70 protein-coding genes, 1 tRNA gene and 2 pseudogenes (2 of these 73 running past the window's edge) are annotated in these 51687 nt (G+C 63.4%); 13 read left to right on the top strand and 60 right to left on the bottom strand.

The window, feature by feature from the left end; all coding sequences use genetic code 11:
- On the top strand, positions 1–71 hold the 3' end of the coding sequence (locus LZ518_RS00920; protein ID WP_249914183.1) for a helix-turn-helix transcriptional regulator. Its footprint begins 754 nt before the window's first position; only the last 71 of its 825 coding nucleotides appear in the window; its start codon lies beyond the left edge, outside the window; it ends in the stop codon at positions 69–71.
- A 58-nt stretch (positions 72–129) separates the two neighbouring features.
- Here the strand turns inward: LZ518_RS00920 and typA are convergent, their stop codons facing one another.
- The 3 genes from typA to LZ518_RS00905 all read right to left on the bottom strand — a co-directional run bounded on the left by typA (position 130) and on the right by LZ518_RS00905 (position 3342).
- Positions 130–1950, bottom strand: coding sequence for a translational GTPase TypA (gene typA, locus LZ518_RS00915; protein WP_249914182.1), 1821 nt, complete (start codon positions 1948–1950; stop codon positions 130–132).
- Between the two features lie 66 nt (positions 1951–2016).
- On the bottom strand, positions 2017–2916 hold the full coding sequence (locus tag LZ518_RS00910; protein ID WP_249914181.1) for a TSUP family transporter: 900 nt from the start codon (positions 2914–2916) through the stop codon (positions 2017–2019).
- Between the two features lie 12 nt (positions 2917–2928).
- The gene (locus tag LZ518_RS00905) at positions 2929–3342 is read right to left on the bottom strand and encodes a MarR family winged helix-turn-helix transcriptional regulator (protein ID WP_249914180.1); all 414 of its coding nucleotides are present in this window, start codon (positions 3340–3342) and stop codon (positions 2929–2931) included.
- 112 nt (positions 3343–3454) lie between these two features.
- On the opposite strand from LZ518_RS00905, the gene LZ518_RS00900 reads away from it, so the two are divergent.
- Positions 3455–4621 carry an MFS transporter gene (locus tag LZ518_RS00900; RefSeq protein ID WP_249914179.1) on the top strand — a complete coding sequence of 389 codons (1167 nt, stop codon included), beginning with the start codon at positions 3455–3457 and terminating at the stop codon, positions 4619–4621.
- On the opposite strand, the gene LZ518_RS00895 is transcribed toward LZ518_RS00900, so the two are convergent.
- The 6 genes from LZ518_RS00895 to LZ518_RS00870 are packed head-to-tail and all read right to left on the bottom strand — an operon-like array spanning position 4618 to position 10332.
- Entirely contained in the window at positions 4618–5202 is a 585-nt protein-coding gene (locus tag LZ518_RS00895) for a cytochrome b (protein WP_249914178.1), read from the bottom strand. The two genes, LZ518_RS00900 and LZ518_RS00895, sit on opposite strands and share 4 nt — an antisense overlap.
- A gap of 13 nt (positions 5203–5215) precedes the next feature.
- Positions 5216–5458: a hypothetical protein gene (locus LZ518_RS00890; RefSeq protein ID WP_249914177.1), complete on the bottom strand. Its 243-nt coding sequence runs from the start codon at positions 5456–5458 to the stop codon at positions 5216–5218.
- A 2-nt stretch (positions 5459–5460) separates the two neighbouring features.
- The gene (locus tag LZ518_RS00885) at positions 5461–7545 is read right to left on the bottom strand and encodes a 3-hydroxyacyl-CoA dehydrogenase NAD-binding domain-containing protein (protein WP_249914176.1); all 2085 of its coding nucleotides are present in this window, start codon (positions 7543–7545) and stop codon (positions 5461–5463) included.
- Positions 7542–8297 (bottom strand): SDR family NAD(P)-dependent oxidoreductase, encoded by a 756-nt coding sequence (locus tag LZ518_RS00880; protein ID WP_249914175.1) that lies wholly within the window; start codon positions 8295–8297, stop codon positions 7542–7544. Before LZ518_RS00880 ends, LZ518_RS00885 begins: the two co-directional genes overlap by 4 nt.
- Entirely contained in the window at positions 8294–9088 is a 795-nt protein-coding gene (locus LZ518_RS00875) for an SDR family oxidoreductase (protein WP_249914174.1), read from the bottom strand. The genes LZ518_RS00880 and LZ518_RS00875 overlap by 4 nt, the downstream gene beginning before the upstream one ends.
- Positions 9085–10332 (bottom strand): acyl-CoA dehydrogenase family protein, encoded by a 1248-nt coding sequence (locus LZ518_RS00870; protein ID WP_249914173.1) that lies wholly within the window; start codon positions 10330–10332, stop codon positions 9085–9087. Before LZ518_RS00870 ends, LZ518_RS00875 begins: the two co-directional genes overlap by 4 nt.
- A 79-nt stretch (positions 10333–10411) precedes the next feature.
- On the opposite strand from LZ518_RS00870, the gene LZ518_RS00865 reads away from it, so the two are divergent.
- Both LZ518_RS00865 and LZ518_RS00860 read left to right on the top strand, forming a co-directional pair.
- Entirely contained in the window at positions 10412–11566 is a 1155-nt protein-coding gene (locus tag LZ518_RS00865; protein ID WP_249914172.1) for an acyl-CoA dehydrogenase family protein, read from the top strand.
- A 93-nt stretch (positions 11567–11659) separates the two neighbouring features.
- Positions 11660–12787 carry an acyl-CoA dehydrogenase family protein gene (locus LZ518_RS00860; RefSeq protein ID WP_249916459.1) on the top strand — a complete coding sequence of 376 codons (1128 nt, stop codon included), beginning with the start codon at positions 11660–11662 and terminating at the stop codon, positions 12785–12787.
- On the opposite strand, the gene LZ518_RS00855 is transcribed toward LZ518_RS00860, so the two are convergent.
- Both LZ518_RS00855 and LZ518_RS00850 read right to left on the bottom strand, forming a co-directional pair.
- Positions 12784–13131 (bottom strand): PaaI family thioesterase, encoded by a 348-nt coding sequence (locus LZ518_RS00855; protein WP_249914171.1) that lies wholly within the window; start codon positions 13129–13131, stop codon positions 12784–12786. The genes LZ518_RS00860 and LZ518_RS00855 overlap by 4 nt on opposite strands.
- Before the next feature lie 61 nt (positions 13132–13192).
- Positions 13193–13345: a hypothetical protein gene (locus LZ518_RS00850; RefSeq protein ID WP_249914170.1), complete on the bottom strand. Its 153-nt coding sequence runs from the start codon at positions 13343–13345 to the stop codon at positions 13193–13195.
- 140 nt (positions 13346–13485) lie between these two features.
- On the opposite strand from LZ518_RS00850, the gene purS reads away from it, so the two are divergent.
- From purS to LZ518_RS00835, 3 genes are all read left to right on the top strand, one after another.
- Positions 13486–13749 (top strand): phosphoribosylformylglycinamidine synthase subunit PurS, encoded by a 264-nt coding sequence (gene purS, locus LZ518_RS00845; RefSeq protein ID WP_249914169.1) that lies wholly within the window; start codon positions 13486–13488, stop codon positions 13747–13749.
- On the top strand, positions 13746–14411 hold the full coding sequence (gene purQ, locus LZ518_RS00840; RefSeq protein ID WP_249914168.1) for a phosphoribosylformylglycinamidine synthase subunit PurQ: 666 nt from the start codon (positions 13746–13748) through the stop codon (positions 14409–14411). The genes purS and purQ overlap by 4 nt, the downstream gene beginning before the upstream one ends.
- Positions 14412–14460: 49 nt before the next feature.
- Positions 14461–14537, top strand: a tRNA-Arg gene (locus LZ518_RS00835).
- A 4-nt stretch (positions 14538–14541) separates the two neighbouring features.
- Here the strand turns inward: LZ518_RS00835 and LZ518_RS00830 are convergent.
- The 3 genes from LZ518_RS00830 to LZ518_RS00820 are packed head-to-tail and all read right to left on the bottom strand — an operon-like array spanning position 14542 to position 18048.
- Complete coding sequence (locus tag LZ518_RS00830; RefSeq protein WP_249914167.1) at positions 14542–15270, bottom strand: 2OG-Fe(II) oxygenase; 729 nt, start codon at positions 15268–15270, stop codon at positions 14542–14544.
- A 49-nt stretch (positions 15271–15319) separates the two neighbouring features.
- Positions 15320–16816, bottom strand: coding sequence for an FAD-binding oxidoreductase (locus tag LZ518_RS00825; protein WP_431358201.1), 1497 nt, complete (start codon positions 16814–16816; stop codon positions 15320–15322).
- Complete coding sequence (locus tag LZ518_RS00820) at positions 16732–18048, bottom strand: metal-dependent hydrolase family protein (RefSeq protein ID WP_249914165.1); 1317 nt, start codon at positions 18046–18048, stop codon at positions 16732–16734. The genes LZ518_RS00825 and LZ518_RS00820 overlap by 85 nt, the downstream gene beginning before the upstream one ends.
- Positions 18049–18094: 46 nt before the next feature.
- On the opposite strand from LZ518_RS00820, the gene LZ518_RS00815 reads away from it, so the two are divergent.
- Positions 18095–18586, top strand: a complete 492-nt coding sequence (locus tag LZ518_RS00815; RefSeq protein WP_249914164.1) for a dihydrofolate reductase — start codon at positions 18095–18097, stop codon at positions 18584–18586.
- A gap of 4 nt (positions 18587–18590) precedes the next feature.
- Here LZ518_RS00815 and LZ518_RS00810 read toward each other — a convergent pair whose 3' ends face one another.
- The 28 genes and pseudogenes from LZ518_RS00810 to rpsL all read right to left on the bottom strand — a co-directional run bounded on the left by LZ518_RS00810 (position 18591) and on the right by rpsL (position 36033).
- Entirely contained in the window at positions 18591–19130 is a 540-nt protein-coding gene (locus LZ518_RS00810) for an SRPBCC family protein (RefSeq protein WP_249914163.1), read from the bottom strand.
- Between the two features lie 101 nt (positions 19131–19231).
- Positions 19232–19876: an adenylate kinase gene (locus LZ518_RS00805; RefSeq protein ID WP_249914162.1), complete on the bottom strand. Its 645-nt coding sequence runs from the start codon at positions 19874–19876 to the stop codon at positions 19232–19234.
- A gap of 31 nt (positions 19877–19907) precedes the next feature.
- Entirely contained in the window at positions 19908–21275 is a 1368-nt protein-coding gene (gene secY, locus LZ518_RS00800) for a preprotein translocase subunit SecY (protein WP_249914161.1), read from the bottom strand.
- Positions 21276–21377: 102 nt separating this feature from the next.
- A complete protein-coding gene (gene rplO / locus LZ518_RS00795; protein WP_249916458.1) occupies positions 21378–21932 on the bottom strand; it encodes a 50S ribosomal protein L15 in 555 nt (184 codons plus the stop codon).
- Between the two features lie 123 nt (positions 21933–22055).
- Positions 22056–22235, bottom strand: coding sequence for a 50S ribosomal protein L30 (rpmD, locus tag LZ518_RS00790; RefSeq protein ID WP_249914160.1), 180 nt, complete (start codon positions 22233–22235; stop codon positions 22056–22058).
- 6 nt (positions 22236–22241) lie between these two features.
- Entirely contained in the window at positions 22242–22982 is a 741-nt protein-coding gene (gene rpsE, locus LZ518_RS00785; protein WP_249914159.1) for a 30S ribosomal protein S5, read from the bottom strand.
- Positions 22983–23336, bottom strand: coding sequence for a 50S ribosomal protein L18 (gene rplR, locus LZ518_RS00780; RefSeq protein WP_249914158.1), 354 nt, complete (start codon positions 23334–23336; stop codon positions 22983–22985).
- Between the two features lie 3 nt (positions 23337–23339).
- A complete protein-coding gene (rplF, locus tag LZ518_RS00775; RefSeq protein WP_249914157.1) occupies positions 23340–23876 on the bottom strand; it encodes a 50S ribosomal protein L6 in 537 nt (178 codons plus the stop codon).
- Complete coding sequence (rpsH, locus tag LZ518_RS00770; RefSeq protein WP_249904876.1) at positions 23876–24271, bottom strand: 30S ribosomal protein S8; 396 nt, start codon at positions 24269–24271, stop codon at positions 23876–23878. Before rpsH ends, rplF begins: the two co-directional genes overlap by 1 nt.
- Before the next feature lie 10 nt (positions 24272–24281).
- Positions 24282–24587 carry a 30S ribosomal protein S14 gene (gene rpsN, locus LZ518_RS00765; RefSeq protein WP_249914156.1) on the bottom strand — a complete coding sequence of 102 codons (306 nt, stop codon included), beginning with the start codon at positions 24585–24587 and terminating at the stop codon, positions 24282–24284.
- A 23-nt stretch (positions 24588–24610) separates the two neighbouring features.
- Positions 24611–25189: a 50S ribosomal protein L5 gene (gene rplE, locus LZ518_RS00760; RefSeq protein ID WP_249914155.1), complete on the bottom strand. Its 579-nt coding sequence runs from the start codon at positions 25187–25189 to the stop codon at positions 24611–24613.
- The gene (rplX, locus tag LZ518_RS00755) at positions 25182–25502 is read right to left on the bottom strand and encodes a 50S ribosomal protein L24 (protein WP_249914154.1); all 321 of its coding nucleotides are present in this window, start codon (positions 25500–25502) and stop codon (positions 25182–25184) included. Before rplX ends, rplE begins: the two co-directional genes overlap by 8 nt.
- Entirely contained in the window at positions 25502–25870 is a 369-nt protein-coding gene (gene rplN, locus LZ518_RS00750) for a 50S ribosomal protein L14 (protein WP_249914153.1), read from the bottom strand. Before rplN ends, rplX begins: the two co-directional genes overlap by 1 nt.
- A 138-nt stretch (positions 25871–26008) precedes the next feature.
- Positions 26009–26257: pseudogene (rpsQ, locus tag LZ518_RS00745) on the bottom strand (30S ribosomal protein S17); the annotation flags it as partial.
- Between the two features lie 12 nt (positions 26258–26269).
- Positions 26270–26476: a 50S ribosomal protein L29 gene (gene rpmC / locus LZ518_RS00740; protein WP_249914152.1), complete on the bottom strand. Its 207-nt coding sequence runs from the start codon at positions 26474–26476 to the stop codon at positions 26270–26272.
- Between the two features lie 2 nt (positions 26477–26478).
- Positions 26479–26910 carry a 50S ribosomal protein L16 gene (gene rplP / locus LZ518_RS00735; RefSeq protein ID WP_249914151.1) on the bottom strand — a complete coding sequence of 144 codons (432 nt, stop codon included), beginning with the start codon at positions 26908–26910 and terminating at the stop codon, positions 26479–26481.
- A 12-nt stretch (positions 26911–26922) separates the two neighbouring features.
- On the bottom strand, positions 26923–27630 hold the full coding sequence (gene rpsC, locus LZ518_RS00730; protein WP_249914150.1) for a 30S ribosomal protein S3: 708 nt from the start codon (positions 27628–27630) through the stop codon (positions 26923–26925).
- Entirely contained in the window at positions 27630–28007 is a 378-nt protein-coding gene (rplV, locus tag LZ518_RS00725) for a 50S ribosomal protein L22 (protein WP_249914149.1), read from the bottom strand. The genes rpsC and rplV overlap by 1 nt, the downstream gene beginning before the upstream one ends.
- Positions 28007–28282, bottom strand: a complete 276-nt coding sequence (gene rpsS, locus LZ518_RS00720; protein WP_249914148.1) for a 30S ribosomal protein S19 — start codon at positions 28280–28282, stop codon at positions 28007–28009. Before rpsS ends, rplV begins: the two co-directional genes overlap by 1 nt.
- A gap of 5 nt (positions 28283–28287) precedes the next feature.
- Entirely contained in the window at positions 28288–29124 is an 837-nt protein-coding gene (rplB, locus tag LZ518_RS00715) for a 50S ribosomal protein L2 (RefSeq protein WP_249914147.1), read from the bottom strand.
- Positions 29125–29129: 5 nt separating this feature from the next.
- Positions 29130–29447, bottom strand: coding sequence for a 50S ribosomal protein L23 (locus tag LZ518_RS00710; RefSeq protein WP_249914146.1), 318 nt, complete (start codon positions 29445–29447; stop codon positions 29130–29132).
- The gene (gene rplD / locus LZ518_RS00705; RefSeq protein WP_249914145.1) at positions 29440–30069 is read right to left on the bottom strand and encodes a 50S ribosomal protein L4; all 630 of its coding nucleotides are present in this window, start codon (positions 30067–30069) and stop codon (positions 29440–29442) included. The genes LZ518_RS00710 and rplD overlap by 8 nt, the downstream gene beginning before the upstream one ends.
- A 258-nt stretch (positions 30070–30327) precedes the next feature.
- Positions 30328–30999: pseudogene (gene rplC / locus LZ518_RS00700) on the bottom strand (50S ribosomal protein L3); the annotation flags it as partial.
- Positions 31000–31225: 226 nt separating this feature from the next.
- A complete protein-coding gene (gene rpsJ / locus LZ518_RS00695) occupies positions 31226–31537 on the bottom strand; it encodes a 30S ribosomal protein S10 (protein WP_044450118.1) in 312 nt (103 codons plus the stop codon).
- A gap of 167 nt (positions 31538–31704) precedes the next feature.
- Positions 31705–32895, bottom strand: a complete 1191-nt coding sequence (tuf, locus tag LZ518_RS00690; RefSeq protein ID WP_249914143.1) for an elongation factor Tu — start codon at positions 32893–32895, stop codon at positions 31705–31707.
- A gap of 80 nt (positions 32896–32975) precedes the next feature.
- A complete protein-coding gene (gene fusA, locus LZ518_RS00685; RefSeq protein WP_249914142.1) occupies positions 32976–35069 on the bottom strand; it encodes an elongation factor G in 2094 nt (697 codons plus the stop codon).
- Between the two features lie 63 nt (positions 35070–35132).
- Positions 35133–35603, bottom strand: coding sequence for a 30S ribosomal protein S7 (gene rpsG, locus LZ518_RS00680; protein ID WP_249914141.1), 471 nt, complete (start codon positions 35601–35603; stop codon positions 35133–35135).
- 58 nt (positions 35604–35661) lie between these two features.
- Positions 35662–36033, bottom strand: coding sequence for a 30S ribosomal protein S12 (gene rpsL, locus LZ518_RS00675; protein WP_114227738.1), 372 nt, complete (start codon positions 36031–36033; stop codon positions 35662–35664).
- Between the two features lie 272 nt (positions 36034–36305).
- Between rpsL and LZ518_RS00670 the strand changes: the two genes are divergently transcribed.
- Positions 36306–36557 carry a hypothetical protein gene (locus tag LZ518_RS00670; RefSeq protein ID WP_249914140.1) on the top strand — a complete coding sequence of 84 codons (252 nt, stop codon included), beginning with the start codon at positions 36306–36308 and terminating at the stop codon, positions 36555–36557.
- A gap of 32 nt (positions 36558–36589) precedes the next feature.
- Positions 36590–37165, top strand: coding sequence for a YbhB/YbcL family Raf kinase inhibitor-like protein (locus LZ518_RS00665; RefSeq protein WP_249914139.1), 576 nt, complete (start codon positions 36590–36592; stop codon positions 37163–37165).
- Here LZ518_RS00665 and LZ518_RS00660 read toward each other — a convergent pair whose 3' ends face one another.
- The 11 genes from LZ518_RS00660 to LZ518_RS00610 all read right to left on the bottom strand — a co-directional run bounded on the left by LZ518_RS00660 (position 37166) and on the right by LZ518_RS00610 (position 46071).
- A complete protein-coding gene (locus LZ518_RS00660) occupies positions 37166–37888 on the bottom strand; it encodes a sulfotransferase (protein ID WP_249914138.1) in 723 nt (240 codons plus the stop codon). It lies immediately after the preceding gene.
- Between the two features lie 10 nt (positions 37889–37898).
- Entirely contained in the window at positions 37899–38327 is a 429-nt protein-coding gene (locus LZ518_RS00655) for a hypothetical protein (protein ID WP_249914137.1), read from the bottom strand.
- Entirely contained in the window at positions 38324–39238 is a 915-nt protein-coding gene (locus tag LZ518_RS00650) for an aminotransferase class IV (protein ID WP_249914136.1), read from the bottom strand. Before LZ518_RS00650 ends, LZ518_RS00655 begins: the two co-directional genes overlap by 4 nt.
- A gap of 43 nt (positions 39239–39281) precedes the next feature.
- Complete coding sequence (locus LZ518_RS00645; protein ID WP_249914135.1) at positions 39282–39908, bottom strand: hypothetical protein; 627 nt, start codon at positions 39906–39908, stop codon at positions 39282–39284.
- A gap of 119 nt (positions 39909–40027) precedes the next feature.
- Positions 40028–40363 (bottom strand): DUF3140 domain-containing protein, encoded by a 336-nt coding sequence (locus LZ518_RS00640; RefSeq protein WP_249914134.1) that lies wholly within the window; start codon positions 40361–40363, stop codon positions 40028–40030.
- A 41-nt stretch (positions 40364–40404) separates the two neighbouring features.
- Entirely contained in the window at positions 40405–41667 is a 1263-nt protein-coding gene (locus tag LZ518_RS00635) for a Xaa-Pro dipeptidase (protein WP_249914133.1), read from the bottom strand.
- A 155-nt stretch (positions 41668–41822) separates the two neighbouring features.
- Positions 41823–42749 (bottom strand): cation diffusion facilitator family transporter, encoded by a 927-nt coding sequence (locus tag LZ518_RS00630; RefSeq protein WP_249914132.1) that lies wholly within the window; start codon positions 42747–42749, stop codon positions 41823–41825.
- Positions 42746–44158 carry a dihydrolipoyl dehydrogenase gene (lpdA, locus tag LZ518_RS00625; protein WP_249914131.1) on the bottom strand — a complete coding sequence of 471 codons (1413 nt, stop codon included), beginning with the start codon at positions 44156–44158 and terminating at the stop codon, positions 42746–42748. The genes LZ518_RS00630 and lpdA overlap by 4 nt, the downstream gene beginning before the upstream one ends.
- Entirely contained in the window at positions 44151–44501 is a 351-nt protein-coding gene (locus LZ518_RS00620) for an acyl-CoA thioesterase (RefSeq protein ID WP_249914130.1), read from the bottom strand. The genes lpdA and LZ518_RS00620 overlap by 8 nt, the downstream gene beginning before the upstream one ends.
- A gap of 45 nt (positions 44502–44546) precedes the next feature.
- Complete coding sequence (locus LZ518_RS00615; RefSeq protein ID WP_249914129.1) at positions 44547–44759, bottom strand: hypothetical protein; 213 nt, start codon at positions 44757–44759, stop codon at positions 44547–44549.
- 1 nt (position 44760) lies between these two features.
- Positions 44761–46071, bottom strand: coding sequence for a pyruvate dehydrogenase complex dihydrolipoamide acetyltransferase (locus tag LZ518_RS00610; RefSeq protein ID WP_249914128.1), 1311 nt, complete (start codon positions 46069–46071; stop codon positions 44761–44763).
- A gap of 162 nt (positions 46072–46233) precedes the next feature.
- Here LZ518_RS00610 and LZ518_RS00605 point away from each other — a divergent pair, with 162 nt between their 5' ends.
- Complete coding sequence (locus tag LZ518_RS00605) at positions 46234–46692, top strand: universal stress protein (protein ID WP_249914127.1); 459 nt, start codon at positions 46234–46236, stop codon at positions 46690–46692.
- On the opposite strand, the gene LZ518_RS00600 is transcribed toward LZ518_RS00605, so the two are convergent.
- Genes LZ518_RS00600 through LZ518_RS00590 form a run of 3 tightly spaced genes read right to left on the bottom strand, consistent with a single transcriptional unit; the run spans position 46689 to position 48261 of the window.
- The gene (locus LZ518_RS00600) at positions 46689–47168 is read right to left on the bottom strand and encodes a GAF domain-containing protein (RefSeq protein ID WP_249914126.1); all 480 of its coding nucleotides are present in this window, start codon (positions 47166–47168) and stop codon (positions 46689–46691) included. The two genes, LZ518_RS00605 and LZ518_RS00600, sit on opposite strands and share 4 nt — an antisense overlap.
- Complete coding sequence (gene arfB / locus LZ518_RS00595) at positions 47168–47578, bottom strand: alternative ribosome rescue aminoacyl-tRNA hydrolase ArfB (protein ID WP_249914125.1); 411 nt, start codon at positions 47576–47578, stop codon at positions 47168–47170. Before arfB ends, LZ518_RS00600 begins: the two co-directional genes overlap by 1 nt.
- Positions 47575–48261, bottom strand: a complete 687-nt coding sequence (locus LZ518_RS00590; protein ID WP_249914124.1) for an RluA family pseudouridine synthase — start codon at positions 48259–48261, stop codon at positions 47575–47577. The genes arfB and LZ518_RS00590 overlap by 4 nt, the downstream gene beginning before the upstream one ends.
- Before the next feature lie 242 nt (positions 48262–48503).
- On the opposite strand from LZ518_RS00590, the gene ctrA reads away from it, so the two are divergent.
- Positions 48504–49211: a response regulator transcription factor CtrA gene (gene ctrA, locus LZ518_RS00585; RefSeq protein ID WP_249914123.1), complete on the top strand. Its 708-nt coding sequence runs from the start codon at positions 48504–48506 to the stop codon at positions 49209–49211.
- A 59-nt stretch (positions 49212–49270) separates the two neighbouring features.
- Here the strand turns inward: ctrA and LZ518_RS00580 are convergent, their stop codons facing one another.
- The gene (locus LZ518_RS00580; RefSeq protein ID WP_249914122.1) at positions 49271–49972 is read right to left on the bottom strand and encodes a winged helix-turn-helix transcriptional regulator; all 702 of its coding nucleotides are present in this window, start codon (positions 49970–49972) and stop codon (positions 49271–49273) included.
- Positions 49973–50096: 124 nt separating this feature from the next.
- On the opposite strand from LZ518_RS00580, the gene LZ518_RS00575 reads away from it, so the two are divergent.
- On the top strand, positions 50097–50324 hold the full coding sequence (locus tag LZ518_RS00575) for a tautomerase family protein (RefSeq protein ID WP_249914121.1): 228 nt from the start codon (positions 50097–50099) through the stop codon (positions 50322–50324).
- Positions 50325–50478: 154 nt separating this feature from the next.
- On the opposite strand, the gene msrB is transcribed toward LZ518_RS00575, so the two are convergent.
- The 3 genes in view from msrB to LZ518_RS00560 are tightly spaced (at most 23 nt apart) and all read right to left on the bottom strand, a layout consistent with a single transcriptional unit that may run on beyond the window.
- Positions 50479–50964: a peptide-methionine (R)-S-oxide reductase MsrB gene (msrB, locus tag LZ518_RS00570; RefSeq protein ID WP_249914120.1), complete on the bottom strand. Its 486-nt coding sequence runs from the start codon at positions 50962–50964 to the stop codon at positions 50479–50481.
- A gap of 23 nt (positions 50965–50987) precedes the next feature.
- Complete coding sequence (locus LZ518_RS00565; protein WP_249914119.1) at positions 50988–51644, bottom strand: TMEM175 family protein; 657 nt, start codon at positions 51642–51644, stop codon at positions 50988–50990.
- Positions 51641–51687 carry the 3' end of a cupin domain-containing protein gene (locus LZ518_RS00560; RefSeq protein ID WP_249914118.1) on the bottom strand. Its footprint extends 328 nt past the window's final position, so 47 of the gene's 375 nt are visible here — the last part of the coding sequence; the start codon falls outside the window, past its right edge; its stop codon occupies positions 51641–51643. Before LZ518_RS00560 ends, LZ518_RS00565 begins: the two co-directional genes overlap by 4 nt.

Below are 51687 nucleotides of genomic sequence, written 5' to 3'. Positions count from 1 at the left end.
TCGGCATGACGCCCTCACACTATCGCACGGAATCGGCGAACACGAACCTTGGGCGCGCATTGGCAGGCTAGCCGGCGTGCTGCCCCCCGGGGCGACGACGTCGCAATCCCGGGCGGATCGACAGCGTGATCAGGCGGCTTCCATCTTCCGAGATTCGCGCTTGCGCTCATGCGGATCGAGGAAGCGCTTGCGGATGCGGATTGCCTTGGGCGTCACTTCAACCAGCTCATCGTCCTGAATGTAGGCGATCGCCTGCTCCAGCGTCATCCGCCGGGGCGGGGTCAGGCGAATGCCTTCGTCCTTCGGCCCGGACGCGCGGAAGTTGGTGAGCTGCTTGGACTTTAAGGGATTTACCTCCAGGTCCTGGACCTTGGCGTTTTCGCCGATCACCATGCCTTCGTAGAGCATCTCGCCGGGCGTGATGAACAGGATCCCGCGTTCTTCGAGCGCACTCAGCGCATATGCAACCGCCGGTCCCTTCTCCATCGAGATGAGGACACCGTTTTGGCGGCCCTGGATCGGGCCCTTGTAGGGGCCATATTTCTCGAACAGCCGGTTCATAATGCCCGTGCCACGCGTATCGGACAGGAATTCACCATGGTAGCCGATCAGACCGCGTGACGGCGCCGAGAACATCAGTCGGGTCTTGCCGCCACCCGACGGGCGCATGTCGGTCATTTCCGCCTTGCGCAGTGCCATCTTGTCGATGACGGTGCCGGAAAATTCGTCGTCCACGTCGACTACGACCGTCTCATAGGGCTCTTCGCGTCCCGACGGGCCGTCGCGAAACAGCACGCGGGGGCGGCTGATTCCCAGCTCAAATCCTTCGCGGCGCAGCGTCTCGATCACCACGCCGAGCTGAAGCTCGCCGCGGCCGGCAACCTCGAACGCCTCGCCGCCCGGCGTTTCGCTGACCCGGATTGCGACATTGCCCTCGGCTTCGCGCTCCAGGCGGTCGCGAATTACTCGGCTCTGCACCTTGTCGCCGTCCTTGCCGGCAAACGGGCTGTCGTTGACCGCAAAAGTCATACTCAGCGTCGGCGGATCGATTTCGCGCGCATGCAACGGCTCTGTTATCGCTGGCGTGCCGATGGTGTTCGAAACGGTCGCCTTCATTAAGCCTGCGATCGCCACGATATCGCCCGCCTTGGCGCTCTCCACCGGAACGCGCTCCAGTCCCTGGAAGGCGAACAGCTTGGTGACGCGGCCGTCCTCGACGGTCTTGCCATTGACGTCGACCGCGCGGATCGGGTCGTTGATGTTGAGCGTGCCGCTTTCGATACGGCCGGTGAGGATGCGGCCGAGGAAATTGTCGCGGTCGAGCAGGGTTGCGAGCATCTTGAACTCGCCCGCCGGGTCGAGCTGCGGGGCTGGGACATGGTCGACGATAGTCTGGAATAGCGGGGTAAGGTCGCCCTCTCGGACGTCGTCGGTGAGGCCGGCATAGCCCGCGCGGCCCGACGCGTAGAGCGTCGGGAAATCGAGCTGCTCGTCATTGGCTTCGAGGTTGAGGAACAGCTCGAACACTTCGTCCAGCACTTCAGCCGGACGCGCGTCAGGCCGGTCGATCTTGTTGACGACGACGATCGGCTTGAGACCCAGGCTCAGCGCCTTGCCTGTGACGAACTTGGTCTGCGGCATCGGCCCTTCGGCGCTGTCGACCAGCAGGATGACACCGTCGACCATGGAGAGGATCCGTTCCACCTCCGCGCCGAAGTCGGCGTGGCCAGGCGTGTCGACGATGTTGATATGCGTCCCGTTCCATTCGACTGAGGTGCATTTGGCGAGGATGGTAATACCCCGCTCCTTCTCCAGGTCGTTCGAATCCATCGCGCGCTCCTCCACGCGCTGATTGTCGCGGAAGGTGCCCGATTGGCGAAATAGCTGGTCGACGAGCGTGGTCTTGCCATGATCCACGTGGGCGATGATCGCCACGTTGCGCAAATTCATTATCAATGTCCGTGAGTAAGAGTTGGCGGGGCCCTTAGCCGAAATGCTGCACTGCGGCAACCGCGGCTAATGAGTTACCGCCGCGCCTGCGGCATCGGTCGGCACCAGTTCGGCCTTGCGCAGCGCGGTGTAGAGCAAAGTTATGCCGGCGTAAGTCACGACCACGACCACCAGCCACCTTAGAATCACCAGGTCCATTTCCTTGACGATGAACGCGGCGATCAGGACCGACGGAATGGCCCCGATCGTCAGGCCGAGTACGACGCGCCAGTCGAGCTTTACCTTGCGCACGCATTGAGTGCCCGCCGCCAGGCCGGCAAAGCCGGCGCCGGCCGCCATTATCGGGAAAGCCAGCCTTGGATCCATTCCCATCAGGCTGAACATCGCCAGGCTGGGGGCATAGTTGCCAACCCCGAAGCTGAGCAAAAGGCCAAAAATGAAGTTTGCCACGATCGCAACGATGGCAAGCGACAACGGCAGACTGGTCGCGGTTCCGCCGGCAGGCATCAGGCCCAGATTTGCGAGACAATAGAAGAACGCCGCGATCAGCAGCGCAATGCCTATGATCGTCTGGATCAGCCGCACGGGAGATCGGGCGGCAAGCGGAACGCTCCAATAGCCGCCGAGCACGATTGCGACGACGCAGCCGGTGAGAAGGTACAGATCGACCTTCACGCCCAGCAGGATCAGGAAGATCACTCCCTGGAGGATCGCCGGGACCGTGTAGCCGATGAACATGGTCAGCGGGATCAGCCGGTCCGGTACCATTTTCCTGAACCGGAACCAGGCGATCGTCGGCGCGAACGAACCGATGCCGAGCGTATCGAAGAAATTGGTGACCGCGCCGAGCGCGAGGGCCTCGCCCTTAGGGACGACCTGGTTGGTCTTCACGGCCTCGCGGACGATCGCGAAAAAAAGACCAGCCGCGCCAATGCTCAAGCCGGCAACCAACAAAACAAGCAGCATGGCGATACTCTCCTAGCGCGGCAGCCGTTCGAGGATTTCGATCCCGCGCTCCAGCGCGCGCAATTCGCTCGCCGCAAGCTTCCCCAGGCGCCCTTCAAGCGTCTGGTCGGCCACCGGCGGCCGATTGAGATATTCGCGGCCCTGGTCGGTTAGCCGAAGCTGGAGCCGCCGCCGGTTTTCCGGATCGGCCTGGCGGTCGACAAATCCCGCGCGAACAAGCGTATCGATCGCGCGGCTAATCGCCGGCGCGCCGCGCTTCACACGTGCCGCAACCTGGTTGAGCGTGCCCGGTTCGGTCGACTGTACCGCCGCAAGCAAGTCCCGCTGCTGCCCCATCGCCTTGGCCGCGGCAGTGTCGCCGCCCAACAACTCTACCAATCTTGCGAAGCGCGCCGCGATGGCGCCTGGTGATGCCGTCCCCCACATGGAATTGAGCGTATCAAAGATTTCGCTTTTGGCAAATTTGTAGCACCACAAACGTCGTTGCGAGGAGCCGAAGGCGACGTGGCAATCCATGGATTGCTTCGCTACGCTCGCAATGACGATGGTAAGAAAACTTCCCCGCACCGTCTGGATCCTCGGGATAGTCAGCTTGCTGATGGATCTGTCGAGCGAGATTTATCACGCGCTCCTGCCGGCCTTCTTGACCATAACGCTTGGCCTGCCGGTAGCGGCGATGGGCGCGCTCGACGGCGTCGCCGAGGCGACCGCCAACCTCACCAAGCTAGTCTCCGGCCGGCTCAGCGACCGCAGCCAGCGGCGCAAGCCGTGGATTCTGCTCGGCTACGGTATGGCGGCGCTATCCAAGCCATTGTTCCCCCTGGCCCAGGGCGCGCTGCCGGTGCTCGGCGCGCGGTTCGTCGACCGCATCGGCAAGGGCATTCGCGGCGCTCCGCGCGATGCGATGATTGCCGACGAAACGCCGCCGGAGCTGCGCGGTGCGGCATATGGCTTGCGGCAGGCGATGGACACCGTCGGGGGATTCCTCGCGCCGCTGGCCGCCGTTGGGTTGATGCTGCTGCTTGCCAACGACATTCGCGCGGTCTTTTGGATCGCGGCAATTCCTGCCTTCCTGTCGTTCCTGTTCGCCTGGATCATGCTTCGCGAACCGGCCAAGCATCTTGCCATTACCGACAAGGCCAAATGGGGCGGTTGGCGATCGCTCGACAAGCAGGTTCGGCGCCTGATCTCGGTCGGCTTCCTGTTCGGGCTCGCCCGATTTTCCGAAAGCTTCCTGATTTTGAAGGCGATGGATGTCGGGCTGGCCGCCACCTGGTCCCCGCTGGTGCTCGCCCTGTTTAGCCTGGCCTATCTGCTGCTTGCTTATCCGGCCGGCGCGCTAAGCGATCGAGTAGACCCCAAGTCGCTGTTGCTGGCCGGCATCGCGACACTCATCGCCGCCGACTTGCTTCTCGCTCAGGCAAGCGGGCTGCCGTTGGTTGTCATTGGGGTGGTCCTGTGGGGCGCGCATATGGCGCTGACGCAGGGAATTTTCGCGCGGATGCTCGCCGATGCGGCGCCAGAACATCAGCGGGCAACCAGCTTCGGCGCCTTCTTCTTCGTTAGCGGCATCTCCGCCTTGCTTGCCAGTCTCGGCGCCGGCCTGTTGTGGGATCGCGGCGGGCCGGCCGAGACCTTTACCGTCGCCGCCGGCATCGCGGCGCTTGCTGGGGCAATGGCCTGGCTGATTCCGGCGCGTCGCTAGGCCTGGCGCCGGGCCCTGAATGGCCACATGCGGCCGGCGACCGGTCCGCCATCGACGAACTGGTTAAACAGCGCGGCGCTGACGTGCAGCACGAGCAGCGCGATCGTCACCCACACCAATATCTCGTGGACCTCATGAAATTCATTGTCCTTGGCGATGCCCGGGATCGCAGGGAATGACAGGCCCTGCTGCAGTACTACCCAGCCATTCACGGCCCGTCCGGAAACGGCCGCCAATCCGGTTAGCGGCAGAGCAAGCAGCATGAAATAGAGCAAGCGATGGCTCCATACCGCGACAAAGCGCCGCCATCGTGGAAAGTCCGATGGATAGGGCGGCGGCGGGTTCATCAATCGCATGCTGAGACGCGCCAGCGCCAACAGGAGGATCAAAACACCCCACGTCTTGTGCCAGCCGAACAGGAACGCCCGTTCCGGAGTACCGCGCGGCAAGTCGTGGAAGGTGAAGCCGACATAGAGCTGCATCAGCACCAGGATCGCAGTGATCCAATGGATCCACATCACGATCTTTCGATAGCGGATTGCAAGCAGACCAGTGCTTTCGGTCACCATATAGTCGGACATCGACATCTCCCAGCTAGCCGTCGCGATGCTTGCCGGTCGCGCGCCAGACGGCAAGCCCAAAGCTTGCTGCGCCGGCAATTGCGCCGGCAAATGCAACGAGCGGGATGACGATTTCGCTCCACCTGGGCCAGGGATCGTCACCGAACAGGAAGATCCACCCGATACCCGCGGCCCCGCCGCCGACCACGATCATGCCACCCCAGCCGCCGATCAAGGCGGCCAGTGTTGTGAGGACGATCCGGGCCCAGCGGGACATGCCTAGCGGGTGAACTTCTCGCCCTTTTCGGCCTTGTCGAGCAGCAGCCTGGAGAAGCTGAAGTCGCTTCCCATCCGCTGTTCCTGCCGCTTCAATCCCTCTACGATCTTGGCCGCACCTTCGGTATCCGCCCAGAACATCGGACCGCCGCGATAGACTGGCCAGCCATAGCCATAGACCCACACGACATCGATGTCGGACGCGCGCTGGGCCATGCCCTCCTCGAGGATTTTCGAACCCTCATTGACCATCGTGTAGAGCGTTCGCTCGACGATTTCCTCATCGTCGATCTGGCGACGCGTGACGCCTTGCTTGGCGGCAAAATCCTCGATGATCTGCTGCACCACCGGCGACGGCGTCGGGCGGCGCTTCTCGTCATAATCGTAGAAGCCGGCGCCCTTTTTCTGGCCCCAGCGATCGATCGCGCACAACGCATCGCGGATATTCTCGATGCGGTTCGGATCGCGATGCCAGCCGATGTCGACCCCGGCCAGGTCGGCCATCTGGAACGGGCCCATCGGCATTCCGAATTCGACGTGGACGCGGTCGACCTGTTCGGGAGTCGCGCCTTCCAGGAGCAGCTTGGTAGCCTCGACCTGCCGAGGCATCAGCATGCGGTTGCCAATGAAGCCGTGGCAGACGCCGGCAACAACTGCGACCTTCTTGATCTTCTTGGCCAATTGCATCGCCGTGACCAGCACGTCGGGCGCGGTCTTGGCGCCGCGCACCACTTCCAGCAATTTCATCACATTGGCCGGGGAGAAGAAGTGCAGGCCGACGACATCCTGCGGCCGCGACGTGGCCGCCGCAATCTCGTCGATGTTCAGATAGCTGGTATTGGAAGCCAGGATCGCACCCTGCTTCATCACCTTGTCGAGCCGGGTGAAGATGTCCTTCTTCACATCCATTTGCTCGAACACGGCCTCGATGATCAGGTCGCAATCGGCCAGCGCATCGAAATCGAGCGTTGGCGTCAATTGCGCCATTGCCTTTTCGACCTGCTCGCCGGTCATCCGGCCCTTGGCGGCGGTCGCTTCGTAATTCTTGCGCATCACGCCGGTGCCGCGATCGAGCGCTTCCTGGTTCATCTCGAAGATAGTCACCGGGATCCCGGCCGACAGGAAATTCATCGAAATGCCGCCGCCCATGGTGCCGGCGCCGATCACACCGACCTTCTTGACGCTGCGCGGCTGCGTGTCTTCGGGGATATCGTCGATCTTGGCGGCCTTGCGCTCGGCAAAAAAGAAATATTGCTGCGCCCTCGCCTGGGTGCCGCTCATCAACCCCATGAACAGGTTACGTTCGTCGATGACGCCTTCTGCATAGGGCTTGGCTACCGCCGCTTCGACCGCCTTGATGTTGGCCTCTGGCGCCTCGAAACCGCGGAACTTGCGGCCATTGGCCTTGCGGAACTCGTCGAAGATCGCCGGATTGGCGCGCGCTTCCGCCAATTTATCGTCGCGCTCGCTCGATTTGGGCAGCGGGCGGATGTCGCGCACTTCATCGGCATAGGCGACGGCGTGCTGGAGCAGCTCGCCCTCGACGATCCGGTCGACCAGGCCGACTGCATAGGCGTCCTTGGCGCCGATCGGCGTACCGCTAGTGACCATTTCCAGCGCCTTCTGCACTCCGGCGACGCGCGGCAGCCGCTGCGTCCCGCCTGCGCCTGGCAGCAAGCCGAGCTTGACCTCCGGGACGCCCAGCTTCGCATCGGGCACGGCGACGCGATAATGGCTGGCCAGCGCCACTTCGAGGCCGCCCCCGAGCGCCGTACCATGAATCGCCGCGACTACCGGCTTGGTGCAATTCTCGATGATATCGACCACCTGCGGCAGCATTGGCATCACCATCGGCTTGCCGAATTCGCTGATGTCGGCCCCGGCGAAGAAAGTCTGGCCTTCGCAACGGATGACGACTGCCTTGATCGCATCGTCGCCGTCGGCTTCCTCGATCGCCGCGACCAACCCCTGCCGGACTGCCGCCCCCAGCGCGTTGACCGGCGGATTGTTGGACGTGACGATCAGCACGTCGCCATGGCGGCTGGTGGAAATTGGGCTCGTGGTGGGCTTGTCGATGACGTCGGTCATGTCGTGGTCCGTCCGTAGCTTTGATGGTTGAATGGGTGCGACGAGCTCAGGCCGCCGTCTACGACGATCGCCTGTCCGTTGACATAGCTCGCTTCATCCGAAGCGAGGAACAGCGCCGCATTGGCGATTTCGATTGGTGCACCGCCGCGTTTGAGCGGATTGAGGTGGCCGATCTGGCTTTCCTGGCCCTTCGATCTTGCTCGTTCGAAGATGAATTCGGTCATGCCGGTCTCGATCAGGCCGGGGCAAATCGCATTGACGCGAATATTGGCCCCGGCGAGCTGGGTGGCTGCCACCTTGACCAGATTGATCACTCCGGCCTTCGATGCCGAATAAGCTGGCCCGCCGGCGCCCGAGCGCAGGCCGGCTACGGAAGCGGTAGCGACGATCGACCCGCCGCCCCGCCCTTTCATCACCGGAGCGGCATATTTTATAGCAAGAAAAGGACCAATCAGGTTCACCCGCAAGATTTCGGCCCAATCGTTCGCATCCTGGTCGAAGATGCTGTCGAAACCGCCGGAAACCCCGGCATTGGCGAAGAAGATGTCGAGCCCACCATGATCGCGGACCGTATGGGCGACCAGGGCATCGACCTGCTCCTCGTCGCCGGCGTCGCATTCGAACTCGGCACCGTGCAGGTCCGCGCCGACCACCGTCGCGCCTTCGTTCCGGAACAGCTCGACGCTGGCCTTGCCGATGCCCGAGCCGGCGCCGGTGACGATCGCAACCTTGCCGGCGAGGCGTCCGGTCATAGCCCGACCCCGATGGTCGATCCCCCGTCGACGATCATCGCCTGGCCGGTCATGAAGGTCGAGGCGGGCGAGGCAAGATAGACCGCGGCCCCGGCAATCTCATGCGGCTCGCCGATACGGCGCAGCGGCGTGCCCTTGGTGACCAGTTTTAGCGTGTCCGGATTTTCCCACAGAGCGCGGGCAAAATCGGTCTTCACCAAGCCTGGAGCGATGCAGTTCACCCTGACCCCATTCGGCCCGAACTCGGCCGCCAGGTTTCGCGCAAGCTGGAAGTCGGCGGCCTTGCTGATGTTATAGGCGCCGATCATGGTCGAGCTGGTCAGGCCGCCGATCGAGCTGACGATAATGATCGAACCCTCCCCGCGTTCCAGCATCTCCGGCGCCGCCATCGAAATCAGCCAGTGATTGGCGATGACATTATTGTCGAGGATCTTGCGGAACTGGTCGTCGCTGATCCCGGCCATCGGTCCGTAATAGGGGTTGGACGCGGCATTGCAGACCAAGACGTCGATCTTGCCGAACGCCTCCCGCGTCTTGTCGACGAGGTTCTGAAGATCGTCCTTGCTGGAGATGTTGGCCGCAACAGCGATCGCGCGCGGACCGTCCGCATTTGGGCCATGCTGATCGTTGATTGCCCGGGCGACGTCGTCGCATGCGTCCTGCTTGCGGCTGGAAATGACGACCCTGGCGCCCTGCTCCGCCAGCGCCTCGGCAATGGCGCGGCCGATTCCGCGCGATGAGCCGGTGACGATCGCCACCTTGCCGCCAAGGTCGAACAGGTTGCGGCTCATGCCAGCGCCTCGGCATGCTTGGCGAACTCGATCAGGGCAATCGAACGGTTGTGCACTTCGTCCGGCCCATCGGCCAGCCGCAGCGTCCGAATCCCCGCCCAGCTACCGGCCAGAGCCGTGTCCTGGCTGACGCCCGCTCCGCCATGCGCCTGGATCGCATCGTCGATGATCTTCAGCGCCATGCGGGGCGCCTTGACCTTGATCATCGCGATCTCGGCCTTGGCGGCCTTGTTGCCGACCTTGTCCATCATGTCCGCGGCCTTGAGGCAGAGCAGCCGTGTGCAGTCGATCTCGATCCGCGCCTCGGCCACTCGCTGTTCCCACACGCTATGCTCGCTGAGGCGCTTGCCGAAGGCGGTGCGCGACTGCAGCCGCCGCGCCATCAGGTCGAGTGCCTCTTCGGCAGCACCAATTGTCCGCATGCAGTGATGGATGCGGCCCGGCCCAAGCCGCCCTTGGGCGATTTCGAACCCCCTGCCCTCTCCGAGCAGCAGGTTAGATGCCGGCACCCGCACATTCTTCAACTCGATTTCCATATGGCCGTGCGGGGCGTCGTCGTAGCCATAGACCGACAGGAATCGCTCGACGGTAATACCCGGCGTATCCATCGGCACCAGGATCATCGACTGCTGGGCATGCGTCCGGGCCTCAACATCGGTCTTGCCCATCAGGATGGCGACCTTGCAACGCGGATCGCCGGCGCCGCTCGACCACCATTTCTTGCCGTTGATGACATAATCGTCGCCGTCGCGTTCGATTCGGCACTCAATGTTGGTCGCGTCGGACGAAGCCACTCCCGGTTCGGTCATCAGGAAGGCGGAACGGATCTCGCCCCGCATCAGCGGGTTCAGCCATTTTTCCTTCTGCTCACGGGTGCCGTAGCGATGCAGCACCTCCATATTGCCGGTGTCGGGCGCGGAGCAATTGAACACTTCCGAGGACCATAGGATTCGGCCCATTTCCTCCGCGCACAGGGCATATTCTAGGTTGGTGAGCTGCTCGCCCTCGAACGCGAATGTCTCGTCGACATGTTTCAGCGCCCCGCCGGGCGGCATGAACAGGTTCCACAGGCCCGCCTCGAGAGCCTTGGGCTTCAAATCCTCGATCAGCTGGATCGGTTGCCAGCGATCGCCCGCGTCGATCTGCTTTTTATAGTCCGCGACTCGCGGCCGGACATTTCGGTCGATGAATTGGCGGACCCGGTCGCGAAAAAAAGCCTGACGTTCCGTAAGGTCAAAATCCATCGCCGACCGCTCCCTTGCGCGGACCCGCATATCGGTTCCAAAACGGCGCTAGGACGCTCTACCGCGAAGGGCAAGATTGATGGCAGATCTCGAACAATTTCGTGAGCAAACCCGCGCCTGGCTGGAGGCCAATTGCCCGCCGGAAATGCGCACGCCGATGCGCAGCGAAAAAGACGCCTGCTGGGGCGGACGCAACTTCCAGTTCCAGAGCGAGGCGCAGAAGCAATGGCTAGACGCCATGGCGTCGAAGGGCTGGACCGTGCCCGACTGGCCCAGGGAATATGGCGGCGGGGGGCTTGGCCCGGCCGAGGCCAAAATCCTCAAGGAGGAGATGCGCGACCTCGGCTGCCGCCCTCCGCTGACCAGCTTTGGCATATCGATGCTCGGACCAGCGCTGCTCAAGTTCGGTAACGAGGAGCAGAAAAAACATTATCTGACCGAAATCGCCCGTGGCGAGATCCGCTGGTGCCAAGGCTATTCCGAACCGGGCGCCGGGTCGGACCTTGCCGGCCTGCAGACCAAGGCCGAAGACAAGGGAGACCATTACCTCGTCAACGGCCAGAAGGTCTGGACCAGCTACGCCGACCAGGCCGACTGGATCTTCTGCCTGGTGCGCACTTCAAGCGAATCCAAACATGGCGGGATAAGTTTCCTGCTGTTCGACATGGAAAGCCCGGGAGTTTCGACCAAGCCGATCCTGCTGATCAGTGGCAATTCCCCCTTCTGCGAAACCTTCTTCGACGATGTGAAGGTGCCCAAGGACCAGTTGGTCGGCGAGGAGAATAAGGGCTGGGACGTCGCCAAATATCTGCTCGGCCACGAGCGCGAGATGATCAGCGGCATGGGTCTTGGCGGCGAGAAGGAAGCGCTCGGCAAATCGGTCGGGCCGATCGACGATCCTTTGCTGCGGGCCGAAATCGCCACCTTCGACGTCGATGCGTTGGCCTTCGCGGCGATGAGCGAGCGGTTCATCGACCAGCTAAAGGCCGGCGATGCGCATCCCGCCATGCCGTCGATGATGAAATATGCCGGGACCGAGCTTAACAAGCGCCGGCACGAGTTGATCATGGCCGCCGGCGGCAGCGATGCGATCGAATGGGACAGCGACCGATCCAGGGGCGGCAAGGCGGCCAGGGACTGGCTCCGCACCAAGGCAAATTCGATCGAGGGCGGCACGTCCGAAGTCCAGCTCGGCATCGTTGCCAAGCATATCTTGAGGTTGCCGGGCGCGTAGCTGTGAATTGAACCCGTTCGTCCCGAGCGAAGTCGAGGGACGCTGGCGGGAAGTGTCTCGACTTCGCTCGACACGAACGGATGAATTGGAATGATGACCCTTAACGAAGACCAGCGCCTGCTGCAGGATACGGTGCGCCCGTTCATGGCGGAGGAGGGCGCGATCAAGCCGCAGCTTCGCCACTGGCGCGATAGCGGCTGCACCGATGGCTATGGCAGCGATCTGTGGAAACAGTTTGCCGAGCTTGGCCTCACCGGCATCCTAATCCCCGAAAGCCAGGGTGGCGCCGGGCTGGGCGCCGTCGAGGCCGGCGTGGTCTTGGAGGAGATCGGCCGCAACCTCACTCCCTCGCCCTTCCTCACCACCGCGGTTGCCGCGGTCCGGGCACTCGAAGGCTCCGCCCAGGCCGAACGCTGGTTCCCCGGAATCCTCGCCGGCGAGACCGTCGCCGCTCTGGCAGTCGACGAGGGCAAGCATCACGATCCCGCCCGAATTGCGATGGCGGCCAAGCGGCAGGGCAATGGCTTCGTGCTGAATGGATCGAAACAGTTCGTCGTTCATGGCAACAGCGCCGATGTCGTGCTGGTGGCGGCCAGGACCGCCGGCTCGGCGGGCGAAACCGACGGCCTGACCCTGTTCGCCGTGGAAAAGGGCGCCAGCGGCCTGGGTGTCGACACCGCCACTTTGGCTGACAGCAGCAAGGCCTCGCGCTTGAACTTCGACAATGTCGCGGTCGACTCCGACGCGGTGGTCGGCGAGGTCGATGGCGGCTGGGGACCTCTGACCCGCGCGCTCAATGCGGGACGGGTTGGCGCGGCTTCCGAGCTTGTCGGCGTTGCCGCCGGCGCCAGCGAGATGACCGTCGAATATCTGAAGCAGCGCAAGCAGTTCGGAAAGCTGATCGGCGAGTTCCAGGCGCTTCAGCACCGCGCAGCGCACCTTTACGGCGAGATCGAGATTGCGCGCGCCGCGGCACTCAAGGCAGCCCAATTGCTCGATTCCGGCGATCCGCGCGCCGAGCTGTTCGCCTCGGTCGCAAAGGCCAAGGCCGGGCGGGTGTCGGCGCTTGCGGTGCAAGAGGGCGTGCAGATGCATGGCGGCATCGGCATGACCGACGAGCATGACATCGGCCTGTACATGAAGCGTGAGGCGGTCCTGTCCGAACTATTCGGCTCGCCCCGCTTCCACGCCGGCCGGGTCGCGGAGCTCAGCGGCTATTAGGACCGGGCGATCAGGAAGTTGATCCGCGCCGCCGCGATCAGCCGGTCGCGGTCCGACTGCCAGGCATAGGCCTCGACATTGGCAATCCGGCCGCCCAACCGCTCGATCTTGGCTTCGGCGAATGTGTCCTGCGGCGTCCCGCCCCGCATATAGTCGACCGTGACGGTAATCGGCTTCTTGACGACATGCTCGCCGACGGCGCGGGTCAGCGCCGTAAAAGCGGCAAATTCGAGCAGCCCGGCAATCGCCCCGCCGTGGAGGTAGCCCGGCCGGCCGACGACATCCTCGTGGAATGGCATCACGAAGCGGAGCTCCGCGCCGTCCTCTTCGGTTCTTAATCTCAAAAGCTGTGCGTATGGCGGTAACGGCTGCATGCCGTCCCCCTAGCGCAGCCTTACCGGCGGGTCACTGCTTGGTCTTGAATCCGCAGATGATGCCGAGGACGAATGAGGTGAACAGCGCGAGCTGAACCCGTCCGCTCGGATCGGACCAATGGAAATAATCCTGGCCCCAACCGAACAGCGCGACGAACATCATGGCGGCAATGCCGACAACCATTGTTCCACTCCACAACCGCCGGGTCCGAGATTCCGGCGGGATGGTTACGTCACAAAAGGGTAAAAATCCGGTAAAGCTTGCTCCCCGGGAGACGTCGCGGCATAGGGCCGCCAGCTGCCCTCGAGCGAAAGGCCGACCCCATGAAAGCCCGTGTGTTCGTAACCCTGAAGCCCGGAGTCCTCGACCCCCAGGGCAAGGCGATCCACCATGCGCTTGAGGGGCTTGGCTTCGGCGGAGTGACGGACGTCCGGGCCGGCAAGCTGATCGAGCTTGAGCTGGCCGATGGCACTAGCGACGACGAAATCGCCGATATGTGCCGCAAGCTACTGGCCAACACCGTGATCGAGAATTTCAAGATCGAGAAGCTGGAAAACGCACCTCGACTGAGCTCGGCACAGGCATGAAAAGCGCGGTCCTCGTCTTCCCCGGTTCCAACTGCGACCGCGACCTTGCCGTCGCCATCGAGCAGGTCACCGGCCGGGCCCCGGCAATGGTCTGGCATCGGACAAGCGAGCTTCCCGACGGCACCGACTTCATCGCCATCCCCGGCGGCTTTTCCTACGGCGACTATCTCCGGTCGGGCGCCATGGCGGCGCGTTCTCCGATCATGGGCGCGGTGGCCGAGGCGGCCAATCGCGGCGTTCCCGTGCTTGGCATATGCAACGGCTTTCAGGTGCTGACCGAGGCGGGCCTGCTGCCCGGTGCGTTGATGCGTAACGCCGGGCTGCACTTCGTCTGCCGCTCTGTCGGCCTCAGGGTCGAAAACAGCCAGTCGATCTTCACCAGCGCTTACAAGTCGGGTGAGGACATCAGCATTCCGGTTGCGCACCATGACGGCAATTATCAGGCGGACGCTGCCACCCTCGACCGGCTTGAGGGCGATGGCCGCGTTGCCTTCCGCTATACCGGCGACGTCAATGGCTCCGCGCGCAGCATCGCCGGCATCCTCAATGGCCAGGGCAATGTCCTCGGCATGATGCCGCACCCGGAGCGAGCGCTGGAAACCGCGCATGGCAACACCGACGGCAGACGACTGTTCGAAGGGCTGCTGGAGGCGGTTAGTTAAGGCGCCCGTCTTGCGGCGCTTCGCGCCGGGTCATAAGCCACCCCATCGCGCGCCCGTAGCTCAGCTGGATAGAGCACGTGCCTTCTAAGCATGAGGTCGCAGGTTCGACTCCTGCCGGGCGCGCCATTTCTCAAGCCGCATCGTGGAAGATAACCCCCAGCGTGTGACGCTTTCCCGACCGCACCATGCTGACCCCATGGCGCAGCTTGACCCGATAGTCGCCGCGCGAACCCCGATGCGGGCGCGAATTGACGGCAAAGATCACCGCATCGCCCTTGGCGAGCGGCACAACCGACGCGCGCGATTGCATCCGCGGCCTTTGCTCCGTCAGCACGAATTCACCGCCGTCGAAGTCCTTGCCGGGCGATGACAGGAGCACGGCGACCTGCAGCGGGAAGACATGCTCGCCGTAAAGGTCCTGGTGCAGGCAATTATAGTCGCCCGGCCCATATTTGAGCAGCAGCGGGGTCGCCCGCGCCTGCCCGGCCTTATGGCACCGTTCCAGGAACTCGGCATGCTCGGCTGGAAAGCGCACATCCATGCCCATTCGCTCGTGCCAGGCGTTGGCCACCGGTACTAGCTGCGGATAGAGCGCAGACCGTAACTGCCCGACGAGCACCGGCAGCGGGTAGGCAAAATAGCGGTACTCGCCCTGCCCGAAACCATGGCGCGCCATCACGACATGGCCGCGAAAGGTTTCGCCCGGTCCGTACAGTGCTGATGTTGCCTCGCACTCGCCGCCACTCAGCAGGCCGGGCAGCACGGCCCAGCCCTGTCGGTCCAGACTGGCGTAGACATTGTCCCAATCGACGGCGGCGACGCGCTCGACGATGCTTGGCGATGAAGTTTGTTTCAGCATTGGCCGGGTCTGCCACGACAATGATCGCTCGGCTCCCCGCTGCTTGCGGTCAAACCAGCTTGCCGGGGTTCATCAATCCCTTGGGGTCGAGCGCTGCCTTGATCGCGCGCAGATGGCGTACCCGGTCAGGCTGCAAGCGCGCCAGCTCGTCTCTCTTCATCACCCCGATGCCATGCTCGGCGCTGATCGAGCCGCCGGCAGCAATGACGAGGTCATCGACCAGCCACTGCACCGCATTGCCCTCCTGCTCGAGCCAATCAGGCCCGCCCCTCGTCCCCGCGCGGACGTGGAAATGAATGTTTCCGTCGCCCAGGTGGCCGAAGCCCGATGCCGACGTGCCCGGGAACGCCCGCTCCACCTCGGCGGCCGCTTCGGCCATGAACAAGGGCATGTCCTCGACCGCGACACTGATGTCGTGCTGGGTCGCCGGGCCAAACGCGGCACGCTCCGCCTCCGACAGGCTGTCGCGGATCCGCCAGAAAGCCTCGGCCTGCGCCTCCGTCGCTGAGATGGTCGCATTTTCGACCACTCCACGCTCGACCAGCGGCGCCAGCAGGCGCGTCAGCAGCTCGGCCGGCGGCTCGGCGTCAGCGCCATGTGTAGTGGCCTCGACAAGTGCATGCCATTCGTGGCGGCTGTCGAGCGGCGCACGCGTGCCGGGAATATGCCGGAGCGCCGCGTCGAGCGATTCCTGCGGCAATATCTCGAACCCTTCGATCCGGTCAGTATCCGCTTCCAGGGCGCGCAGCGTATCGAGCGCCTTTTGCGGGCTCGAAAGGCCCAGCCAGGCCACGGCACGCAAATGGATCGCCGGCACCAGCTTGAGCCGCGCGGCAGTGACGATGCCTAGCGTCCCTTCGGCCCCGACCAGCAGCTGGTCGAGGCTGTAGCCGCGATTGTCCTTCTTAAGGCCGGTGAGCCCGTCATGGACGGTTCCGTCTGGCAGCACCGCCTCGATCCCGTCGGCCAGCGCGCGCATTGGCCCGAACCTCAGTACCTGCGTGCCACCGGCATTGGTCGAGATGAGCCCGCCTACGGTCGCGCTTCCCTTGGCGCCAAGGGTCAGTGGAAAGCGCAGACCATGCTCTAATGCAGCTTCGTGCAGCGATTGCAGGATGACGCCAGCGTCGGCGACCGCACGCATCGCTCCGCGATCGATCGACCGGATCCGGTTCATCCGCCTGAGCGACAGGATCAGCGCCGACCCGTCCGCAGGCGGCGTTGCCCCGCCGACCATCGAACTATTTCCTCCTTGCGGGACCAGCGGCACGCCATTTTCGCTCGCCAACGCAACGATGGCCGCGACTTCTTCGGTCGAACTTGGCTGGAGAATTGCCACCGACTTACCGTGCCAGCGGCCACGCCAGTCGGTTGCCCATGGCTCGATGTCGGCTGGATCGGTCAGGACCGCCTTCGGGCCCAACCGTGCCCTCACGGCCTCGACCAGCTTCAGTGGGTCGCTCACGGATGCTTCCAGCGGTCGCAACGCGCCGCCGCGTCGCCTCGATAGATTAGCCTTCCTCCCTGAACCACTCCGGCAACACATTGCAGAACGGTCACGTCGCCGAGCGGATCGCGGTCGACCGCAACGAAGTCAGCGACATGGCCGGGCGCAACCGATCCCAAATCGTCGCGGCCAAGCGCCTTGGCTGCCTCGCTAGTCGCGCTGGCTAGCGCCTGCATCGGGGGCATTCCATAGCGGACCATATAGCCGAATTGCCGCGCGTTATAGCCATGCGGATAGACGCCGGCGTCGGTCCCGAAGGTCAGTGGCACGCCGAGCTTGACCGCCTTCGCGAAGCCATCCCGCTGGAGGTCGGTCGTGTCGCGGTTCTTCTTCAGATATTCGGCCGGCCAACCCTCGCGGGTCCCGACTTCCTCGATCCAATCGCCGTCATAAATGTCCATGTCGAGCCAGACGCCGCGTTCCTTGGCCATGCGCAGGCCTTCGTCATCGATCAGCGAGGCATGCTCGATGGTCCGCGCGCCGGCCCGGATCGCCGCCTTGATCCCGTCAGCGCCATGCGCGTGGGCGATGCAATATTTGCCCATGCTCTTGGCCTGGTCGCAGGCCGCCCTCATTTCCTCCGGAGTCAGTTCAAGCGCGCCCGGTTCGCTGCCAATCGCCAGGACCGCACCGGTCGCGATCAGCTTGATGAAATCGGCGCCGCCGTCGATCATCGCCTTTACCCGGGTCCGCGCCTCGTCCGGCCCGCGCACCTCGCCGATCCGAAATTCCGGCCCGATTACCGTGCCGGGCTTGGCCCCGGTTACCGCTCCGCCGCCGCCCGGAATGGTGATGTAGCCGCCGGCGACGATCATCCGCGGCCCTTCTATCTCACCCGCCGCGATCGCATTGCGCAGGGCAACATCGGTCAGGCCGCGATAGACGCCGACATCGCGAACCGTGGTGAAGCCGCTATGCAATGTGATGCGGGCCATCTCGGCGCCCTTGAGGATCGTCTCGCCCTCGCTGTGCTTCAGCGGCTCGGCCGGATCGTCGCTGTTGCCATAGCCGTCGGCGACGTGTGTATGAAGGTCGATCAGGCCGGGCAGCACCCATTTGCCTGACCAGTCGATCAGGCTTCCCTCGCGCTTCCCGCCATCCCACGCCTCATCCCGGACGATTTTGCCGTCGGTCAGGGTCAGCAGCCGATCGTGAGTCACGCTGCCGCTGCCGGGATCGATCAGGTGCCCGGCGCGCAGTTGAACGGTCTCGGCATTCGCCGAGCTAGCCATGAGCGTGAGGACGGCCGCCGCCAGGATGGTTCGGATCATCGCCTTAGGCTTTGCAAAGCCGCGCCCTTGAGGCAAGGTTCATGCCATGGCTCGCCCCCAGATAACCATCGTCCTCGCCCGCGCGATAAACGGTGTGATCGGCAAGGACGGCACGCTTCCCTGGCACATTCCAGGCGATTTGAAGCGTTTCAAGCGGCTGACCATGGGCAGCGCGATGATCATGGGCCGCAAGACCTTCGATAGCCTGCCCGGCATCCTGCCGGGCCGTCAGCACATCGTCATGACCCATGACGCGAACTGGAATGTCGCAGGGGTCGACGTCGTCCACGACGTCGACAGCGCGATCGCCGCCGCCGGCAGCTCGCCGATTTCGGTCATCGGGGGCGCCGCGATCTTCGACCTGTTCGAGCCGATCGCCGACAAGATCGAGCTGACGGAGGTCATCGCCGAAGTCGACGGCGACGTGTCGATGCCCGACCTGCGCTCAAACGAACGCTGGCGCGAAATCGCTTATGAGGATCATATGCCGACCGCCGATACGCCGGCCTGGCGGACCGTGACGCTGGTTAAGGCCTAGTCGATCAGGGCTTGAGCGTATCCGGCTTCGGCGCTTTCGCGGCATAGGTCCGGTAGCGCTTCATCTGGTCCGCCAGCACCTGGTCGACCAGCGGCGCCAGCTTGTCCCCGTCGCTGTTGGCGAAGCCGGCCGCGCGATAGTTCATCGTCACTCGCGTTCCACCGGCGATCCGCTCGAACTTGACGTCCATGACGCCCGTCGTCGCCTGGTAAAGCAGAGGACCGAGGCTACCGGTCATCACAAGCTGCTCGCCCGGCTTTAGATAGGCGACGCGCATATGCTCGACCCCGCCTCCGCCCTCCAGCGGCTCGCAAAAGCAGCCGCCCGGACGCAGCTGCAGCGATAATCGAGCCGAATCACCCGAATAGGTGTGCTCCTTGTTCCACCATTGGCCAACCTGACCGAAGGCGGCGTAGGCACTAGGCTGGGGAACGACCAGGTTGACGACTTCCTGCACCTCGAAGCCGTTGGGGCCGGAGCTGATAACTTCGGCAGAGGCAGGTGCGGTCATGAGAAGGGTCGGAAGCAAGAGCGCGAAACGCATGGAATTACCCCGTCATTGCGAGCGCAGCGAAGCAATCCAGTCCCACGCCCATGCCTGGATTGCCACGGCGCTACGCGCCTCGCAATGACGATTGGTTGCGCTCAGCTGTCTAAAATCGCGTCGATCGCCGCGGCGACTTCCTCGACGCTGCCCATGCCGTCGACCCGCCGGACGAGACCTTTTTCCTCGTAATAAGGAAGGATCGGCGCGGTCTTGGCACGATATTCGGCCATCCGCGTACGCACCGTCTGCTCATTGTCGTCAGGCCGCCGCTTGAATTCATGATGGCCGCACACGTCGCAGGTGCCGTCAACCTTGGGCCGATGGAATTTGTCGTGATAGCTGGCGCCGCAATTGGCGCAGGTGAAGCGGCCCGTGATCCGCTCGACCAGCGCTTCCTCGTCAACCACAAGCTCGATGACATAGTTGAGCTTGCGGTCGCGCTGACCAAGCAAAATCTCGAGCGCGGCGGCCTGATGCTTGGTCCGTGGGAAGCCGTCAAAGATCGCGCCACTGCCAGAGCAATCGTCCAGGCGTTCGCCGATGAGCGCGGAAACGATCGCGTCGCTGACCAGCTCGCCGGCTTCCATCACCGCTTTGGCCTTGAGGCCGGTGGGGGTGCCCTTGGCGACCGCTTCACGCAACATGTCGCCGGTCGACAGCTGGATCATGCCGCGATTGGCGACCAATCGCTGAGCCTGGGTTCCCTTGCCCGCGCCCGGCGGTCCCAGAAGAATGATATCCAAAGCCTCTCCCCTCCCGGAGCGGCGCCGCTCCCTAGCGGCGGCGCGCACCCTTGAGCTTCGCCTTCTTGATCAAATCCCCATATTGATGGGCGATCAAGTGGCTCTGGATCTGGCTGACCGTATCCATGGTCACATTGACCACGATCAGCAGGCTGGTGCCGCCGAGGTAGAAGGGCACGCCGGCCTGGCTCAGCGCAATCTCCGGGATCAGGCAGATCGTCGCCAGATATGCCGCGCCGATCACCGTGATCCGGTTGAGCAGATAATCGAAATATTGCTCGGTCGCCTTGCCCGGACGGATACCGGGGATGAAGCCGCCGTGGCGCTTCAGATTTTCGGCCGTCTCTTCCGAATTGAACTGCACCGCGGTGTAGAAGAAGCAGAAGAAGACGATGCCGCCGGCATAGAGCAGCAGATAGAGCGGAGCGCCGTGCTGAAGATAGGTGCTGAGCGTGATCAGCCAGTCGCTCGACGAGCTGTCGGGCGTTGCCCCACCACCGGCGAACTGCAGTACCGTCAGCGGCATCAGCAACAGCGACGACGCGAAGATCGGCGGGATGACGCCGGCGGTGTTGATCTTGAGCGGCAGGTGGCTGCGCTCCTGCTGCATCATGCCGCGCGCTGTCTGGCGCTTGGGATATTGGATCAGCACCCGCCGCTGGGCGCGCTCCATGAAGCAAATGAACAGCACCAGGCCGACCACCGCGATGATAATTCCGAACACCAGCAGCGGATCGAGCGTGCCGGTACGACCGCCCTCGAACAGCTGGGCAAGGTGCTGCGGCATGGATGCGACGATGCCGGCCATGATGATCAGCGAGACGCCGTTACCGATGCCGCGGCTGGTGATCTGCTCGCCGATCCACATCAGGAACAGCGTGCCGCCGACCAGGCTGATGGTCGCAGCGACGCGGAACAGCATGCCCGGTTCGACAACCGCGGAAATGCCCTTGGTCGCCGCCCAGCCTTCCAGGCCGACGGCGATGAAATAGCCCTGCACGGTGGTCAGGAGCACGGTCAGGTAGCGGGTATATTGGTTGAGCTTCTTGCGCCCAACCTCGCCTTCCTTCTTGAGCACCTTCCACGGCTCGTAGAGCGAGGCGCCGAGCTGCACCACGATCGACGCGGTGATGTAGGGCATCACGCCCAGCGCGATGATCGACATGCGCGAAAGGCTGCCGCCCGAGAAGGTATTGAAGAAGTCGAGCACGCCACCCTGCTGCGTCTGGAACAGGTTAGCCAGCGCGCGCGGATCGATGCCGGGAATGGGAACGAAGGACAGCAGCCGGAACAGCACCAGGGCGCCAAGCGTGAACCAGAGACGCTTCTTGAGCTCGGTGGCCTTGGAGAAGCTCGCCAGTGAAAGATTGCTGGCCAGTTGTTCGGCTGCGGATGCCATTAATGATCCCTAGAAAAAGTCAGGCGGCGACGGGCCCGTTGCCCCCCGCCGCCCGATATAGTCACTCGAAGGCCGTTGCGAAGCCCTTTGCGATAAATGGCCTTAAGCCTTCTTCTCGGCGTTTTTGGCAGCCTTGTCGGCCAACCGCGTCTCGCGAGCCTTGCCCTTCTTCGCGGCGGCCAGCGCGGCGGAGTCCTTCTTCTCGAGGACCTCGATGCTGCCACCGGCCTTTTCGACCGCCTCGCGCGCCGACTTCGACACGCCGGCGACCTTGAAGCTGGCCTTGGCCTTGAACTCGCCCTTGCCGAGCAGGCGGACGCCGTCCTTGCCGCCGCGCGCCAGGCCCGCGGCCTTCAGCGCGTCATGGTCGAGCAGCTTCTTGGCGTCGAGCTTGCCGGCGTCGATCAGCTTCTGGATCGCGCCCAGGTTCACCTCGGAATAGTCCTTGGCGAAGATGTTGTTGAAGCCGCGCTTCGGCAACCGCATGTGCAGCGGCATCTGGCCGCCTTCGAAGCCCTTCACGGAAACGCCCGAGCGGCTCTTCTGGCCCTTCTGGCCGCGCCCGGCAGTTTTGCCCAGGCCCGAGCCAATGCCGCGGCCGACGCGAACCCGGCCCTTGCGGGCACCCGGATTGTCGCGGAGTTCGTTGATCTTGATGGTCATGTCTTGCACTCGCTGTAGCGAACCCCAGCGTAGGCTGGGGTCCAGTTAGTCGCTTTGGCCCAATTCCGTTTCGCGCCTGCCGGAATGGATCCCAGCCTTCGCTGGGATGACGGACGCTTAGGCGTCTGCCACCTTCACAAGGTGCGCGACCTTGCGCACCTGGCCGAGCACTTCCGGCGTGGCTTCGACCTCAACCGTGCGATGCATCTTGTTGAGGCCCAGGCCAACGAGGGTCGCCCGCTGGGTCTTGTGACGGCGGATCGGCGATCCGGTCTGGGTGATCTTGATCTTCGACATTGAAGCTTACTCCGTGACCGCTTCGGCGGTCGCTTCCGCCTCGCCCTTGTCCATGCCGCCACGCCCGAGAAGGTCGGAAACCTTCTTGCCACGGCGCTGCGCCACCGAGCGCGGGCTGGTCTGGTCCTTGAGCGCCTCAAAGGTCGCCCGGATCATGTTGTAAGGGTTGGACGTGCCGACCGACTTGGTGACCACGTCGTGGACTCCAAGGCTTTCGAATACGGCGCGCATCGGACCGCCGGCGATGATGCCGGTACCGGCCGGAGCGGCGCGAACCGCGACCTTGCCGGCGCCAAAGTGGCCACGGCCGTCATGGTGCAGCGTGCGGCCGTCGCGCAGCGGAACGCGGATCATCGCCTTCTTCGCTGCAGCAGTCGCCTTGCTGATGGCTTCCGGCACTTCGCGTGCCTTGCCGTGACCGAAACCGGCCCGGCCCTTGCCGTCGCCGACGACGACCAGCGCGGCAAAGCCAAAGCGCTTGCCGCCCTTCACCGTCTTCGACACGCGATTGATGTGGACGAGTTTCTCGATCAGCTCCTCGCCACCTTCCTCGTCACGGTTGCCACGACGGTCGTCGCGACGGCCACGGTTGCCACCACGATTGTCGCGTCCACCGCCGCCACGGCCACGGCCGCCACGCGGGCCACGGCCTTCGCGGGCTTCCGGAGCAGGTGCGGCTTCGGCAGGCGCCTCAACCGCTGCTTCCGGAGCGGCGTCAACCTGCGGGGTTTCGTTTTCGTCAGCCATTTAGAACTCCAATCCGCCTTCGCGGGCGGCATCGGCCAGGGCCTTCACCCGGCCATGGAACAGGAAGCCGCCACGATCGAACACGACCGCGGACACGCCCGCCTTCTTGGCGCGCTCGGCCAGGGCCTTGCCCACCTCGGCAGCGCCGTCGCGGGTCGCGCCGGTCTTGCCCTTGATGTCCTTGTCGAGGGTCGAGGCCGCGACAATCGTCTTGCCGGCGGCATCGTCGATGACCTGGGCATAGATGTGCCTGCCCGAACGGTGGACCGACAGGCGGGGCTTGCCCGCGGCACGCGCACGCAGCGCGGAGCGAACCCGGCGCCGGCGGCGATCGAAGAGAGAGAGTTTCGCCATGGCTTACTTCTTCTTGCCTTCTTTGCGGAAGATATACTCGCCGCGATATTTGATGCCCTTGCCCTTGTAGGGCTCCGGCTTGCGCCAGCGGCGGATCTCGGCGGCCAGCTGACCGACCTTCTGCCGGTCGATGCCGCTGATTTCGACCGTCGTGTTGTCGGGGGTCTTGACCTCAAGCCCTTCCGGAACAGCGACGTTGACGTCGTGGCTGTAGCCGAGCTGAAGCTTCAGGTTTTTGCCCTGGGCCTGTGCGCGGTAGCCGACGCCGGTGATTTCCAGCACCTTGCTGAACCCTTCGGTGACACCGGTCACAAGGTTTTGCACGTTGGTGCGCTGCATGCCCCACGCGGCGCGGTTGCGCTGCGCGTCGACCAGCGGAGTCACACGGATCTCACCCTCGCCAACCTCATATTTCACGAGATCGTCGAGCAGCTGCATCGACAGCGTGCCCTTGGGGCCCTTCACCGTCAGCGTCTGGCCTTCGATGGTCGCGGTGACGCCAGCAGGCGTTGCGACCGGCTTCTTACCAATGCGGGACATTAGAACACCTCCGCCAGCACTTCGCCGCCGACATTCTGGTCGCGCGCTTCCGCGTCCGACAGAACGCCGCGAGGCGTCGACACGATGGTGATGCCCAGCCCGTTGCGAATGCGCGGGAGCTCGCGAGCGCCCGAATAGACGCGGCGGCCCGGTTTCGACACGCGAGCCAGGTGCTGGATCGCGGGCTGGCCCTCGAAATATTTAAGCTCGATGCGCAGGCCCTTCTGGCCGGCGAGCTCTTCTTCGGAATAACCGCGGATATAGCCTTCGCGCTGAAGCACATCGAGCACATGGGCACGAAGCTTCGACGCCGGCGTAAGGATGCTATCCTTGCGCGCCTGCTGGCCGTTGCGGATGCGGGTGAGCATATCACCCAGTGGATCGGTCATCGGCATCTTCGAACCCTTACCAGCTCGACTTAGTCAGACCGGGAATCAGGCCCTTGTTGCCCATTTCCCGAAGCATGATCCGCGACAGGCGGAACTTGCGATAATATCCCCGCGAACGGCCAGTCAGCTCGCAGCGGTTGCGGATGCGGGTCGGGTTGCCGTTACGCGGCAGCTCGGCCATCTTCAGGCGCGCGATCAGGCGCTCGGTCTCATCGACCGACTGATCGTTCGCAATTGCCTTGAGCTTCGCCCGCTTCGCCGCGGTTTTCGCGACGAGCTTCTTGCGACGCTCGTTCTTGTTCACGGAACTCAGTTTCGCCATGACTTAAGTTCTCCTGAGGCCGCTTACGCGGCCGCCTTTTCTGCTTCGGCCGGGAACGGGAAATTGAAGAGGCGCAGAAGTTCGCGCGCTTCCTCGTCCGTGTTCGCGGTCGTGGTGATGATGATGTCCATGCCCCGGACCTTTTCGATCTGGTCATAGTTGATCTCCGGGAACACGATCTGTTCCTTGAGACCCATCGCGTAGTTGCCGCGGCCGTCGAACGACTTCGGGTTCAAGCCGCGGAAGTCGCGGACGCGCGGAAGAGCGATCGTCACCAGGCGGTCGAGAAACTCGTACATGCGCTCGCGGCGCAAGGTGACCTTGCAACCGATCGGCATGCCTTCGCGCAGCTTGAACTGAGCGATCGACTTCTTCGCCTTGGTGATCACCGGCTTCTGGCCCGAGATTTTTTCCATCTCGCCAGCAGCGGCTTCGACCTTCTTCTTGTCCTGGGTCGCCTCGCCGACGCCCATGTTGATGACGATCTTTTCGAGCTTCGGCACTTCAAGAGCATTCTTGTAGCCGAACTTCTCGGTCATCGCCTTGGCGATGCGCTCGTCATAATCCTTGCGCAGACGCGGAGTATATTTCGCATCAGCCATTGATCAGCTCCCCGGACTTGGCGGCCACACGGACCTTCTTGTCCCCACGAGTTTCGAACCGAACGCGGGTCGGCTTGCCGGTCTTCGGGTCGGCAATCGCGACCTTCGACACGTGCAACGGCGCTTCCCTACGCTCGAGGCCGCCCTGCGGATTCACCTGCGACGGCTTGCGATGGCGCGTCGCGACGTTGACGCCGGCGACGATTACCTTGCTTTCCTTGGGCATCGACGAAATCACTTCGCCGGTCTTGCCCTTGTCGCGGCCCGACAGGACCACGACCTTGTCACCCTTGCGGATCTTCGCGGCCGACATCACAGCACCTCCGGCGCGAGCGAAATGATCTTCATATGCTTCCGCGCGCGCAGTTCGCGAACCACCGGCCCGAAGATACGGGTGCCGATCGGCTCTTCATTCTTGTTCACAAGCACCGCCGCATTGGTGTCGAAGCGGATCACCGAACCGTCGGGACGGCGGATGTCCTTGGCGGTGCGAACGATCACCGCACGGTGAACGTCGCCCTTCTTCACACGGCCGCGCGGCGCCGCTTCCTTGACGCTGACGACGATGATGTCGCCGACGCCGGCGGTACGGCGCTTCGAGCCGCCCAGCACCTTGATGCACTGGACGCGCTTGGCTCCGCTGTTGTCGGCAACCTCGAGGTTGGACTGCATCTGGATCATGAGTTCAGTCCTTCCTTATGCGTCGGCTGCTTCGGGTTCGGCCTTCGCCTTGCCCTTGGCTGCCTTCTTTGCCGCCGGCTTCGCAGCCTTGGGCTCGGTCACCGGCTTCGAGGTGTCCACGTCGGCGATCTCGTCGACTGCCACCGGGGCGGCGCCGATCCGTTCGAGCACGGTCCAGCTCTTCAGCTTCGAAACCGGGGCGCATTCTTGGATGCGCACCTGCTCGCCCGCCTTGAAGGCATTGCCTTCGTCGTGGGCGTGATACTTCTTCGACAGCTTGATGATCTTGCCATAGAGCGGGTGCTTCACCCGCCGCTCGACGCGGACCACGACCGTCTTGTCACCCTTGTCCGACACCACGGTGCCAGTGAGGACGCGCTTCGGCATCTCAAATACTCCTTACGCCTTGGCCGCCGCGCGAACGCGGTCGGACTGCAGCGTCTTGATCCGGGCGATGGTGCGGCGAACTTCGCGCACCCGGCTCGGCTTCTCGAGCTGGTTGGTGGCGGACTGGAAGCGCAGGTTGAACTGCTCGCGCTTCAGGTCCGACAGCTGGGTCGCCAGCTGATCGTCGGTTTTCACAACCAGGTTTTCCTTCTTGGCCATGATCAGTCTTCCTCAACCATCGTTTCACCCAGGCGGGCGACGACCTTGACCTTGATCGGCAGCTTTTCGGCCGCGCGCTCGAAGGCGACTTTGGCGAGATGGCCGGGGACGCCGTCCAGCTCGAACAGGATGCGGCCCGGCTTGACGCGAGCGACCCAGAATTCCGGCGAGCCCTTGCCCGAGCCCATGCGGACTTCGGCCGGCTTCGACGACACGGGCACGTCCGGGAAGATCCGGATCCACAAGCGGCCCTGGCGGCGGATGTGACGCGTGATCGCGCGGCGGGCCGCCTCGATCTGGCGCGCGGTGATCCGCTCCGGCTCCATCGCCTTCAGGCCGAACGAGCCGAAGTTGAGCTCGGTCCCACCCTTGGCGTTGCCGTGGATGCGGCCCTTGAAGGCCTTGCGGAACTTGGTGCGTTTTGGTTGCAGCATCTCTTCAGTTCCTTAGCGGCGATCTTCGCGCGCCGGGCGGACGCCCGAAGTCTGCGCTTCCATCATGAGCCGGTCCTGCGCCAGCGGGTCATGGCCGAGGATCTCACCCTTGAAGACCCACACCTTGACGCCGCAGACACCGTAAGCGGTGTGCGCCTGGGCCTCGGCATAATCGACGTTGCCGCGCAGCGTGTGCAGCGGAACCCGGCCCTCGCGATACCATTCGGTACGCGCGATTTCGGCGCCGCCGAGACGGCCCGAGCAGGTGATCCGGATGCCTTCCGCGCCAAGGCGGAGGGCGGACTGCACCGCACGCTTCATCGCGCGGCGGAAAGCGATACGGCGCTCAAGCTGGTCGGCGACACCCTGCGCGACGAGGCGCGCGTCGACTTCCGGCTTGCGGATTTCGACGATGTTCAGGCTGACTTCGCTGTCGGTCATCTTGCCGAGCAGCTTCTTCAGCTTCTCGATGTCGCTGCCCTTCTTGCCGATGATGACACCGGGGCGAGCGGCATAGATCGACACGCGGCACAGCTTGGCCGGGCGCTCGATCACCACCTTCGAGATCGCTGCCTGGGGCAGGGTCTTGAAGATGAACTGACGCATCTTGAGGTCCTCGAGCAGCAGGCGACCATAGTCCTGCCCTTCGGCGAACCAGCGGCTGTCCCAGGTCCGGTTGATCTGGAGACGAAGGCCGACGGGAGACGATTTCTGACCCATTACGCTTCTTCCTGCTCGCGAACGACGACGCGAAGGCGGCTGAACGGCTTCTCGATGCGGGTCGAGCGGCCGCGCGCGCGGGTCGCGAAACGCTTCATGGTGATCGACTTTCCGACCGACGCCTCGCTGACGACAAGCGCGTCGACGTCGAGGTTGTGGTTGTTCTCGGCGTTGGCCACCGCCGAAGCGAGCACCTTCGCCACCTCGGGCGCCATGCCCTTGGTCGAGAACTTCAAGATGTTGAGCGCTTCCTCGACCTTACGGCCGCGGATCAGGCCCGCGACGAGGTTGAGCTTCTGCGCCGAACCACGGATCATGGTGCCGACGGCGAGCGCTTCCTTGTCGCCGACCTTGCGGGGGGATTTGGGCTTCGACATTAGCGCTTACCCTTCTTGTCGGCGGCGTGGCCGGGGAAGAAGCGGGTCGGCGCAAACTCGCCGAGCTTCATGCCGACCATGTCTTCATTGACCGACACCGGCACGAACTTGCGGCCGTTGTAGACATTGAATGTCAGGCCAACGAACTGCGGCAGGATGGTCGAGCGGCGCGACCAGGTCTTGATCGGCGCACGGCCACCCTTGTCCTGAGCGGCTTCCGCCTTCTTCAGGAGTGACAGTTCGACGAACGGACCTTTCCAGATGGAACGAGCCATTTCGGTTAGCCCTTCTTCTTCGCGTGACGCGACCGGATAATGAACTTGTCGGTCGCCTTGTTGTGACGGGTGCGGGCACCCTTGGTCGGCTTGCCCCAGGGGGTGACCGGGTGGCGGCCGCCCGAGGTCCGGCCTTCACCACCGCCATGCGGGTGGTCGACCGGGTTCTTGGCGACGCCGCGGGTCAGCGGGCGCTTGCCAAGCCAGCGGCTGCGGCCGGCCTTGGCGAGGTTGGTGTTGGCGTTGTCGGGGTTCGACACCGCGCCAACGGTCGCCATGCAGTCCGAGCGGATGTAGCGCGTCTCGCCCGAGTTCAGGCGGACGATGACCATGCCCTTGTCGCGGCCGACGACCTGCACATAAGTGCCGGCGGCGCGGGCGATCTGGCCGCCCTTGCCGGGCTTGAGCTCGACATTGTGAACGATGGTGCCGACCGGCATCTGGCCGATCTCCATCGCATTGCCGGGCTTCACGTCGACCTTCTTGCCGGCCACGACCTTGTCGCCGGGCGCAAGGCGCTGCGGCGCGAGGATGTAGGCCTGCTCGCCACCGTCATAGGTGATGAGGGCAATGAACGCCGAGCGGTTCGGGTCATACTCAAGGCGCTCGACGGTCGCGGTGACGTCCCAGGTACGACGCTTGAAGTCGACCAGGCGATAGCGCTGCTTGTGACCGCCGGCGATGCCACGCGAGGTCACATGACCCTTGTTGTTGCGGCCACCCGTCTTGGTCTTGCCCTCGGTCAGCTTCTTGACCGGCTTGCCCTTCCACAGGGAGCTGCGGTCGACGAGGATCAGGCCACGGCGGGCCGGGCTCGTCGGATTATATGCTTTGAGTGCCATGATCCTTAGATCCCGCTCGTGATGTCGATCGACTGGCCCTCGGCCAGCGTCACGATCGCTTTCTTGACGTCCGAACGCTTGTAGGGAGCACCCTTCCAGCGCTTGGTCTTGCCCTTCGTGACGATCGTGTTGACGCCGGTCACGGTCACGCCGAACAGCGCTTCCACGGCCGCCTTGATCTCGGGCTTCGACGCGGTGCCGGCGACCTTGAACACGACCGAGTTATTCTCCGACAACATGGTCGACTTCTCGGTGATGTGCGGCGCGAGCACGATGTCGTAGTGGCGATTGTCGATCGCCGCTGCTGCCTGCTTCTTAGCCATTGAACCGGGCCTCCAGCTTTTCGACCGCGGCGCGGGTCAGGACCAGCGTCTCGTGGCGCATAATGTCGTAGACGTTGGCGCCAACCGCCGGCAGCAGGTTCAGGCCCTGCAGGTTCGACGAAGCGCGGGCGAAACCGACGTTGAGCGCGTCACCGTCGATCACCAGCGCGGTCTTGCCGAAACCGAGCTTGCTCAGCTTGGCCTGGAGCGCCTTGGTCTTGGCACCCTCGCCCATGTCGAGATTGTCGATGACCAGCAGCTGACCGCCCTTGGCCTTGGCCGACAGCGCCATCTTCAGGCCGAGTGCGCGAACCTTCTTGTTGAGGCTCGAGGTGAAGACGCGGGCACGCGGGCCGTGCGCCTTGCCGCCGCCGATAAAGATCGGAGCGCGGCGATCGCCATGGCGGGCAGTACCGCCACCCTTTTGGCGGCCGAACTTCTTGCCGGTGCGGGCAACGTCCGAGCGCTCGCGAGCCGCACGCGCCGGGGCGCGGCGGTTGACCAGCTGCCAGGTCACCACCCGGTGGAGGATGTCGGCGCGCGGCTCGACGCCGAACACGGCATCGTCGAGCTGGATGTCGCCGCCAGCCTTGGCGTCGAGGGTCTGAACCTTGACCTTCATCGCTTAGCCTTCCTTGCTCTCGTCGGCGTCGGGCTTGTCGCCGTCCGCGTCGGAGTTCTGAGTTTCAGTCGCTTCGGCCTGGGCCTCCGCAGCTTCCGCCTCCGCAGCAGCGGCAGCCTCGGCCTCAAGGGCACCGGCTTCCTGCTCGGCGGCAATCGCCTTCACTTCCTCGTCGCTCGGGAGCGCCGGGATTTCGTGGACCGCCGCGTCATCGACGAAGCCCGCCGGAGCGTGCTCGACCTCAAGCTCGACGCCGTCCTGGATGAGGCCCGCCGGGTAAGGCGCGCGCTCGTCGCGCGGCAGCTTGATCGCGTCGGAAACGGTCAGCCAGCCACCCTTGTGACCCGGCACCGAACCCTTGACGAACAGCAGGCCGCGAGCGGCGTCCGTGCGGACGATCTCGAGGTTCTGCTGGGTGCGGTTGCGGGCGCCCATGTGGCCGGCCATCTTCTTGTTCTTGAAGACACGGCCCGGATCCTGGCGGTTACCGGTCGAACCGTGCGAACGGTGCGACACGGACACGCCGTGGGTTGCACGAAGACCGCCGAAGCCCCAGCGCTTCATCGCACCGGCAAAGCCCTTGCCCTGGGTCACGCCCGAAATGTCGACCATCTGGCCGGCAACGAAGTGATCCGCGCTGATCGTCGCGCCGACATCGAGGAGAGCATCCTCGGCAACGCGGAATTCGACCACGCGAGCCTTGGGCTCGACCTCGGCCTTGCCGAACGCGACGCGCTGCGGCTTCGCGACGTTTTTCGCCTTGGCCTTGCCCGCGCCCAGCTGGACTGCGGTATAACCGTCGCAATCCATCTCGCGGCGGCCGATGACCTGGACGTCTTCAAGCTGGAGAACGGTAACGGGCACATGGCGCCCGTCCGCCTGGAACAGGCGGGTCATCCCCATCTTCTTTGCGATCACGCCAGTGCGCATGATCCATGCTCCTACAGAGGCCCCTCACGCATGAGGGGCTTGCGGCCCGTGAAAAAATGCATCGCCCCGCTTGGGCCATTCCCGCTGAAAGCGGGATGCGGGGGACGCAGACCGGAGTGCTTTGAGGGCGCTCCGCGGTATCCCTTGATCCGATGCCGGCCCCGAGGGCCCGGCTACGATCCTTAAGTCAGGATCGAGCGGCCGAATCTGGCCGCGTGCCAGCCCCTTAGGCCAGCTTGATCTCCACGTCTACACCTGCGGCAAGATCGAGCTTCATTAAAGCGTCAACCGTCTGCGGCGTCGGCTGGACGATGTCCAAAAGCCGCTTGTAGGTGCGGACCTCGAACTGCTCGCGCGACTTCTTGTCGATGTGCGGCGAGCGGTTGACGGTGAACTTCTCGATGCGCGTCGGCAGCGGAATGGGACCGCGAATAAGAGCACCGGTGCGGCGAGCCGTGTCGGCGATGTCGCCAGTTGCCTGATCGAGCACTCGATGATCGAAAGCCTTCAGGCGAATCCGGATGTTCTGCGTTTCCATGTCCCTACCGATGCGAAAGAGCCTGAGCGCCGCCCTCTATCGAGGACATTGCCCTTACATAAAAAGCCAAGCGCGACACTGGCCAGCTGGCCGACGCCGCGCTTAACGAAAACTGGTTGCGGGCCGCAAATTCCCCGATGGGAGAATCGCGCGGCCCGCGCCCTATATTACTTAGTGATGCTGCCGACAACCCCCGCGCCGACGGTCCGGCCGCCTTCGCGAATCGCGAAGCGCAGACCCTGGTCCATGGCGATCGGAGCGATCAGCTTCACGCCGAGGGTGACGTTGTCGCCCGGCATGACCATCTCGGTGCCTTCCGGCAGCACGACTTCGCCCGTCACGTCGGTCGTGCGGAAGTAGAACTGCGGACGGTAGTTGGCGAAGAACGGCGTGTGACGGCCGCCCTCGTCCTTCGACAGGACGTAAACCTCAGCCGAGAAATCGGTGTGCGGCTTGATCGAGCCCGGCTTGCACAGGACCTGACCACGCTCGACGTCTTCACGGCCGATGCCGCGGATCAGCGCACCGATGTTGTCGCCGGCCTGGCCCTGGTCGAGCAGCTTGCGGAACATTTCGACGCCGGTGACGACGGTCTTCTGGGTATCCTTGATGCCGACGATTTCGACTTCGTCGCCAACCTTGCAGATGCCGGTCTCGACACGGCCGGTCACAACGGTGCCACGGCCCGAGATCGAGAACACGTCTTCGATCGGCATCAGGAACGGCTTGTCCAGCGGACGCTCCGGCTGCGGGATCCACTCGTCGACGGCGGCCATCAGCTTGAGGATCGATTCCTTGCCGATTTCCGGATTCTTGTCCTCGAGGGCGGCCAGGGCCGAACCCGAGATGATCGGAATATTGTCGCCGTCGAAGTCGCGCTTGGAAAGCTCCTCGCGGATTTCCAGCTCAACCAGCTCGAGCAGCTCGGGATCGTCGACCTGGTCGACCTTGTTCAGGTAGACGACCATGGTCGGAACGCCGACCTGCTTGGCGAGCAGGATGTGCTCCTTGGTCTGCGGCATCGGGCCGTCGGCGGCCGACACGACCAGGATCGCGCCGTCCATCTGGGCGGCACCGGTGATCATGTTCTTCACATAGTCGGCGTGGCCGGGGCAATCGACGTGCGCATAGTGGCGCGCTGCGGTCTCATACTCGACGTGCGCGGTCGAGATGGTGATGCCGCGCTCGCGCTCTTCCGGCGCCTTGTCGATGTTCGCATAGTCGACGAACGTGGCGCCGCCGGTTTCGGCCAGCACCTTGGTGATCGCTGCGGTCAGCGAGGTCTTGCCATGGTCGACGTGACCGATGGTGCCGATGTTGCAGTGCGGCTTCGTCCGCTCAAATTTCGCCTTAGCCATTTTACGCCTCTTCTTTTCTTAAGGTATTTCGGGCGGCGCTCGCCCGAGGTGCGAGCGCGCCCATAGCCACAAAAATTCGGTTACGCCAGCTTCGCCTTCACTTCGTCGGCAACGTTCTGGGGAACCTCGTCATAATGCGAGAACTGCATTGAGTACTGCGCCCGGCCCTGGGTGAACGAGCGTAGCTGGTTCACATAGCCGAACATGTTCGCCAGCGGGACCATTGCCTCGACCGCCTGGGCATTGCCCCGCGTGTCGGTGCCCTGGATCTGGCCACGACGTGAATTCAGGTCGCCGATGACGTCGCCGAGATAGTCCTCCGGGGTGACGACCTCGACCTTCATGATCGGCTCCAGCAGCTTGATGCCCGCTTTCTGGGCCGCTTCGCGCATCGCGCCGCGGGCACAGATTTCGAACGCCAGCGCCGAGGAGTCGACGTCGTGATACTTGCCGTCGACCAGGTGGACCTCGAAATCGATGATCGGGAAGCCGATCAGCGATCCGGTCTCGGCCGTCTCGCGCAGCCCCTTTTCGACCGCAGGGATATATTCCTTGGGAACATTGCCGCCCTTGATCTCGTCGAAGAACTGGAAGCCGGATCCTCGTTCGCCGGGAATGACGCTGATCTTGATCTCGCCGAACTGGCCGGAACCGCCCGACTGCTTCTTGTGGGTGTAGGTGAGGTCAACCGGCTTCGCGAGATATTCGCGATAGGCGACCTGCGGGGCACCGACATTGGCTTCGACCTTGAACTCGCGCTTCATGCGGTCGACCAGGATTTCGAGGTGAAGTTCACCCATCCCCTTGATGATCGTCTGGCCGCTCTCGTGGTCGGTGCTGACGCGGAATGAGGGATCCTCGCGGGCAAGGCGGTTGAGCGCCACGCCCATCTTTTCCTGGTCGGCCTTGGTCTTGGGTTCAACCGACAGCTCGATGACCGGATCGGGAAATTCCATCCGCTCGAGGACGATCGGCGCCGACGTCGCGCACAGCGTGTCGCCGGTGGTGGTATCCTTGAGGCCGGCCAGCGCGACAATGTCGCCGGCATAGGCCATCTGGATGTCCTCACGGTCGTTGGCATGCATCAGCAGCATGCGGCCAACCTTTTCCTTCTTGTCCTTGACGCTGTTCATGACCTGCGACGAGGTTTCGAGCTTGCCCGAATAGATGCGCGCGAAGGTCAGTGTGCCGACGAACGGATCGTTCATGATCTTGAACGCCAGCGCCGAGAAGGGCGCATTGTCGTCAGACGGACGCGAATCCTCATCGCCATTGGGCAGCAGGCCCTTGATCGCCGGGACGTCGAGCGGGCTCGGCAGATAGTCGACCACCGCGTCGAGCAGCGGCTGGACGCCCTTGTTCTTGAACGCCGAACCGCACACCACCGGCACGAACGCCATGGCAAGCGTGCCCTTGCGGATCAGCGCCTTGAGCGTTGCGACGTCGGGCTCATTGCCTTCCAGATAGGCTTCCATCGCGTCATCGTCCTGCTCGACGGCAAGCTCGATGAGGTGGGTGCGCGCCTCGGCGGCCTTATCCTTCAGGTCGTCCGGGATGTCCTGGAACTCGAACTTCGCGCCGAGGCTCTCTTCAAGCCAGATGATGGCGCGGTTCTGGACCAGGTCGACCAGGCCCTTGAATCCGCTTTCGATCCCGATCGGCAGATAAAGGACCGCGGGACGGGCGCCCAGCCGATCGATGATCGATTGAACGCAATAATCGAAATTGGCGCCAGTGCGGTCGAGCTTGTTGATGAAGCACATCCGCGGCACGCCATATTTGTCGGCCTGCCGCCACACGGTCTCCGACTGCGGCTCGACGCCGGCAACGCCGTCGAAGCAGGCGACCGCACCGTCGAGCACGCGCAGCGAGCGCTCGACTTCGATCGTGAAGTCGACGTGCCCGGGGGTGTCGATGATGTTGATCCGGTGCTCTTCGCCCTTGCCCTCGTCGGCGGCCCAGAAACAGGTCGTCGCGGCCGACGTGATGGTGATCCCGCGTTCTTGCTCCTGCTCCATCCAGTCCATGGTGGCGGTGCCTTCGTGCACTTCGCCGATCTTGTAGGACTTGCCGGTGTAATAAAGGATGCGCTCGGTCGTCGTCGTCTTGCCGGCGTCGATGTGGGCCATGATGCCGATGTTGCGATAGCGTTCGAGCGGATGGCTGCGGGCCATTTCAGATTCCTTAGAGTTGCAGGGGGTCGGCCGGGCCGATCCCCCTGAATATAGGTACGGTTTTTACCAGCGGTAGTGGCTGAAGGCGCGGTTCGCTTCGGCCATGCGGTGCGTGTCTTCGCGCTTCTTGACGGCGTTGCCGCGGTTCTGCGACGCGTCCATCAGCTCGCCCGACAGGCGGCCCGACATGGTCTTCTCGGAGCGGCTGCGGGCAGCCGAGATCAGCCAGCGGATCGCCAGCGCCTGGGCGCGTTCGGCACGAACTTCGACGGGAACCTGGTAGGTCGCACCGCCGACGCGGCGGCTGCGGACCTCGATGCCCGGCTTCACATTGTTAAGCGCATCGTGGAACACCTGGATCGGGTCCTTCTTGAGGCGCTGCTCAACGCTTTCGAGCGCGGAGTAGACGATGCCTTCGGCAACCGACTTCTTACCGTCGAGCATGACCGAATTCATGAACTTCGACAGGACGAGGTCCCCGAACTTGGGATCGGGGAGAATGACGCGCTTTTCTGGGCGACGACGACGGGACATTGAAAATTCCTTTCAGAGCGGCGCGCCAGCACGTGGGCGGCGCAGCCGACGATCCAGCTTATTTCGGGCGCTTGGCGCCGTACTTCGAACGGGACTGCTTGCGGTCCTTCACGCCCTGCGTGTCGAGGACGCCGCGAAGCACGTGATAGCGCACACCCGGAAGGTCGCGCACACGGCCGCCGCGGATCAGCACCACCGAGTGCTCCTGCAGGTTGTGGCCCTCACCCGGGATGTAGCTGATGACCTCGCGGCTGTTGGTCAGGCGCACCTTGGCAACCTTGCGCAACGCCGAGTTCGGCTTCTTCGGGGTGGTGGTATAGACACGGGTGCAGACGCCGCGCTTTTGCGGATTCTGCTCCATCGCAGGGACCTTCGACTTGGCCTTCTGCGGTTCGCGACCCTTGCGGATCAGCTGGTTGATCGTCGGCATGAAGCCTTCACCTTTCGTTGCCGGATTTCCGGCGGTTACTTTGCGCAACGCAAAAGCGCGAAGTCCCGTCAGCCTGGGGCCAGCGGGCCATCACGTCGTTGAGCAATGTTCAGCTCTTGCCCGTGGGAGGTGTGAAGAATCACAGGACCCGCGGACGAGCGGGCCATTAGCGGCGCTCCCCCTTCCGGTCAACCGCCCCTTCGTCGAAACAGCCTCGCGCCGGGCCGCAACAAGCGCTAATCTTGCCGCGTTGCCATTCAAGGAGAAACCACATGGCACGTAAAGCATTGCTCGTTGCAATTGGCCTGGCCGCCATCGCATCGCCGGCATTGGCGGCAAATCCCGATCCGGTCCCGGCCGAGCCCCCGGCGGGCACGCCCGAAACCCTATATTGCATGCGTGTCGAGCCCGAAACCGGCAGCCGCGTCGAAGCTATCCATTGCTGGACCCGTGCCCAATGGGCCGAGCAGGAGGTCGACGTCGACAGGGATTGGGCCAGGGAAGGCGTCCGGGTCATCGGTTGACCGGCTGGTCGCCTGCCGCGGAACGGCGGGCGGTGACGGCTCGTTTTTCGATCATGGCACATCAGTGGATGCGGCGCGGCACCGCGGCAGCCCTGCTCGCTGTCGCGACTAGCTGTGGCGCCAGCCGCGAGGAGGCGGCGGAGAACGGCCTCAAGCTCCACAGCAGCGCCTTTGCCGACGGCCAGGCGCTCCCTGTCGAATTTACATGCGACGGCACTGGCCGATCGCCGCCGCTCAACTGGTCCGATCCGCCGGCCGGCACAAGGAGCTTCGCCCTGGTGGTCGACGACCCCGACGCTCCGAATGGTACCTTCCGGCACTGGGGAGCATATAATATCCCCTCGGTCGCGCGGGAGCTGGCGCCAGGCGCCGGCAACCATGACGAAGGGCCGATGGGCCAGGCCCGCAACGATTTCGGCAAGCCCGGTTATGGCGGGGCCTGTCCACCCAAAGGCCATGGACCGCATCATTACCGGTTCAGGCTGATGGCACTCGATATCGAAAATCTCGAAATCGGAGAAAGCCCTGACGTGAAGGCTCTCGAAGCCGCCACTGAAAGGCATCTCGCCGGCCGCGCCCAACTGACCGGAACCTACGAGCGCAAATGATCAGGCAATGATGCGATGCTCGGCCAACCGTTCGTAGAAGGGACGGCAGGCATCGGCTACCCGTCTGGCCTCGTCGTCAAGCTCGACCGGCCTGTCGTCGGGCGATCCAAATCCGGTGCTGGCAGCGACCGTATCGTACCAGTGCGACGCCCACACGCCGTCGGTGTCCCTGATCCCCGGCTGCCAGCTGAGCATCGCCCGGTCCCACGGAATGCCAAGCGCGACGCACAGTCGCTCCAGCATGGCCGGCGGGTCGCCCAATATGTCGGCGCTATCAACCACTGGCGGCGCATGGCCCAGCCGGTCGGCCTCGCGCTCAAAATATTCGACCTGCCGCTCGACGCCGAGGTGGTCGGGGCGGACCGCGACCCGCTTTGCGGCGTAACTAGCTACTACCCGCGCCGGATCACGAATCAGAAAGGCGTGACTCAGCCCCGGCAAATCGTCATTTGCCACCGGCCCGACCATGTGATGCGCCATATGTTTCTGGTACCAGATCGGCGCTCCGCCCGGCGCCGGCCCGGCCAAAGTCCGCGCGACGCTTCCCCAATCGCAATCCATCGAGGCAATCACCCGATCCGCCATCGGCTGCGGGTCGCCAGTGGCCTTTAGGTAGGCGCCGTAGAATGGCTCGTCGCTGACAAAGGTGTCGGCCCGGCTGCCGAAGCTGCGCATCATCGCGGTGCTGAGGTTCCGCGGCCCCGACCACATCGCGATACTCATCGTCACCGCGCTAGCCCGCCAGGCATTTTGCCAGGTCGGCCGGATCGAACAGGGCCTTGTAAGTCTCAAATTCCTTTTGCAGCGACTCCCTGCCCGCTCGATCGGCCATGGTGGTTTTCTTCGTCAGCTTCGGCTTGGCTTTCGGGTCCACCGCGATGGGGACCTTGTAGCGATATTCCCTGGCTTCGGCCGCGAGCAGCTTCGATCGAAACTCGAACTCGAGGATCGATCGTCCTTCCTCGCCGAATTGGATCACATCGATCTTGCAAAGCTTTGGATTGCTGTTTTTCACTCGGTACAAGGTCGCTTCGCCACCCTCGGTGGACAGGCCTTTTTCGGCAAGATCGACGACCTGGATGACCGTCTGTTGTGCGGCGGCGGTTCCCGCTGTCAGCAGGGCCAAGCCAACGGCCCCGAAAATGCGCAACGCCAATTTCATGGACGGCTACCCTCGCTTGTTTCGCGCTCCATGCGCTCACTGTACAGTTGCTGCAGCCGCTCGACCATCGGCCCGCGACAGTTCAGCGCTCGCCCGTCGACCTCACGGACGGGCACTATGCCCGCGAAGGTGCCGGTGACGAACGCCTCGTCGGCGCCGTAGACATCGGTCAGCGAGAAGTCCTTTTCCATTACGGTTAGGCCGGCCTCTCGCGCCACTTCGATCGCCAGGCCGCGGGTAATCCCGCCCAGGCAATATTTGCCGCTTGAGGTCCACAGCTCGCCCTTTCTCACGATGAAGAAATGCGTCGAGTTGCAGGTCGCGACGAAGCCGTGCGGATCGAGCATCAGCGCTTCGTCCGCCCCGGCCTGTGTCGCTTGAATCGAAGCCAGGATGCAGTTCAATTTGCTGTGCGAATTGATCTTCTGGTCCTGCACGGCCGGGTCACCGCGTCGCACATGGACCGTGAACAGCTTGAGGCCTCGCTCATAGATCGACGGGTCGGGTTCCTTATATTCGGGGATGATCACCACGGTCGCCGGCGTCACCACCACCCGCGGGTCCTGGTAAGGCGTCGAGCGCACGCCGCGCGTCACCATCAGCCGCACATGTACTCCCTCGCTCATGCCGTTGGCATCGAGCGTTTCATACAGCCGCCTGGTCAACTCCTCGCGCGACAAGCCGACATCCATCGCGATCGCCTTGGCGCCTTCGAACAGCCGGTCGAGGTGTCGATCGAGGAAGGCCGCCCGGCCCTTATGGATTCGAAGCCCCTCCCAAACCCCGTCGCCGAGCATGAATCCGCTGTCGAATACCGAGACGACTGCCTCGGCGCGCGGCTTCAATTCGCCATTGACGTCGATCAGAATCGAAGCATTGCGAGGATCGGACACGTCGTGCATCTGCGCCATGCACGAAGCGTGGAGCGGCGATTACGCCTTGGCAAGTAGCGGATTAAAGCCGCCCTCTTCGGCCGAACCCCTGGCGCGGCATCCTGACGAACGGCTCGGGCTCGAACAGTGGCTGGATTTGCTGCGGAGCTGGCTCGTCATCGGCCGGGAAGACGAATTCATCTTCCTCAAATCCAACTTCTGCCAGTTCAGGCTCGGCGGCCAGCGGCGGAAGGGCGTCGAATTCCTCTACCGGCGCGTCTTCTTGCACTACGGGGGCGACTTCCGCCGCCTTTTCCGCCTTGGGCGCCTTGGTGCGCCGACCGCCAGTCTTGCGAGAGCCGCCCGACCGGCGTCCCGACCCGGTCCGCGCGGCAACCGATATGTCGACCACTTCCGCTTCAGCTACGACCGGGTCGACAGTTGGCGGTTCTTCGACCGCGACCATCGGCACGACCACGTCGAGTGTCTCGGGCTCGAAGTCGATCCGTTGCGGCTCGACCGCTTCCGCCGGCTTGGGCCGCCGCATGTCGAACAGGTGGACAAGACCATAGAGTGCCGCGACGGCCGCGGCGATCAACAGGGCCGACGCCCCGGTCTGCCGCCAGGCGCCGACGCACGATGTCACCATCGCAAAAGCGCACAGGACTTCGAAAAATATCCTCGTGCGCGAAGGGTAGTAGCTCTGCATGGCCCTTCTCCTGCGCACAATCTACGCCTCGGACCCTGCCTATTGGTTATGGGCGAGGGTTAATTACTCGCTCCACCATCTCCATTGTCAGCCCGTTCAATTAACAGGTTGAAACGCCGTCATTCCCTGGTCGGATCATGTCCCCAGTTCATCAGGCTGTAGCGCCAGCGTGAGGTGTAGATATTCTCGGGCCGCTGGGCGCGGTGGCGGTGCACATAGCCGACCACCTTGCGCATATGGGCGTAGTCGTCATCGCTGAGCTCGGCCGCTTTCTTTCCCAAGAGCTGCACGATTCGCCGCCCGCTGGCGTGCCCGACGCTTTCGGTCGATCCTTCACGCCTGTACCCGACCAACTTGCTCTCGTCGGTATCCAGCCACTCGCGGATTTCCCCGGCGGACATATTGACCGCCGTTTCAAACTCGCGCCGGACCTTCGCCTGGTCGATCTTAGCCATGGCCGGGATAACTCCGTGAACGGCCGGCGGTTCAAACCGGACTAGCGAACCAGCTCGCCGCCCTTGACCACCGCGTCGGGCTTTTCGAGTAGCCGCACGTCCCGCGTCGGATCCCCGGTTACCGCCACCAGATCTCCGTAACGCCCGACCTCGATCGAACCGACATCGTCGCGGCCAAGCGCTTGCGAGGCATTGCGTGTCGCCGCCTGGATCGCCTGCAGCGGGGTCATCCCCCATTCGACCATCTTGGCAAACTGCTTGCCGTTGTTGCCGTGCGGATAGACGCCGGCATCGGACCCGAACACCATCGGAACGCCCAGTTGCACCCCGCGCTGGAAGGTCTGCCGCTGCTTCAGCGCAATCGCCTTCTCCTTGTCGAGGCTTTCCTGCTCTGTCCCATTCGAGGTGCCGGTCGCGACGATGTAATCGTCATTGTAAATATCCATCGAAAACCAGATCGGCTGCTTGCGCGCCAGCGCCAGCTTCAGCGTCGCGTCAGAGGCCAGGCTGCCATGCTCGATCGTGTCGATCCCAGCCAGGATCGCATCATGGATTCCCTCGTCGCCATGGGCGTGAGCCGCCACCCTCAGGTGCAGCATATGGGCCTCGTCGGCGATCGCCTTCATTTCTTCCAGGCTGAGCTGCTGCCCGCCGACGCTGTCGCCGAGGCTGAACACGCCGCCGGTAGCGCAGATCTTGATCACCTCGGCTCCATATTTGTGGAGCCAGCGGACCTTTGCTCGAGCTTCTTGCGGGCTATCGACCGCCGATACGCTCTTCTTGTCATAGCTCGGCGGTAATCCGCTTTCGTCGCAATGCCCGCCGGTCGCGCCGATCGCATACGCCGCGGGGATGATCCGCGGTCCGGCGATCCAGCCGCCGTCGATCGCTTCCTTAAGGCCCACATCCTGGAATTCGGAGCTGCCGACGTTGCGTACGGTGGTGAAGCCGGCCGCTAGCGTCTTGACGGCATTGGCGACCCCGACCGCCGACCAGAAACTGTCGGTGTATTTTAGACCCTGGTAGCCGCCGATTTCGGCCAGGCTGGTCAAATGCACGTGCATGTCGATGAAACCGGGGAGCAGCGTCTTCCCCGCAAGGTTGACCTGCTTGACGTCCGCGCCCCACCGTACGGTCCGCGCGTCGGCGATGGAGGTGATATGGCCATCGTCGGCGATGAAGATCGCCGGATGTTCCACATATTTACCGCTGTTGACGTCGAGATAGCGATCGGCGGTGACCACGGTCGTGGCCGACGCGGCAGACGAAACCAGCAGCGCGGCGGCCAGCAGCAAACTACGCATAAATACCCCCAAATATGACTGCGAATGTTCACACAAGTTCACGCTGACAATGGAGCCCGACCGAACAAGGCTTTGCCGGGTCGGCATCGCGCAGCGCTGTCAGTTGCCGTTGGCACAGATTGGCGGCCGTAGGACAGCATTTCTTTAGCGCGCGATCAGCAGCCTCCCCGATCGGCATCGCTGAACGGACGAATGTAGAGTCGAGTGACGTCGGGGAATTTCGCCTGGGTCTCGTCTTCGATTTGGCACACCAGCCGCTCGACCTCGCGCGCGGATATGCTGTCGTCGAAATCGACCGCCAGCATCGCCATGATCTGGTCGGGGGCGCTGTGCACCGTCAGTATCTCGCCAATCGTGACCACCGCCTCCTTCTCCAGAACGAGCGCGTGGATTGCGGCAACCAGTTCCGGATCGGCCGCCTCGCCGATCAGCAGCGCCTTGGACTCATAAGCAAGGAAAAAGGCGGTGACGCCAAGGATCGCGCCGATGATGATTGAGGCGGCGCCGTCATAGCGCGGATCGCCGGTCCATTGGCTTACCCCCAGGCCAACCGCCGCGGCGACGATGCCGAACATCGCGGCGCCATTTTCCAGCAGGACGATGAAGCCGGTCGGGTCCTTCGATTGCTGGATCGCCTTGATCCAGCCGAGCTTGCCCTTGGCTATCTTGAATTCCTTGAACGCCTCCCACGTCGATCCGCCCTCCAGCAAGAAGGCGATCAGCAGCACACCATAGGCTACTAGCGGCGATACGGCCGGCTCCGGCTCGGCAATATGGATGATGCCTTCATAGATCGACACGCCCGCGCCGAGCGCAAACACAAGCACCGCGACCACGAAGCTCCAGAAGTAGAGCTCCCTGCCATAGCCGAACGGATGATTTTCGTCGGCAGGGCGCTTGGCGGCCCGGCGACCCCACAGTAGCAACAGCTGGTTGGTGGAATCGACGACCGAGTGAACGCCCTCGGTAAGCATCGCCGACGAACCGGTGATCGCCGCGGCCACAAACTTGGCAACGGCAATGCCGAGGTTCGCCCCAAAGGCGATCCAGATGGTCCGGTTGCCGTGGCCGGCAGCGCTCAAATGTGCAGCACCCGTCCGTAGGCCGCCAACACGCTCTCGTGCATCGTCTCGCTGATCGTCGGGTGCGGGTAGACGGTGTTGATGAAATCGGTCTCGACCAGTTCGGCTGTCTTGCCGACGGTATAGCCCTGGATCAGCTCCGTCACTTCCGCGCCGATCATATGCGCTCCAAGCAATTCGCCGGTTTTGGCGTCGAACACCGTTTTTACGAAGCCTTCGACTTCGCCCAGCGCGATCGCCTTGCCGTTGCCGATGAAGGGGAATTTACCGACTTTGACGTCATGGCCGGCTTCCTTGGCCTTGGCTTCGGTCAGGCCAACGCTTGCCACCTGCGGGTGGCAGTAGGTGCAGCCGGGGATGTTCCTGGCGTCCATCGCGTGGGGATGAACGTTCTTGTTGCCTAGCTGCTCGGCGATCGCCTCGACCGCGATGATTCCCTCATGGCTCGCCTTGTGCGCCAGCCACGGCGGTGCGGTAACGTCGCCGATCGCCGAAATGCCGGGCACGTTGGTGCGGCACATGCCGTCGGTGTCGATATGGCCCTTGGTGGTTTTGATGCCGAGCTTTTCGATCCCGATATTCTCGGTGTTGGGGGCAATGCCGACCGCGACGATGCAGTGGGAGAAGCGCTTCTCCTCGACCTTGCCGTCCTTGGTCTTGATCTTCGCCGCGACGCCCTTGGCATCGGCCTTGAGGCTTTCGACCCCGGCCGACGTCAGCAGCGTCATGCCCTGCTTGGCGAGGCTCTTGGCAAGGAAGTCGCTGACTTCGGCATCCTCCACCGGCACCACCCGGTCAAGCATTTCAACGACCGTTACCTTTGAACCCATGTCATTATAAAAGCTGGCGAATTCTATCCCGATCGCGCCCGACCCGATAACCAGAAGATCGGTCGGCATCTCCGCCGGGGTCATTGCATGGCGGTAAGTCCAGATCTTCTTGCCGTCCGATTGGGCAAACGGCAGTTCGCGGGCCCGTGCGCCGGTGGCGATAATGATGTGCTTGGCGGCAAGGTCGCTCTTCTTGCCGTCGGCGGTGACCGTCATCCTGCCCGGCGCGGTGATCTCGCCAGTGCCCATGTGGACCGTAATCTTGTTCTTTTTCATCAGGTGCGTCACGCCCTGGTTCAGCTGCTTCGCCACCGCCCGGCTTCGAGCGACGATCTTGGCAAGGTCGGGCTTAACCTCGCCGGCGACCAGGCCGAAGCTGTCGGCGTGGCGCATATGATGCAGCATCTCGCCCGACCGGAGCAGCGCCTTGGTCGGGATGCAGCCCCAGTTGAGGCAAATTCCGCCCAGATTTTCGCGCTCGACGATCGCGGTCTTGAGGCCGAGCTGCGCGGCGCGGATCGCGGCGACATAGCCGCCCGGTCCGGAACCGAGAACGATGAGGTCGTAACTTTCAGCCATTGCTTTCCTCTTTGGCCCCGATCTCTCGCGGCTTGTCGTTGGCGTCGAGCGCGACGAAGGTGAATTCGCCTTCCGCAACGACGGTTTGCCGGTCGCCGTCGCGCTGGCGCCCGATCGCTTCGGCCTTGAGTTTCAACGAAGTCCGGCCCTGCTTCAGCAATTCGACATAGATGCTGAGCTCATCGCCGACCGACATCGCACCCGGAAATGAAATTTCATTGGCCCCGACCAGAATTGCCTTGCCGTTCGAATGGCGCGATGCGAACGACCCGCAAGCCAGGCCCATCTGCCCCATCAGCCAACCGCCGAACACCCCGCCATAGGGGTTGGTGTCGGACGGCATCGCCGTCACTCGGATAAGGGGAACTCGATCCGGCAAGGTCCGTGCTCAGCCGCTGTGCCAGTTGAAAAACATCCGGAACACAAATGCGGCTCCCAATCCCAGCGGGATTGAAAACAGCAGGCCGCGCGAGTGTTCAAATGGGCGAATGGTTCCCCATTTCGTCCAGCTGTGCAGCCAGAAGCCGGCTTCGCCGCCGAAAATCATCGGCACCAGAAAGCCGACAATCGCGCCGAGCGCGAGGGCTGCCAGCCACTTCATCTCACGCCACCAGCCCCAAGGGGCTTTCGATCAGCTCCTTGAATGTCTTCATCAGCCTGGCACCGTCGGCGCCGTCGATGGCACGATGATCGAAGCTGCCGGTGGCGCTCATCACGGTTGCGATCTGCAAGCTATCGTCGATCACATAAGGCCGCTTTTCGCCGGCCCCGATTGCCATGATCATCCCCTGCGGCGGATTGATGACCGCCTCGAAATGCTTGATCCCGAACATGCCCATATTGCTGAGCGATGCGGTGCCGCCCTGATATTCGTGCGGCTGCAGCTTGCCCTCCTTGGCCCGGCCGGCGAGGTCGCCCATCTCCTTGCTGATCGCCGAGATCGCCTTGGCTTCGGCCCCGACAATGATCGGTGTGATGAGGCCGTTGGGGATCGACACAGCGACCGAGATGTCGGCACGGCCATATTTGATCAGCTGATCGCCGGCGAAGCTGACGTTGCACTCCGGCACCTCGATGAGCGCCAGCGCCAGCGCCTTGATCAGCATGTCGTTGACGCTGAGCTTGACGCCCCGGCTCGCCAGCCCGGCATTAAGCTCCGTGCGCAGCTTCAGCAGGGCGTCCAGATTGGCGTCGAGCGTCAAATAGATGTGCGGGATCTGCTGTTTCGATTCCGTCAGCCGGCGCGCAATGGTCTTGCGCATGTTGCTGAGCTTCACCGCCTCGTGCGGGATGCCGCCGGTAAAGGCCAGTTCCGCCTCGACCGGCTGGAGTCCGGCCGGTTGCGGCGCGGACGCCACCGCTGCCGCCGCACGTGCCACGTGCGCTGCCTGGGCGCCGCCACCAGCCGTACCGAGATCGGCACGGACGATACGGCCACCGGGGCCGCTTCCGGTCAGCGTTGAAAGGTCGATTCCCTGAGCTTCGGCCAGCCGGCGCGCCAGCGGCGAGGCCTTGATGCGGTCGCCGCTGTCTGCTCGTGCCGCAGCTGTCACAGGTGCCGCTGCAACCGGTGCGGGCGTCGCCGGAGCAGGCGCGGCCACGGGCGTCTCGGCTTTGGGGGCGGGGGCTGCCTCCGGCTTGGGCGCAGGCGCTATCGCGCTCACCTCTTCGCCTTCACCAGCCAAAATCGCTATCGGCGTTCCGACCTTCACGCCATCCGAGCCTTCCGGCACCAGGATCTTGGCGATCTTGCCCTCGTCGACCGCCTCGAACTCCATCGTCGCCTTATCGGTCTCGATTTCGGCAAGAATATCGCCGGACGACACCGTGTCGCCTTCCTTGACCAGCCACTTGGCGAGCGTTCCCTCCTCCATCGTCGGTGACAGGGCGGGCATTTTCAGTTCGATCGACATTGCACTCTCGGAGCTAGGTCAGAGTCGTCCGGCACAAAGGCCAAAGCGATAGGCGGGTCAAGCACGAACACAGCTTTCCCGGCGACAAGCCAGCCTCTTGCATCGGAAAAGCTTGCCACACGCCTGGAGTTGCCGCAGCTTTCTTTCGGGGAGAATAAAGGGATGGCGCGAACCTATTTGGTCGTGATCGACGATAGTCCCGAAGCGCGAGTTGCGTTGCGCTTCGCCGCGCGCCGCGCCGCCAAGACGGACGGGGAGGTCGACGTCCTTGCCGTGGTCGAGCCGCAGGATTTCGTTCAATGGGGCGGCGTCCAGGCGGCAATCGAGGAAGAGCAGCGCCTCAGGATCGAGGGGATTGTCGCCGCCTCGGTCGGCGAAATCATGAATGCCGCCGGCATCACGCCCGAGATCATCGTTCGGCAGGGCGACCCGGTGGCGGCGGTGCGCGGCCACATCGGCACCCGCGAGGACGTAGCCGCGCTGGTGCTGGGTGCTGCCCCGTCCGGCAAGCCCGGGCCGCTGGTAGCCCATTTCACCGGCCATGATGCCGGCAAGCTTCCGGTGCCGGTGATGATCATTCCCGGCGCCCTTAGCGACGATCAATTGGAAATATTGAGCTAGATCGACCGCGTCATGATTTCGGCGAGGCGGACGACGCCTGCCTCATCCTCGGCATCGAAGCGCGCATGCTTGGGACTGTCGATGTCGAGCACTCCCAACAGCTCGCCATCGCGGATCAACGGCACCACGATCTCGCTGTTCGATGCGCTGTCGCAGGCGATGTGGCCGGGGAAGGCGTGAACGTCCTCGACGCGCTGCACCTGCCGGGTCTTGGCCGCGGCACCGCACACACCCTGGTCGAACGTCATGCGGATGCAGGCGGGCCGCCCCTGGAACGGGCCGAGCACCAGCTCCCCGTCGATGTTGCGGTAGAAGCCGACCCAATTAACGTCGGGAAGGGTTTCGTAAATCAGTCCTGTCGCATTGGCCATGTTGGCGATGCCGTCCGGTTCGCCGGCAACGAGGCCCTGGAGCGCCGAAGCGAGGTCCGAATACATTGTCGCCTTGTCCGCGGCCTCGATCTTGAAGTCGTACATCAGTCCAGCCTCACTCGTCCGCGCGCGGCCTTGACCGCGCTCCGGCCCTTTTTCTCGTCGACGCGCCTGGCCTTGGCCGCCTTGCTCGGGCGGGTCGGCTTGCGCTTGCGCCGAACCAGATGGGCGTCCGCGATCATTTCGGCAAGTCGGCGGCGCGCATCCTCGCGATTGGCATCCTGCGTGCGGTAGCTGCGCGCGGTAATGATCAGCTCGCCGCCGCCAGTCATCCTGCTCCCCGCCAGCAGCTTGAGCTTCTCATAGGCATGCGGCGGCAGGCCGAGCTTGAACACGTCGACGCGCAGCTGGCACGCGGTCGCCACCTTGTTGACATTCTGCCCGCCCGGCCCCGTCGCGGCGAGGAACCGCTCGGACAGCGCATCTTCCGGGATGACGACCTCTTCGGGTTTCACGGCAGATAATCCAGCCAGCGGCCGAAGCGGTCAGGCACTGGTGCGGTAACGTCGATTGCCGCTTTTGGATCGCGCGGCACGACCAGCCGCCAGGCATGGAGCAGCATCCCGCTGTCCGGGAGGACCATCCCGCCCAGCTCGGCATCGTCAGGCAGCGAATAGACCGGGTCGCCGACGATCGCCGCGCCCAGCCCCCGCGCCGCATGGACCCGAAGCTGGTGGGTACGCCCCGACAAGGGTTGTAGTTCGACCAGGCTTTGCCCGTCAGCCTCGGCGATCCGCCGCCAGCGGGTGGCGGAAGGCTTGCCGCTATCGTCAGGCACCATTCGCCAACCGCCCCTGGCGCTCGAAACCTTGGCGATCGGGAGCTCGATCAGACCTTCATCACCCGATACGACGCCATCGAGCACCGCCAGATAGCTTTTCGTGACCGTGCCGCCCTCAAAGGCTTGCTGGAATACAGCCCGCGCGCGCGGGTTGCGCGCGAGGAGCAGGCATCCCGACGTATCGCGGTCGAGCCGGTGCATCGGCACTGGCGGCCGCTTGAAGCCCAGGCTCAGCTCGTTAATGCGCGCCTCGATGCTGTCGCCGCCGGCGCGCGGCGCGTCGACGGGCAGGCCCTCGGGCTTGTCGATCACGATCGCTTCGCCGTCGACAAATAGGATGCGGTCTTCAAGGCTCATCGCAACGCCAATGATACTCGCAGCAAGGTGAAGCAATCCAATTCGGCCAGAGACTTGGTCCAGATCGGCTGGAGCACTGATATAAACTGATGCACCGCTGCAACGATTCCCGGCATTTACCAAGTTTTACGCACTATTAACCTTTTAAGGTCAGAAACCGCATGGTTAATAGACGCTTAGACGTCGTTAAGAGCGTGAAACTATTTGCGCTCGAACCGGCGAGCTAACCAGGGGAATAGAGCATGCGGGTTCTGCTGATCGAAGACGAGGCGACCATCGCCAAGAGCATCGAGCTGATGCTCGGCACCGAAGGCTTTAACGTCTACACCACAGATCTGGGCGAAGAGGGCTTGGACCTCGGTAAGCTCTACGACTACGACATCATCCTTCTCGACCTCAATTTGCCGGACATGCACGGTTACGACGTGCTGAAGAAGCTTCGTACCGCCAAGGTCGGTACTCCGGTGCTGATCCTGTCGGGCATCGGCGAGATGGACAGCAAGGTCCGCGCGCTCGGCTTCGGCGCCGACGATTATGTCACCAAGCCGTTCCATCGCGACGAACTCGTCGCTCGTATCCATGCGATCGTGCGCCGCTCGAAGGGCCATTCGCAATCGGTCATCCGCACCGGCAAGCTGGCGGTGAACCTCGACGCCAAGACCGTCGAGGTCGACGGCGCTCGAGTGCACCTGACCGGCAAGGAATATGCGATGCTGGAGCTGCTCTCGCTCCGCAAGGGCACCACGCTGACCAAGGAAATGTTCCTCAACCATCTTTACGGCGGCATGGACGAGCCCGAGCTCAAGATTATCGACGTGTTCATTTGCAAACTGCGCAAGAAGCTTTCGCTGGCTTGCGGCGGCGACAATTATATCGAGACCGTCTGGGGCCGCGGCTATGTGCTGCGTGATGCGGAGGGCGATGTGGCGACAACCGAAGTCGCTGCCTAAGCCTCAAAATTTCCTAGGGGAGTGGCAACGGTGGCGCAGAAATGCGCCGCCGTTTTGCATTAGATCGTCAGCAGCTCCGGAATCGGCGCCCGCTGGGATTCGGCGAATACGCTCGGCTTCAGCCAGCTGCTGATCCGCCTGGTCAGCACAGGATCGCCCTCGACGATCAGGTCGCCGGCCTGCATTGCTTCGCGATAGCTGCGGTCGCCCATCCACACGTCGTGCATGGTGCGCGCCGTCGTGGTGAAGAACAGATCCACGTCCCGGCCCGGCCGCGTAATGCACACGTCGACCTTTTCGCCATCGACCAGCAGCCACCAGTTGGCCTGGTCTGTCAGATCCTTGAACTTGAACTGGAAGATGGTGTGATCGCCGGGAAGCTGCGACGGATCGATGCTGCGCTCGAGGTAAAACATCAGGAATTCGATGTCGAAATCATCCTCGGTCAGCTTGTCCCGGGCCCAGCACAGGCCCCATTCGCCCATCGCGATAACCACCGGCAACAGCGCCTCGCACGATGAAGTCGGAAAATATTCATAGCCGCGCTGGCCGCTAATGCGGCGCTTGACCACCAGACCCTCGGCTTCGAAGGATTTGAGCCGGGCAGTGAGCAGTGCCGGCGAAATGTCGCCAAGTCCTCGCTGAAGCTCGTTGAATCGCCTCCCGCCCATCAGCAGCTCACGCACGATCAGGACACTCCAGCGCTCGCCCAATATCTCGGTTGCCTTCGCGATCGGACAGAATTGACCATATTTCATCATCCGCTCCTTGGCGGCTCATATAATCGGCCGGCTTCAGAAACTGTAGTGCAATGCTTCACTTGCTGAACTGGCTGCCGACGCCCGGCCGCGGCAGATGATTGCCATCCAACCAAGGAGATCATCAATGCCGCTAGTTACCATCGACGTCATCAAGGACGTCTTCAGCCCCGCCAAGAAGCGTGAGTTGATTGAGAAAGTCACCGAAGCGATGATCGAGGTCGAAGGCGAGGAACTGCGCCAGGTGACCTGGGTCCGGATCGTCGAGGTCGAGCAGGGCAACTGGGCGATTGGCGGCCAGCCGCTCAACGCTGCAGCGGTCCATGCCATGAGCGGCAAGCTCAAGGCGGCCTAACCAGGCCGGCCGAGCGACAAACGGCGGGCAGAAACCTCTCCCTAACCCCATCTGTCCGCCGTTTGTCCAACCCTCGTCGCCAGCTTCCGCCTTAAGGTAGCGCCGGGACCACCACCATGACCGTCTCCCCGGTCGCGGTGGGCGAGGCTAAGCCTCAGCCTCCCACGGCTTCGCCTTCCGGTGAGCCCCTGCCGAGCTTGTCGGGCAACGGCTCGCCGTTGGGCGTGAATTCCAGCGATACGCTGTTGATGCAGTAGCGCTCGCCGGTCGGCGGAGGCCCATCAGGAAAGACGTGGCCCTGGTGCGCACCGCACCGAGTGCAGACGATTTCGGTGCGGATCATGCCGTAGCTGCTGTCATGGATATATTTCAGGTGGTCGGCCGAATATGGCTGGGTGAAGCTTGGCCAGCCGGTGCCACTCTCGAACTTTTGGCCGCCATTGAACAGCGGCAGGCCGCACAGCCGGCAGGTATAGACCCCCGGCCGCTTCTCATCGAGAAACACCCCGCAGAACGGCGCTTCCGTCCCATGCTCCAGCAGCACATGCCGCTCCTGGTCGTCGAGGTCCGCCTCAAGCTCGCGAAGCTGAGGCTCGGTCGGTGGGGTAAGGTCGAATTTCTGGGTAGTCATCATGTCCATATCGGCATCCTCATCTCGAATTGCTATGGGCAGCTCCGTTCCATTGCGTGCTGATCCGCCCTCTCTGCCTGGATCGGTTGGGCACGTATGATCGGCAGGAACAGCATCGGCGGCACTATGATGAAACAGGCCCATGCAAGCCCAGTGTTGACAAAGGCTAGCGGGATCGACGCTGCATAGATCGCCAGGATCAGCCAGGTTCGTCGAAGTATCCGCCGGTGTATCAGGCGATGCGCTTCATTATGCGTCTTCCTGGCCGCGTGCGACCGCAGCAGCATGAATGCGCCGGTGCAAGCTGTGGCAACCGCTCCGTAAAATGCAGCTGCCCGTGGAGACCCCGGATGCATGCCAAGGAAACGGGTCGTGATCGGGATCAAGCTGATCGTAAACAGCAGCAGATTGTTGAACCAGATCGTGCTTCGCGCCGGCATGTGAATCGTGAAGACAAGGTAATGATGGCTGGTCCACAGGTTGGCGATGACCAGGAAGCTGAGGGCATAAGCGAGCAGTTCACCCGCCAGGTGATTCAACGCCGCCCGATCATTGGCAAAGGCCAAGATGTCGGGAATATGGATTTCGATCACCATGATCGTGATGACGATCGCGAACACGCCATCGGAAAATAGCTCCAGCCGGCGGTTCGTCGGCCTGAGTTCGATATTGGCCGTCTTTTCGTTCATTCGGTGAATGTGGTGAGCGGCTCACCCTTTCGCAGAACGTAGG

Source organism: Sphingomonas brevis, assembly GCF_023516505.1.
In the GTDB taxonomy this organism is placed as follows: domain Bacteria; phylum Pseudomonadota; class Alphaproteobacteria; order Sphingomonadales; family Sphingomonadaceae; genus Sphingomicrobium; species Sphingomicrobium breve.
Note: the sequence above shows the minus strand (reverse complement) of the source record. Positions and strands in the feature narration are given on the sequence as shown.

Excerpts from the sequence above, each read along its gene's own strand:
- rpsE (WP_249914159.1), bottom strand. The coding sequence starts at position 22,982 with ATGGCTGACGAAAACGAAACCCCGCAGGTTGACGCCGCTCCGGAAGCA.
- purQ (WP_249914168.1), top strand. The coding sequence starts at position 13,746 with ATGAAAAGCGCGGTCCTCGTCTTCCCCGGTTCCAACTGCGACCGCGAC.
- LZ518_RS00820 (WP_249914165.1), bottom strand. The coding sequence starts at position 18,048 with ATGATCCGAACCATCCTGGCGGCGGCCGTCCTCACGCTCATGGCTAGC.
- LZ518_RS00900 (WP_249914179.1), top strand. The coding sequence starts at position 3,455 with ATGACGATGGTAAGAAAACTTCCCCGCACCGTCTGGATCCTCGGGATA.
- LZ518_RS00885 (WP_249914176.1), bottom strand. The coding sequence starts at position 7,545 with ATGACCGACGTCATCGACAAGCCCACCACGAGCCCAATTTCCACCAGC.
- rplP (WP_249914151.1), bottom strand. The coding sequence starts at position 26,910 with ATGCTGCAACCAAAACGCACCAAGTTCCGCAAGGCCTTCAAGGGCCGC.
- tuf (WP_249914143.1), bottom strand. The coding sequence starts at position 32,895 with ATGGCTAAGGCGAAATTTGAGCGGACGAAGCCGCACTGCAACATCGGC.
- LZ518_RS00640 (WP_249914134.1), bottom strand. The coding sequence starts at position 40,363 with ATGGCTAAGATCGACCAGGCGAAGGTCCGGCGCGAGTTTGAAACGGCG.
- LZ518_RS00615 (WP_249914129.1), bottom strand. The coding sequence starts at position 44,759 with ATGAAGTGGCTGGCAGCCCTCGCGCTCGGCGCGATTGTCGGCTTTCTG.
- LZ518_RS00865 (WP_249914172.1), top strand. The coding sequence starts at position 10,412 with ATGGCAGATCTCGAACAATTTCGTGAGCAAACCCGCGCCTGGCTGGAG.
- LZ518_RS00890 (WP_249914177.1), bottom strand. The coding sequence starts at position 5,458 with ATGTCCCGCTGGGCCCGGATCGTCCTCACAACACTGGCCGCCTTGATC.
- rpsH (WP_249904876.1), bottom strand. The coding sequence starts at position 24,271 with ATGCCGATGACCGATCCACTGGGTGATATGCTCACCCGCATCCGCAAC.
- secY (WP_249914161.1), bottom strand. The coding sequence starts at position 21,275 with ATGGCATCCGCAGCCGAACAACTGGCCAGCAATCTTTCACTGGCGAGC.
- rplF (WP_249914157.1), bottom strand. The coding sequence starts at position 23,876 with ATGTCCCGCATTGGTAAGAAGCCGGTCGCAACGCCTGCTGGCGTCACC.
- rplR (WP_249914158.1), bottom strand. The coding sequence starts at position 23,336 with ATGGCGAAACTCTCTCTCTTCGATCGCCGCCGGCGCCGGGTTCGCTCC.
- LZ518_RS00910 (WP_249914181.1), bottom strand. The coding sequence starts at position 2,916 with ATGCTGCTTGTTTTGTTGGTTGCCGGCTTGAGCATTGGCGCGGCTGGT.
- LZ518_RS00600 (WP_249914126.1), bottom strand. The coding sequence starts at position 47,168 with ATGTACGACTTCAAGATCGAGGCCGCGGACAAGGCGACAATGTATTCG.
- rpmC (WP_249914152.1), bottom strand. The coding sequence starts at position 26,476 with ATGGCCAAGAAGGAAAACCTGGTTGTGAAAACCGACGATCAGCTGGCG.
- LZ518_RS00655 (WP_249914137.1), bottom strand. The coding sequence starts at position 38,327 with ATGAAATTGGCGTTGCGCATTTTCGGGGCCGTTGGCTTGGCCCTGCTG.
- LZ518_RS00620 (WP_249914130.1), bottom strand. The coding sequence starts at position 44,501 with ATGCCGTCCGACACCAACCCCTATGGCGGGGTGTTCGGCGGTTGGCTG.
- rpsG (WP_249914141.1), bottom strand. The coding sequence starts at position 35,603 with ATGTCCCGTCGTCGTCGCCCAGAAAAGCGCGTCATTCTCCCCGATCCC.
- LZ518_RS00610 (WP_249914128.1), bottom strand. The coding sequence starts at position 46,071 with ATGTCGATCGAACTGAAAATGCCCGCCCTGTCACCGACGATGGAGGAG.
- LZ518_RS00605 (WP_249914127.1), top strand. The coding sequence starts at position 46,234 with ATGGCGCGAACCTATTTGGTCGTGATCGACGATAGTCCCGAAGCGCGA.
- LZ518_RS00710 (WP_249914146.1), bottom strand. The coding sequence starts at position 29,447 with ATGGCTAAGAAGCAGGCAGCAGCGGCGATCGACAATCGCCACTACGAC.
- LZ518_RS00650 (WP_249914136.1), bottom strand. The coding sequence starts at position 39,238 with ATGGCGCAGATGCACGACGTGTCCGATCCTCGCAATGCTTCGATTCTG.
- rpmD (WP_249914160.1), bottom strand. The coding sequence starts at position 22,235 with ATGTCGAAGATCAAGATCACCCAGACCGGATCGCCGATCCGCCGTCAC.
- rpsJ (WP_044450118.1), bottom strand. The coding sequence starts at position 31,537 with ATGGAAACGCAGAACATCCGGATTCGCCTGAAGGCTTTCGATCATCGA.
- LZ518_RS00875 (WP_249914174.1), bottom strand. The coding sequence starts at position 9,088 with ATGAGCCGCAACCTGTTCGACCTTGGCGGCAAGGTGGCGATCGTCACC.
- rpsN (WP_249914156.1), bottom strand. The coding sequence starts at position 24,587 with ATGGCGAAACTGAGTTCCGTGAACAAGAACGAGCGTCGCAAGAAGCTC.
- lpdA (WP_249914131.1), bottom strand. The coding sequence starts at position 44,158 with ATGGCTGAAAGTTACGACCTCATCGTTCTCGGTTCCGGACCGGGCGGC.
- LZ518_RS00565 (WP_249914119.1), bottom strand. The coding sequence starts at position 51,644 with ATGAACGAAAAGACGGCCAATATCGAACTCAGGCCGACGAACCGCCGG.
- rpsL (WP_114227738.1), bottom strand. The coding sequence starts at position 36,033 with ATGCCGACGATCAACCAGCTGATCCGCAAGGGTCGCGAACCGCAGAAG.
- rplE (WP_249914155.1), bottom strand. The coding sequence starts at position 25,189 with ATGGCTGATGCGAAATATACTCCGCGTCTGCGCAAGGATTATGACGAG.
- typA (WP_249914182.1), bottom strand. The coding sequence starts at position 1,950 with ATGAATTTGCGCAACGTGGCGATCATCGCCCACGTGGATCATGGCAAG.
- purS (WP_249914169.1), top strand. The coding sequence starts at position 13,486 with ATGAAAGCCCGTGTGTTCGTAACCCTGAAGCCCGGAGTCCTCGACCCC.
- rplD (WP_249914145.1), bottom strand. The coding sequence starts at position 30,069 with ATGAAGGTCAAGGTTCAGACCCTCGACGCCAAGGCTGGCGGCGACATC.
- rpsS (WP_249914148.1), bottom strand. The coding sequence starts at position 28,282 with ATGGCTCGTTCCATCTGGAAAGGTCCGTTCGTCGAACTGTCACTCCTG.
- ctrA (WP_249914123.1), top strand. The coding sequence starts at position 48,504 with ATGCGGGTTCTGCTGATCGAAGACGAGGCGACCATCGCCAAGAGCATC.
- rplV (WP_249914149.1), bottom strand. The coding sequence starts at position 28,007 with ATGTCGAAGCCCAAATCCCCCCGCAAGGTCGGCGACAAGGAAGCGCTC.
- LZ518_RS00645 (WP_249914135.1), bottom strand. The coding sequence starts at position 39,908 with ATGCAGAGCTACTACCCTTCGCGCACGAGGATATTTTTCGAAGTCCTG.
- LZ518_RS00870 (WP_249914173.1), bottom strand. The coding sequence starts at position 10,332 with ATGGATTTTGACCTTACGGAACGTCAGGCTTTTTTTCGCGACCGGGTC.
- LZ518_RS00810 (WP_249914163.1), bottom strand. The coding sequence starts at position 19,130 with ATGCGTTTCGCGCTCTTGCTTCCGACCCTTCTCATGACCGCACCTGCC.
- rplN (WP_249914153.1), bottom strand. The coding sequence starts at position 25,870 with ATGATCCAGATGCAGTCCAACCTCGAGGTTGCCGACAACAGCGGAGCC.
- rpsC (WP_249914150.1), bottom strand. The coding sequence starts at position 27,630 with ATGGGTCAGAAATCGTCTCCCGTCGGCCTTCGTCTCCAGATCAACCGG.
- LZ518_RS00905 (WP_249914180.1), bottom strand. The coding sequence starts at position 3,342 with ATGTGGGGGACGGCATCACCAGGCGCCATCGCGGCGCGCTTCGCAAGA.
- LZ518_RS00850 (WP_249914170.1), bottom strand. The coding sequence starts at position 13,345 with ATGGTTGTCGGCATTGCCGCCATGATGTTCGTCGCGCTGTTCGGTTGG.
- rplB (WP_249914147.1), bottom strand. The coding sequence starts at position 29,124 with ATGGCACTCAAAGCATATAATCCGACGAGCCCGGCCCGCCGTGGCCTG.
- LZ518_RS00830 (WP_249914167.1), bottom strand. The coding sequence starts at position 15,270 with ATGCTGAAACAAACTTCATCGCCAAGCATCGTCGAGCGCGTCGCCGCC.
- LZ518_RS00635 (WP_249914133.1), bottom strand. The coding sequence starts at position 41,667 with ATGCGTAGTTTGCTGCTGGCCGCCGCGCTGCTGGTTTCGTCTGCCGCG.
- LZ518_RS00590 (WP_249914124.1), bottom strand. The coding sequence starts at position 48,261 with ATGAGCCTTGAAGACCGCATCCTATTTGTCGACGGCGAAGCGATCGTG.
- LZ518_RS00825 (WP_431358201.1), bottom strand. The coding sequence starts at position 16,816 with ATGTGTTGCCGGAGTGGTTCAGGGAGGAAGGCTAATCTATCGAGGCGA.
- rplX (WP_249914154.1), bottom strand. The coding sequence starts at position 25,502 with ATGTCGGCCGCGAAGATCCGCAAGGGTGACAAGGTCGTGGTCCTGTCG.
- LZ518_RS00860 (WP_249916459.1), top strand. The coding sequence starts at position 11,660 with ATGACCCTTAACGAAGACCAGCGCCTGCTGCAGGATACGGTGCGCCCG.
- fusA (WP_249914142.1), bottom strand. The coding sequence starts at position 35,069 with ATGGCCCGCAGCCATCCGCTCGAACGCTATCGCAACATCGGCATCATG.
- LZ518_RS00660 (WP_249914138.1), bottom strand. The coding sequence starts at position 37,888 with ATGAGTATCGCGATGTGGTCGGGGCCGCGGAACCTCAGCACCGCGATG.
- LZ518_RS00815 (WP_249914164.1), top strand. The coding sequence starts at position 18,095 with ATGGCTCGCCCCCAGATAACCATCGTCCTCGCCCGCGCGATAAACGGT.
- LZ518_RS00880 (WP_249914175.1), bottom strand. The coding sequence starts at position 8,297 with ATGACCGGACGCCTCGCCGGCAAGGTTGCGATCGTCACCGGCGCCGGC.
- LZ518_RS00580 (WP_249914122.1), bottom strand. The coding sequence starts at position 49,972 with ATGATGAAATATGGTCAATTCTGTCCGATCGCGAAGGCAACCGAGATA.
- msrB (WP_249914120.1), bottom strand. The coding sequence starts at position 50,964 with ATGGACATGATGACTACCCAGAAATTCGACCTTACCCCACCGACCGAG.
- LZ518_RS00670 (WP_249914140.1), top strand. The coding sequence starts at position 36,306 with ATGGCACGTAAAGCATTGCTCGTTGCAATTGGCCTGGCCGCCATCGCA.
- LZ518_RS00895 (WP_249914178.1), bottom strand. The coding sequence starts at position 5,202 with ATGTCCGACTATATGGTGACCGAAAGCACTGGTCTGCTTGCAATCCGC.
- LZ518_RS00575 (WP_249914121.1), top strand. The coding sequence starts at position 50,097 with ATGCCGCTAGTTACCATCGACGTCATCAAGGACGTCTTCAGCCCCGCC.